Source organism: Actinomadura miaoliensis, assembly GCF_039536785.1.
GTDB lineage: Bacteria > Actinomycetota > Actinomycetes > Streptosporangiales > Streptosporangiaceae > Spirillospora > Spirillospora miaoliensis.
The window spans coordinates 1-56,705 of record NZ_BAAAZG010000043.1 but is presented as its reverse complement, the minus strand read 5'-3'; the positions used below and the strand labels follow the sequence as shown (position 1 = coordinate 56,705).

Sequence of the window (56,705 nt, the reverse complement as noted above, 5' to 3'; positions counted from 1 at the left end):
CGGCCGCCGCCGACCCGGCCTGGCGGGACCTGCTGCCGCACGAGCGGGCCCGCCTGCTGGTGCGCGTCGCCGACCTGATCGCCGAGCGCGCCGAGGAGCTGGCCGCCCTGCAGACCGCCGACACCGGCAAGTCGATCAACGAGACGCGGGCGCTGGTGGCCAGCGCGCAGGGCACCTTCCGGTACGTCGCCGCCGCGCTGGAGACCATGGAGGGCGCGCTCACCCCGCCGCGCGGCCCGTACCTGACCATGAGCGTGCACGAGCCGATCGGCGTGGTCGGCGCGATCACCCCGTGGAACTCGCCGATCGCCAGCGACGCGCAGAAGGCCGCCCCGGCGCTGGCCGCTGGGAACGCGGTGCTGCTCAAGCCCGCCGAGCAGGCCCCGCTGGTCTCGCTGGCGTTCGGCCGCCTGCTGGTGGACGCCGGGCTGCCGCCCGGCCTGGTGTCGGTGCTGCCCGGGCCCGGCGCGGTCACCGGCGCGGCGATCGTCCGCCATCCCGGCGTCGGCAAGGTCTCCTTCACCGGCGGCACCGCCACCGGGCGCGCCATCGGCGCCGTCGCCGCCGACAAGATCATGCCGGTGTCGCTGGAACTGGGCGGCAAGTCGCCCACCATCGTCTTCCCCGACGCCGACCGCGAGCAGACGCTGGCCGGGCTGATGTTCGGGATCTTCTCCTCGTCCGGGCAGAGCTGCGTGGCCGGGTCCCGGGTGTTCGTGCACGCCTCCGTCTACGACGAGGTGCTCGACGAGCTCGTCGCCCGCACCCGCGAGCTGCGCGTCGGCCCGGGCACCGACCCCGCAACGCAGGTGGCGCCGCTGGTCACCCACGAGCACCGGGACAGGGTCGCGGCCATGGTGGAGCGGGCCGTGCGCGACGGCGCCCGGCTGCGCTGCGGCGGCCGCGTCCCGGACGGCCCCCGCTACGAGCGCGGCGCCTACTACCTGCCGACGATCCTGGACGGCGTCGCCAACGACGCGGCGATCTGCCAGGAGGAGGTCTTCGGGCCGGTGCTGGTCGCGCTGCCGTTCACCGACGAGGACGACCTGGTCGCGCAGGCCGACGCCACCGTGTACGGGCTGGCCTGCGGCATCTGGACCCGCGACTACCGCACCGCCTGGCGGGTGGCGCGCCGCGTCCAGGCGGGCACCGTGTGGATCAACACCTACAAGCAGTTCAGCATCTCCACGCCGTTCGGCGGCGTGAAGGAGAGCGGCCTCGGCAGGGAGAAGGGACGCGACGGCATCCTGGCCTACACGCGCCAGAAGAGCGTCTACTGGGGCCTGGACGAGGCCCCGCTGCCCTGGGCGAACGCCTGACGTACGAAAGACGAGGGCCGCGGGACGCCGACGCGTCCCGCGGCCCTCGCCCTGTGCGGTCACTCACCTCACGGGTTGAGCTCCTCCAGGGTCTTGCCGCGAGTCTCGACGGCGAAGTACGTGGCCGCCATCCCCACCAGCGCCACCACCGCCAGGATCAGGAACACGCCCGCGATGCCGGCGCCCGCGCCGATCAGCGCACCGGTGATCGTGGGGCCGAGGATCACGCCGATGCGGTTCCACGACCCGCCGAAGGCCACGCCCAGGGCCCGGTTGCGCGTCGGGTACAGCTCGGGCGTGTACAGGTAGAGGCTGATGTTGGCGGCGAAGTTGAACGCCGAGGCGATGGAGGCGAACAGCGCGACCTGGGCGCCGGACGTCGCGCCCAGCAGCGCCAGGACGGCCAGCACCACCGCCGAGCCCGCCAGCCCGCCGCCGATCACCGCGCGGCGGCCCAGCCGGTCCACCAGCAGCGCCGCGCACAGGCAGCCGAGGAACCCGGCGACGGTGCTGAGCTGGTTGTACTTCAGCGCGGTGCCCAGCGGCACCTCGTACACCTTGGTGTAGATGGTGGGCAGCCAGGAGCTGATGGAGTAGTTGACGAAGTAGCCGCAGAACCACAGCACCGAGATGACCGTCGTGCGGCGCAGGTAGATCCCGGTGAACAGGTCCCGCAGCGAGCCGCGCGGCGCGGCGGCGGTGAACGCCGCCGGGTCGGCGGGGGCGGGCAGCGGCCGTCCGGTGGCACGTTCCACCTCGTCCTCGATGCGGCGCATGGTGCGCTCGGCGTCGGCGTCGCGGCCCCGCGCCGCCAGCCAGCGCGGCGACTCGGGCACCCGGCGCTGCAGCAGCACCACCAGCAGCGCGGGCAGCGCACCGATCGCGAACATGGCCCGCCAGCCCATGTTCGGCACCACCCAGGTGGCCAGCACCGAGGCCGCCATCAGCCCGGCGGGGAACACCAGCTCGTACAGCAGCACGAACCGGCCCCGGTGCCCGGCGCGGGCGATCTCGTTGATGTACGTCGCGGCCACCGGCACCTCGCCGCCGATGCCGAGCCCCTGGACGAACCGCAGCAGGAGGAACACCGCGAAGCCCGGGGCGAACACGATCCCCAGGGAGGACAGCGCGGTCAGCGCCACGCACAGCACGACCATGCGCACCCGGCCGATCCGGTCGGCCAGCCGCCCGGCGACCAGCGCTCCGACCAGCATGCCGACCGAACCGCCGGTCACGGTGAGCGTCTGCTGCAGGCCGGACAGGTGCCACTCGCGGCTGATCACCGGCAGCGCCGAGGCGATCAGCAGCTGGTCGAACGCCTCGAAGAAGGTGACCACGCCGATCAGCGTGCGGACCTTCAGATGCCAACGGGAGGTCGGCAGCCGCTCGATGCGCGCGGCGACCGACGCCGCGACGCCGCCCGGGGACGCCGGCGGCGCGGGGGACGCAGTAGTCATGGGGGGCTCCTCGCATGCCCGGCGGCCCGCCGGGGAGGGCGGACCGCGCTCGGGACCGTTCGCCCAGAAGCTGGGGTCGAAGGTGACCCTAGACACACGTAATCTTGGCGGTCAACTACTTAGCACCAAGATTTATGCCGGGGAAACGGGCGGCCTTGATCAAAAATCCGCTGGTGAGACCCTCGGGTGTTCATCGCGAAGCCTTGCGGCCAAGGGGCTGGACGTTCACTGGCGCCGGCGGCGGCCCGTGGTCGCCGCGCGGGGGTTATTCGGCGGCGCGGCCGGGCGCGGTGTCGGAGGTGTCGCCGAGCTCGGCGACCTCGAGGGAGCGTTCGAGACGGCTGAGCAGGCGGGCGAGCTGGCGCTGCTCGGTCTCCGACAGGCCCGCCAGCATGCGGCGCTCGTTGGCGAAGTGGTCGGCCACGGCGCGGTCGATGACGGCCAGGCCCTCGTCGGTGAGGCGGGCGTGCACGACGCGGCGGTCGTCGGGATCGCGCTCGCGCACCACCAGCCCGGCCTTCTCCAGGCGGTCCAGGCGCAGGGTGATGCCGCCGGTGCTGAGCAGCGAGATCGCGGCCAGCTCCCCGGCCGTCTTGCGGTAGGGGGGACCGCTGCGGCGCAGCGCGGTCAGCACGTCGAAGGCGGCCATGTTCAGGCCGTACCGGTCGAAGACCTCGTCGATCAGCGCGTGGTAGCGCAGGAAGCCGCGGTGCAGGCGGCCGAACACCGCCAGCCCGGACACGTCCACGTCGGGGCGCTCCCGCCGCCACTGCTCGATGATCAGGTCGACGGTGTCGGGCCGGTCGACGGACCTGCGCGCCATGGTCGGCCCCCCTTCCCCGGTTCCGCGAGCCCCTCAGCGCCAAGAGGAATCCTAGTGCTTCGGCGGCCGTGCGCCCGGTCCCGCGCCCGCCCGCCTCGGCCGGTCCGCGGCGCTCGGGGCCGGCGACCGGCGTGGCGGGGTATTGCGGCGGCAAGCATCTTAGTGCTAAAACAAATCAGCACTAATCTTGGTGCTCAGATAATTTTCCCAGTTCAGAGGGGAGATGGTCCGTGGTGACCGAGCAGTCCGCCGCACGGGTCGACCTGGAACAGCTGATCGACTCGTGCATCGCCACCCGTGACAGCCGCTACGAGGACTGGGACACCCTGGCCTTCCAGGCCAAGGCCGGGGACCGGTTCCGCCGGGCGCAGATCCGCTACATCGGCTCGGGCGCCACCGGCGACCACTCCGCCGACAACCGCATCCTGCCCTCGGAGCACTTCACGTTCTCCAACATGCGGCTCCCGGCCGGGGCGATCGGCCCCGAGCACACCCACCACGACGTCGAGGAGGTCTTCTTCGTCCTGGAGGGCACGCTCGAGGTCACCGTGCACGACGTCGAGGACGGCACCCGCACCGCCAGCCGCGTCCTCGGCTACCGCGACCTCATCCGCGTCCCGGCCGGCGTGCCGCGCAGCCTGCGCAACATCGGCGCGGACGACGCGCTGTTCTGCGTGATCATCGGGGCGCGCAAGCCGCAGCTGCCGACCTACCCGCCGACCTCGCCGATGCACGGCATCACGCGGGACTGACCCATGAGGCTGCGGCTGATCCGCTCCACCTGGCTGGCGGAGGGCGTCGTCGGGCTGGAGTTCGCCGACCCGCGGGAGCCGGGCGGCCGGGAGGGGAGGGACCTTCCCGGCTGGGAGCCCGGAGCGCACCTGACGTTGCGGCTGCCCGGCGGCACGGCCCGTGAGTACTCGCTGTGCGGCGACCCGGCCGACCGCGGCCGCTACACGGTGGCGGTGCAGCGGGAGGCGGCGTCCCGGGGCGGCAGCGCCTACGTGCACGAACGGCTGCGGGTCGGCGAGATCATCGAGGTGGACGGGCCGAAGAACACCTTCGCCCTGCAGGACGCCCCGGCCCACCTGCTGATCGCCGGGGGCATCGGCGTCACGCCCCTGCTGCCGATGGCCGAGGCGCTGGCGGCCCGCGGCGCCCCCTGGCGGATGCTGTACTGCGGCCGGTCCCGCGCACGCATGGCGTTCACCGGCCGGCTGGCGCGGCTCGGCGACCGGGTCGAGCTGCACGCCGACGACGAACGCGGCGGCCCGCCCGACGTCGGCGCGGCGATCGGCCGGGCGCTCGCCGGCCTGCCCGCCGGGGCGCTGGTCTACTGCTGCGGCCCCGAGCCCCTGCTGACCGCCGTCGAGGCCGCGGTGGACGATCCGTCCCGGCTGCGCGTCGAGCGCTTCCGCGCCCCCGAGCGGCCCGCCGCCTGCGGCGCCGACGAGCCGTTCGACGTGGTGTGCGGCACCCGCCGCTTCACCGTCCGGCCGGGCACGTCGATCCTGCACACGCTGCGCGAGGGCGGGCTGGACGTGCCGTCCTCCTGCGAGGAGGGCATCTGCGGCACCTGCGAGACGCGGGTGCTGGCCGGCGAGCCCGACCACCGCGACTTCCTGCTGACCGACGAGGAACGGGCCGCGGGCCGCTCGATGCTGCTGTGCGTCTCGCGGTCGCGCACCCCCGAACTCGTCCTGGACCTTTAGGAGATGACCATGGCCCTGCGGCTGGAGCCGGTACAGGCCCGCGCGCACGAGCCGACCAGCTACGAGGAGGCGCTCGCCGACGAGCTGGAGGCGATCTTCGGCCGTGGCGTGCACGACCTGCCGGGCCTGGTCGCCGCGCTCAACGAGACCGGCGTGCGGCCCGCCGACGGCGCCGACTGGACCGAGGAGTCGTTCCGGGCGGAGATCGCCCGGCTGGGCGTGAAGGAGCAGACGCGATGACGCACCCGTCCGGCAACCCCGCGCTCGACACCGTCGACGGCCTGGTCCGGCTCGGCCCGCGCAACCGCTGGTACGCGCTGTGCCGCTCGGACCTGGTGCGGCGCGGCCAGCTGACCCGCCTGCGCCGGCTCGGCGAGGACCTGCTGCTGTGGCGCGACTCGGCGGGCACGGTGCACGTCCAGGAGGACCGCTGCCCGCACCGCGGGGCGCGCCTGTCGCAGGGCGTCCACATGGGCGACCGGGTCGCCTGCAACTACCACGGCGTCCAGGTCGACGCGGACGGCGTGGTCGTGTCGGTGCCCGGCAGTCCCGGGTGCGCGCTGGAGGGCAAGCGGCGGCTGCGCACGTTCCCCGCCACCGAGCACGCGGACGCGGTGTTCGCGTGGTTCGGCGACCCGGAGGACGCCGGCCCGGTCCCGTTCGTCCCGCCGCTGGAGATCGCCGACGTGGAGTGGGAGCACTTCCTGGCCTACGTCGAGTGGGACGCGCCGTGGCTGTACTCGCTGGACAACCTCATGGACCCGATGCACGGGGCGTTCCTGCACCGCAAGTCGCACACCATGTCCGGCGGCAGGCGCGAGGCGGTGTTCCAGATCCGCGAGACCGACACCGGCTTCGTGTTCGAGAAGACCGACCAGGTCGGCGTCAACTTCGACTGGTCGGAGTGGATCGACACCGGCATGTACTGGGTGCGGCTGGAGATCCCGTACCCGGCGACGGCCGGGCCCGGCGGCCCGTTCCGGATCGTGTGCACCGCCACCCCCATCAACGAGACCCAGCACGCGGCGTTCTTCTGGCGCTGCCGCCGGGTCCAGGGCTGGGAGCGGGACGCCTGGCGCTTCCTGTACAAGACGCGGCTGGAGGCGCGGCACTGGGCCGTCCTGGAGCAGGACCGCCAGATGGAGGAGGCCATGCCGCTGGACGCCTGGGACCGCGAGAACCTCTACCAGCACGACCTGGCCCTGGTCCGGCTGCGGCGGATCATGCGCTCGGAGGCGACGCGGCAGCTCGCCGCCCGGCAGGAACGCGCCGGCGCCGGACGCCGGGAGGTGCGCGCGTGAGCACCACGTCCCGGGCGGCCGGCGCGGTGGTCGCCGGGCCGGTCGCGCGGCTGCGGACGCTGCGGTCGGTGGCGCTGCGGTCGCCGGACGCCCGCCGGGCCGCCGAGTTCTACCAGCACGTGTGGGGCCTGGAGCCGGTCGAGCACGACGACGGCGTGGCGTGGCTGCGCGGCACCGGCCCCGAGCACCACATCCTGGAGATGCGCCAGGCCGAGCGCAACGCCCTCGGCAAGATCGCGTTCTCGGTGGCGACGCCCCGCGAGGTGGACGAGGCGGCGCGGCGGCTGGAGGCGCTGGGCGTGCCGCTGCTCGCCGGGCCGGGCCGTCTCGACCAGGCCGGCGGCGGGTACGGGCTGCGGTTCGCCGACCCGGAGAACCGGCTGATCGAGCTGTCGGCCGACGTGGAGGCCGTCGCGCCGCGCGACCCCGGCGGCCGCGAGGCCGTGCCCCGCAAGGTCGCGCACGTCGTGCTGAACACCGTCGACATCGACGCGGCCTGCGCGTTCTACACCACCGTGCTCGGGATGCGGATCTCCGACTGGTCCGAGCACCAGATGGCGTTCCTGCGCTGCAACAGCGACCACCACGTCATCGCGTTCAACCAGGCCGAGTGGACCTCGGTGAACCACGTGGCCTACGAGCTGCCGTCGGTCGACCACTTCATGCGCGGCATCGGGCGGCTGCGGCACCACGGCGTCACGCCGCTGTGGGGACCGGGACGGCACGGCCCCGGCAACAACACCTTCTCCTACTTCGCCGACCCCGCCGGGCTGGTGTGCGAGTACACCTCCGAGGTGGAGCAGGTCGACGAGGACGCCTGGCTGTGCCGGGTGTGGCGGCGCGTCCCCGAGCTGTCGGACCTGTGGGGCACGGCGGGCCCGCCGTCCAAGGACGTGCGCCGCCACATGGCCGGGATCCCCGACCCGGGAGGGTGGTGGCAGAAGTGATCTCCGTCGCGGTGGTGGGGTGCGGCGCCATCGGCGGCGTCGTGGCCCGCGCCCTGCACGAGGGCGAGGTCGTCGGCGCCCGCCTGGCCGGGGTGGTGGACCCCAACGGCACGCGCGGCCTGCCCGGGATGTCGCTGGAGGAGGCCCTCGCCGCGGCCGACCTGGTCGTGGAGGCCGCCGGGCAGGCGGTGCTCGCCGACGTCGGCCCGCGGGTCGTCGCGGCCGGCCGGGACCTGCTCGTCGTGTCGGTCGGCGCGCTCACCGACGACGCGCTGCTCGCCCGTCTGCACGGGGCGGGCGACGGCCGGGTGCACCTGGTGTCCGGCGCGGTCGGCGGCCTGGACATGCTGCGTTCGGCCGCCCGCATGGGGCCGTTCGAGACGGTGCGGATCGTCACCACCAAGAAGCCCGCCGGACTCGTCCAGCCCTGGATGAGCGCGGCGGAGGCCGACCGGGTGCGGGCGACCGACCGGCCGCTGGAGGTGCGGCGCGGCCCCGCCCGCGAGATCGCCGCCGCCTTCCCCAGGTCGACGAACGTGGCGGCGGCCGTGGCGCTGGCCGTGGGCGACTGGGACGTGGTGGAGGCCGTGGTCGTGGCCGACCCGGCCGCGTCCCTCACCTCCCACGTGATCACCGCGTCCGGCGCGGCCGGCGAGTACCGGTTCGAGATCCGCAACCGGCCGTCCCCCGACAACCCGACCACCAGCCAGGTCGTCCCGTACGCGGTGCTGCGGGCCATCGGCGACCTGGCGGCGCCCAGCGGGGCGTTCCGGTGAGGCCGCACACCGTCGTCCGGGGGACGGGCGGCACGCCGGTGCTGATGCTGCACGGGATCGGCGGATGCGCCGGCTCGTTCGACCCGCAGATGGAGGCGTTCACCGCCGGGCACCGGGTCGTGGCGTGGGACGCGCCGGGCTACGCGCGTTCGGCCGACCCCGCGCGGGCGCCGGGGATGTCGGGGTACGCGGCGGCCGCCGCGTCCCTGATCCCCGGGGGCGCGCACGTCGTGGGCGTGTCGTGGGGCGGGGTGATCGCCACCCGGCTGGCCGCCGAGCATCCCCGGCTGGTGCGGTCGCTGGTGCTGGTCGGCTCCTCCCGCGGCTCCGGCCGCACCCCCCAGGGGCGGGAGGCGATGCTCGCGCGCGCCGCCGACCTGGAGCGGCTGGGCCCCGAGGAGTTCGCGGCGCGGCGCGGGCCGCGCCTGGTGTCGCCCGACGCCCCCGCCGAGCTGGTGGACCGGGTGGTGACCGCGATGGCGCGGTCGGTCAGGCTGCCCGGTTACGCCTATGCGGCCGCCTCGATGGCCGACACCGACCACAGCGACGTGCTCGGTGCGCTCACCGTCCCCGCCCTGGTCGTCGTGGGGGACCGCGACACCGTGACGGGACCGGCCGAGAGCGAGGCCATCGCGGCGGCCCTTCCCCACGCCCGCCTGGAGGTGCTGGCCGGCGCCGGGCACGTGGCCAACCAGCAGCGGCCGGACGAGTTCAACCGCGTCGTCCTGCGGTTCCTCAGGGAGGTGGAGCAGTGATCGGAGACCTGGCCGGACGGCTCGTCGTCGTCACCGGCGCCGGCCGCGGCCTCGGCCTGGCGATCGCGCGGGCGGTGGGCGAGGCCGGGGCGCGCGTCGTGGTCGCCGAACGCGACGGCGACCGGGCCGCGTCCGCCGTCGCCGCCCTGACCGGCGACGGCATCGAGGCGCACCGCGTCGACACCGACGTGGCCGACGCCGCGTCCGTCGCCGCGCTGGCCGCCGCGCTCGAACCCCTGGGACCGGTCGACGCCCTGGTCAACAACGCCGCGCTCGCCGACGGCGTGGGCGGCAGGCCGTTCCACGACATCGACGTGGCCCAGTGGGACGCGGTGATGAACGTCAACGTGCGCGGGACCTGGCTGGTGTCGCGGGCGCTGTGGCCGCTGCTGCGCCGCCCCGGCGGCCGCATCGTCAACCTCGCGTCCGACGCGGCGTTCTACGGGTCGCCGCGGCTGGCGCACTACGTCACGTCCAAGAGCGCCATCGTCGGGATGACGCGGGCGATGGCGCGGGACGCCGGTCCCTCCGACGTCACCGTCAACGCGGTCGCGCCCGGCCTGACGCTGGGCGAGGCGGCCGAGCGCATCCCCGAGGAGCGGCACGAGCTGTACCGCCTCAACCGTGCCCTGACCCGGCCGCAGCGGCCCGGCGACCTCACCGGCGCCGTGCTGTTCTTGCTGTCGGACGCCGCCTCGTACATCACCGGGCAGACCCTGGTCGTCGACGGCGGCTTCGTCTTCACCTGATCTCCGCCCCCCATTTTTCGCACGCCTGAGGAGAACGATGGATCTCGGCCTGGCCGGACGGGCCTACGCCGTCACCGGCGCCAGTTCCGGCGTCGGGCTGGCCACCGCCGCGCTGCTGCTGGCCGACGGCGCCCACGTGGCCGCCTGCGCCCGCGACGCCGACCGCCTCGCCGCCGCGCTGGACCCGCTGCCGCGCGCGGGCGGCGCCCGGGTGCACGCCCGCGCCTGCGACGTGCTGGACGCCGACGCGGTCGCCGCGTTCGTCGACGGCGCGGCCGCCGACCTCGGCCGCCTCGACGGCGTGGTCAACAACGCGGGCCGCTCGCTGATGGCGCCGGTCGCCGCCACCACGCCCGAGCAGTGGCGCGCGGAACTCGATCTGAAGATCTTCAGTGTGCTGCACACGGTGCGCGCCGCCGAGCCGCACCTGCGCCGCTCCGACGCGCCCGCGATCGTCAACGTCAACGCGATCCTGGCGCGCCAGCCCGAACCGCGGCTGGCCGCCACCTCGGCCGCCCGCGCCGCCCTGCTCAACCTGAGCCGCACCCTCGCCGCCGACCTGGCGCCGATCCGCGTCAACTCCGTCTGCCTCGGCCTGATCGACACCGGCCAGTGGCGGCGCCGCTACGAGTCCTCGGGCACGGACGCCTCCTACGAGGAGTGGTCGGCGGGCATCGCCGCGGAACGGGGCATCGCGCTCGGCCGGTTCGGCCGGGCCGAGGAGGTCGCCCACGCCATCGTCGCGCTGCTGTCGCCGCGCGCCTCGTACATCACCGGATCGTCCCTGGACGTCGGCGGAGGAGTCGCCCGCTATGCCTGACCACGCTCCCGACCAAGCCCGCGACCGCGCCCCCGGCGGTCCCGACGGCATCCCTGACGGAGGGGACCTGCTCGTGCGGGTGCTGCGCGAGCACGGGGTCGACACCGTGTACGGGGTCGTCAGCGTCCACAACCTGCCGCTGGTGGAGGCGGTGGCGCGGGACCTGCGGTTCGTGGCCGTGCGGCACGAGGCCGCCGCGGTCAACGCCGCCGACGGCCACGCCCGCGCCTCCGGCGGCCTGGGCTGCGCGCTGACCAGCACCGGGACCGGCGCGGGCAACGCCGCCGGATCGATGATCGAGGCGCTGGCGGCCGGGAGCCGCGTCCTGCACGTCACCGGCAACATCGACAGCCCCTACCTCGGCCAGGGACGCGGCGTCATCCACGAGACCAAGGACCAGCTCGGCATGCTGACCGCCGTCTCCAAGCACGCCGCCGCCGTCACGTCCGCCGAGACCGCCGGAACGGTGCTCCGCGAGGCCGCCCGGAAGGCCCTCGCCCTGCCCCACGGCCCGGTCAGCGTGGAATGGCCCATCGACCTCCAGTACGCCCCCCAGCCGCAGGAACACGCCTGCCCGCGGGAACGCCCTCGGCCGCCGGCCCTGCCGGAGGAGGGACTCGACGAGGCGGTGCGCCTGGTCGGCTCGGCCCGCCGTCCCGTCATCTGGGCCGGGGGCGGCGCCCGTGAGGCGGGGGAGCCGCTGCGCGCGCTCGCCGAGCTGCTGGGCGCCCCCGTCTTCACGTCCAATGCCGGACGAGGCTCCATCCCCGAGGACCACGATCTCGTCATCGGGAACTTCGCGACCAGCCCCGCCGCCGCGCCGCTGCTCGCCGACGCCGACCTCCTGCTGAGCATCGGCACGCACTTCCGTTCCAACGAGACCCGGCACTACAAGCTCGCGCTGCCCGAACGCCACGTGCAGATAGACGTCGACCCCGCCGCGCTGGGCCGCGCCTACCCCGTCACGCTCGGAGTCCGCGGCGAGGCGTCCCGCGTGCTCGCCGCGCTCGCCGACGCCGTCACTCCGGCCACCGAGGACGGCTGGCGCGAGCGGGGCGTGGCGACACGGCGCGCGGTACGGGAGAAGCTGCGCGCCGACATCGGCCCGTACGCGCTCATCTGCGACGCCATACGCCGGCACCTCGACCCGCGGTCGCCCATCGCGCGCGACGTGACGATCCCCTCCAGCCAATGGGGCAACCGGCTCCTGCCCATCCTGGACCCGGCCACCAACGTGTTCCCCCTGGGCGGTGGCATCGGGCAGGGCCTGGCCATGGGCATCGGCGCCGCGCTGGCCCGTCCGGACGTGCCGTCGCTGGTCATGGCGGGGGACGGCGGCCTGTCGGTGCACCTCGGGGAACTCGCCACGCTCGCCCAGGAACGCCCCTGGCTGGTGCTCCTGGTGTTCAACGACGGCGGCTACGGCGTCCTGCGCAACATGCAGGACGCCCACATGGGACGCCGGTCGGGCGTGGACCTGTTCACCCCCGACTTCTCCGCCCTCGCCGCGGCCACGGCCATGCCGTACGCCCTCGTAAAGCACGCCGAGGAATTCGACGAGGCGTTCGCCAAGGCCGTGGCCGCACGCCAGCCCTACCTGCTGGAAGTGGACGTGACCGCCGTCGGCCCCACCCCCGTGCCGTTCGTGCCGCCCGTCGCCCTTCCCAAGGGGCGCTGATGGGCGAACACCACCTCTCCCACGGCCCGGCCAACAGGGGGCGGTACGTCCTGCAGACCGCGGCCCCGCTGTTCGTGCGGGAGCCCGTGGGCGCCCCGCGCGGCGCGGTCATCGTGCTGCACGACGTGTTCGGCGTGACCGACTACGCCGAGGAGGCGTGCCGCCGCCTCGCCCGCGGCGGCTGGCTCGCGGTGTCGCCGTACCTCTACTACGAGCACGGCGGCCCCGCGTTCGACGCCACGGAACTGCCCGTGGCGCGCGGCGAGATGACCCGGCTGACGGCCGAAGGCCTGGCGGCGGACATCGCGGGCGCCCGCGACTACCTGACCGGACGCCGGGGCATGCCCGCCCCCGCCGTGCTCGGATTCAGCATGGGCGGCTACCTGGCCACGTGGGCCGCCGCCCACCACGACCTGGCGGGCGCGGTCGCCGTCAGCCCCAGCGGCGTGGAACACGCGCCCTGGGCCGGCATGGCGCCCCTCGAACTGCTCGTGGCGGACCGCCGGGCGCCCTGGCTGGGCGTCCTGGGCCGCGACGACCGGCGGCTTCCGCCCGACGCCCCCGAACGGCTGCGCCTCGCCGCCGCCGCGTCCGGCCCCCACGCCTCCGTCGTGCTGCTCCCCGAGGCGGGGCACGGCTTCTACCGGACGGGACGTCCGGGCCACGCCCCGCACGCCGACACCGAGGCCTGGCGCCGCATCACCGCGTTCCTGGCCCGGTTCGCCGCCCCCTGAGCCCCGCGGCCACCTCCAGCCAACCGGCGAGGCTCCGCGCTCCGGCCGTGGCCGCGACGCACGCCGTCTCCGGCGGCGGGCCGGAACCGCACGGGACGACGTGCACGTCGGACGGGGTCACCGTCAGCGTGAACCGCGCGGTCGTGATCGTGGCGGAGAATCCGGCGTGGCGCAGCGCGGCGGCCCATACCGCCAGGGCGTGACCGGACGCGTCGTCCGGGAGGCGCGCCGTCGTGGACGCGTCGCCGGGTTCGGCGGCGACCAGCGGGCCGTAACGGCCGGTCATCGTGGCCACGGCCTCGTCCAGCGAGCGGGCGAAGCGCAGGCCGTCGGGGGCGGCCAGGCGCCAGCCGCCGCCCGGCCACGGGGCCGCCTTCACGCGCCGCAGGCGAGGCGACGGGGCGCGGGCCAGCAGGGCGGCCAGCGCGCGCTGCCGCCGGATCGCCCCGCCCCCGTCCAACGGGGCGATCCGTTCCGTCCAGGTGGCGGCCGAGCCGCACATTCCGCACACGGCGCGCCTACGGCATCACGTCGCCGCAGTTGGGGCCGAGCGTCTGCCCGGTGTAGAGGTTGCCGCCCGGGTCCGAGGCCAGCAGGACGGCGGTCGGCGCGACCTCCTCCGGCCTGCCGAAGCGGCCCAGCGGCAGCTCGGCCTCCTTGGCCGCCTGCCATTGGGGGCTCAGCCCGTCGATGAGCGGCGTCACGATCGGGCCGGGCGCGATCGCGTTGACCAGCACGCCGTGCCGCGACACCTCCCGCGCCAGCGCCTTGGTGAAGCCGATCACCCCGGCCTTGGCCGCCGAGTAGTGCGTCAGCCCCTCGCCGCCCTTGAGCCCGAGCTGGGACGACACGTTGATGACCCGGCCGCCGCCCGCCGCGACCATGTGCGGGACGACGTAGCGGCAGCACAGGAACACGCTGCGCAGGTCGACCTCCAGCAGCCGGTCCCAGGTGGCGGGTTCCATCTCGACCAGCGGCACCTCGCTGAGGATGCCCGCGCAGTTGACCAGCACGTCGATGCCGCCGTGCGCGTCGATCGCCTCCCCGGCCAGGGCGCGGACGGCGGCCGCGTCGCTGACGTCCACCGTGTGACGGGTGACGGCGGCGCCCGCGGGCAGTTCGCCGGCGACCGCCGCCAGCCCGTCGGCGTCCAGGTCCGCCAGGGCCAGCGCGGCACCGGCCTCGGCGTAGGCGCGGGCGATGGCGGCGCCGATGCCGCTGGCGGCCCCGGTGATCAGGGCGCGGCGTCCGTTGAGGACCGTCATGTCTTCCTCCAGAGGGGTCAGTCCGGGAACCGGACGGTCAGGCCGCCGTCCACCACGAGCTGCTGGCCGGTGACGTAGGCGGCGTCGTCGGAGGTCAGGAAGCGGATCGCGGTCGCGACCTCCGACGCGCGGCCCACCCGTCCCGCCGGGATGCCCCGGGCGGCCGCGCGCAGCCCCTCGGGGCCGAGCGAGTTGCGCTCGTCCAGCGACTGCGGCGTCTCGATCAGCCCGGGAATGAGCGCGTTGACGCGGATGCCGCGCGGCGCCAGCTCCACCGCCAGCGACCGCACCAGCCCCAGCACGCCCGCCTTGGCCGCCGCGTAGTGGGCGTGGTCGTCCCACCCGTACACGCCTCCGGCGATGGACGAGATGGCGACCATCGCGCCGCCCTGCTCCATCGCCGCGGCGGCGGAGCGGAACACCCGCAGCACGCCGGTGAGATCGACGCCGAGCATGTCGTCCCAGCGCTCGTCGGTGAGCTCGGCGAGCGGGGCGCGGCGCAGGACGCCCGCGGCCGCCACCGCGATGTCCAGGCGCCCGAAGGTGTCGACGGCGGTGCGGACCATCGCCTCGACCGCCGCCGAGTCGCGCACGTCGGCGGGCACGGCGACCGCCCGGCCGCCCAGCGCGGCCACCTCGTCCACGACCACCTGCGGGTCGTGCGGGTCGCCGGGGTAGTAGCCGATCACGCTGACCACGCCCGCCCGGGCGTAGGCGGCGGCGAGCGCGCGGCCGATGCCGCTGGCCCCGCCGCTGATCACGGCGACTTTCGTCATGGGTACAGCTCCTCGCGATTGGTTGGTGGCGGGGCCGGGCCGGGCGGGCCCGGCCCCGAAGCCGCGTTACGCCGCCGGCGTGCCGGCGGGGGCGGGCCGCCCGGCCGGACGGCGCAGGTCCTGGTCGACGCGGCGGGTGCCGAGCATGACCACGCCGGACAGGAAGATCCCCACGGCGCCGGCGAAGAACGCCGCCGTCCCCATCGACAGCTCGGAGCCCAGCAGCACCGACAGCACCGCGGACCCGGCGATCGCGCCGATCGGGCCCATGATGTGCGCGGTGTTCGGGCCGATGCCGCGCACCTTGGCCGGGTAGGACTCGCTCATGTAGAACAGCAGCGCCGCGTACGGGCCGAGCAGGAAGAACAGGCCCAGCATGTACAGCGGGACGACGAACGCCGACGACGACGGGCCCACCAGCATCAGCGTCATGGCCACGCCGCCCAGCAGCCAGCCGACGATGATCGTCGTGCGGCGGCCGACGCGGTCGCCGACGTAGCCGTGGGTGATGTACCCGGCGAACCCGGCGGCGTTGGCCAGGATCAGCACCAGCAGCGCGCTGTCGAACGACACGCCCTTGGCCTCGGTGAGCACGGTGGTGCCGAGCACGGAGAACACCTGGATGCCCATCCAGTTCAGCAGCCACGCCGCCGACAGGCAGAGGGTGTGCCGCCGCAGCCGCGGGGTGAAGATGTCGCGCAGCCTGCCCGCCTCGCCGGTGTCGACGCCCGCCGCCCGGGCGAGCGCGACGGCCTCGGACTCGCGGCCCTCGGCGCGCAGCTCGCGCACCCGCCGCAGGTTGACGAACGTCGGCGACTCCGGCAGCCGCCGCACCAGCACGACGATCACCAGGGCCGGGAAGGTGGCGATCAGGAACACCCCGTGCCAGCCGAGCGTGGACAGCAGCACCGCCGACACCAGCGCCGACAGCAGCGCGCCGACCGGCCAGCCCGACTGCACGAAGCTGTACATGAAACCGCGGCGCCGGTTGTTCCCGTAGACCTCGTTCAGGTAGACGCTGTTGACGACCTCCTCCGAGTACCCCAGGCCGGACAGCGCCCGGATGAGGATCATGGACAGCTTGCCGCCCGCCAGCGCGGTCAGCCCGGACACGACCGCGGCGCCCGCGGTGGTGACGGCCAGGGCGTTGCGGCGGCCCCAGCGGTCCAGCATCGGCCCGACGGCCAGGGAGACGACGAACGTGCCCAGGGTGATCCAGGTGGACACGTTCGTGGCGGTGCTGGAACTCCAGCCGTAGTCGTCGGAGATGGCGGGCAGCAGGGTGCCGAACAGCGTGTAGTCGAAGACGCTGAACACCCAGGCGAAGAAGCAGACGATGGAGACGCGGCGCACGGCCGCCGGGGCGAGCGGCTCGCCCCCGGGGGGCAGGGACACGGAGTTTCCGGACATGGGCAGCCTTCGTGACAGGGAGGAGGGAAGGGAGGGCGTGACTCGCCGCTGAGCCACGGAGATGCGGGGAACGGGGCGGTACGGGACCCGGCGCGGACGGGGCGGATCCGCGCCGGGCGGGCGGGTCAGCGGGGGTTGCGCCGGGCGAAGTCGTCGGCGATCTCGTCGAAGGTGACCCAGCGGACGCCGCTGTGCCGGTTGATGTGCTCGATGATGCGCTCGTGCATGAGCAGGGTCTGCGGACGGCCCGACACGTCCGGGTGGATCGTCATCGTGAACACCGCGTAGTCGCACTCGCGGTGGACCCAGTCGAACTGGTCCAGCCACATCTGCTCGATGTCGCGCGGGTTGACGAAGCCGTGGCTGTTCGGGCTGGCCTTGACGAACATCATCGGCGGCAGGTCGTCCAGGTACCAGGACGCGGGGATCTCGATGAGCGCGGTCTCCTCGCCGCGCTCCAGCGGCCGCATCCACTCCTCGGCCGGCCGGTCGTAGTCGATCTTCGTCCAGGAGTCGCCGACGCGGACGTAGTACGGCTCGAAGTCGCGGTGCATCAGGGAGTGGTCGTACTTGATGCCGCGCTCCAGCAGCAGTTCGTTGGTGACCGGCGAGAACTCCCACCAGGGCGCGACGTAGCCGGTGGGGCGCCGGCCGGCGCGGCCCTCGATCAGCTCGATGGAGCGGTCCAGGATCGCGGCCTCCTGCGCCCGGCTCATCGCGATCGGGTTCTCGTGGCTGTAGCCGTGCGCGCCGATCTCGTGCCCGGCCGCCACACAGGCGTCGAACTCCCCGGGGAACGTCTCGATCGAGTGGCCCGGCCAGAACCAGGTGGACGGCAGCTCGTACCGGCGGAACAGCTCGAGCAGGCGCGGCACGCCGACCTCGCCGGCGAACAGGCCGCGTGAGATGTCGCAGGGGGAGTCCTCCCCGCCGTACGACCCGAGCCAGCCGCCCACCGCGTCGACGTCCACGCCGTACGCGACCAGGATTTCCTTTGCCATGATCTCCCTCTCTCAGACGGTTTCGGTCGTCAGGGACCGCACGGATGACGCGGGGCGGCTCAGCGCCCCCGCCTCGACGAGCCAGGTCTCGCAGCGCCCGGCCACCACCGCCGGGGACGCGGACGGGGCGTCCGCGATGGCCGCCGCCAGCAGCAGCCGCGCCTGCCAGGGCGACAGGTCCCCGGCGAACAGCGCCCCCGCGGCGGCCAGGTCGGCGCCGCCCCCGGCGTAGAGGCCGACCACGGCGCCCTCGCCGACGCGGCTGGCGACCGCCACCGGGATGCCTTCCCGCAGCAGGTCGAGGCACGCGGCCGTCGTCTCCGGGGTGGCGTTCCCGGCGCCGAACCCGGCGATCACGACGCCCCGGGCGCCCGCGTCCCGGGCCGCGCGCACGGCCGTGGCGTCGGCGCCGAGGTACTGCGGGACGACGTCGACCCGCGGCAGGTCGGTGTGGTGCCCGGTCAGCAGCGGCCGGGGCAGCGCCGGGACGGCGTGCGGCCGCACCCCCGCCTCGTCCACCCGGGCCAGGGGGCCGCGTCCCGGCGCGGCGAACGCGGCCAGGGACAGGGTGCTGACCTTGCGGACCCCGGTGGCGGGCCACACCCGGTCGTCGAAGGCCACCGTCACGCCGGTGCCGCGGGCGGCGTCGGACGCGGCCCAGCGCAGCGCCGCCGCCAGGTTGCGCGGGCCGTCCGCGGCGGGGTCGCCGAACGGCCGCTGCGCCCCCGTCAGCACCACCGGCACGGCCGAGTCGTGCGCCAGGCCCAGCAGGAACGCGACCTCCTCCAGCGTGTCGGTGCCGTGCGTGACGACGACGCCGTCGGCGGCGCGGGCCGCGTCGCGCACCTCGGCGGCCAGTGCCAGCGCGTCGGCGACCGAGGCGGCGAAGCTGACCGTCCGGCGCAGCTCGCGCACCTCGACGCGCACGTCCGGGTCCGTCCACACGGCCCGGGACGCCGCCAGCAGGTCCGCGGTGGACACGCCCACCCGCCTGCCGCCCGGCGCGTCGGTGGTGGCGATGGTCCCGCCGGTCCCCACCAGGATCAGTTGACGCACACACCCTCCCCGAGTTCGCTAACGTTTGCGCTAACGATTGCGTACATAGTGGAGACCGCAACGGCGCACGTCAACCCCCTGAACGGGGCCGGAACACGGAATTAACACCGCCGCATAGGGGGCGTAACGGGCGACGTCGCCGTCGGCCACAATGTGGAGGGACGTCCGCCCGAAGGAGATCCCCTTGCCCGACCGACCCCGGCTGTCCGACGTGGCGCGCGCCGCCGGCGTGCACACCACCACCGTGTCGCGGGCCCTGCGGGGCAGCGAGGGCGTGGGCGAGGAGACCGCCGAGCGGATCCGCCGCGTGGCCGCCGAGCTCGGCTACGCCCCCCACCCGGCGGCCACCAGCCTGCGGACCGGACGCTCCCGCATGATCGGGGTGGTGGTCCCGCGCCTGACCGACATCGTGCTCGCCACGATCTACGAGGGCATCGAGGAGGGCGCGGCCGCCGCCGGATACCAGACCGTCGTCGCCAACAGCGGCGACGACATCGCCACCCAGCGGCTGCGCACCGAGACGCTGCTGGGCATGCGCGTGGACGGCCTCATCCTCGGCGACGCCCGCACCGACTCCGACCTGGTGCACGACCTGCGCGAACAGGGCGTCAAGGTGGTGCTGACGTCCCGGCGGCTGCCCGGCGCCGTGTCGGTCACCTGCGACGACCTGGAGGGCGGCCGCCTGGCCGGACGGCACCTGCTGGCCCTCGGCCACCGCCGGGTCGGGATCATCGCCGGTCAGCCGTACGCGTCCACGGGCGTCGAACGCACCCTGGGGTTCCGCGAGGTCTACGCCGAGGCGGGCGTGCCCGTCCCCGACGAGTACGTGCTGACCTCGCCGTTCGACGCCGAGGGCGGGCGGCGCGCCGCCGAGGCTCTGCTCGCGCTCGACCCGCGTCCCACCGCCCTGTACGCGGTCAACGACTTCGCCGCCATCGGCGCCATGGGCACGATCCGCGCCGCGGGCCTGCGGGTCGGCGAGGACGTCTCGGTCGTCGGCTACAACGACGTGTCGATCGCCGCCGACCTGCCGGTGTCCCTGACCACCGTCCGCTCGCCCATGCGCGAGATGGGGTGCGCCGCCGCCGCGTCCATCATCAGGCTCATCGAGGGGGGCACGCCCCGCTCCCGCCGCCTGGCGCCCACCCTGGTCGAACGCGCCTCCAGCCGCCCCGCCCCGCAGGCCCGCTGATTTTTTCCGGGGACGTGTCGATCCGGCCGCCGCCCGTTCGACGCACAGGTGACGGCGGGGAGAGCCTCCGCCGTCCGGAGCGACGAAGGAGCCGTCATGCCGCGATACATGGTCCTGATCCACATGGACGAGCAGGCCATGCCCCACATGGAGCCCGACCCCGGTTTCGAGCAGCGCGTGGGCGAGCTGTTCGAGGAGTTCACCAGGTCCGGGGTCATGCTGGACACCGCCGGGCTCACGCCCACGGCCCAGGGCACCCGGCTCACCTGGTCCGGCGGCGAGGTCGGCCAGACCGACGGGCCGTTCACCGAGACCAAGGAGGTCGTCGGCGGGTACGCGATCATGCAGTGCAAGGACAGGGCCGAGGCCCTGGAGTGGACCCGCCGGTTCCTGCGCACCCATCCCAAGCACTGGTCGTTCACCGCCGAGGTGCGGGAGATCGAGCAGGGCTGACCGGTTGCCCGTGCGCCCGCCGCCTGCTGTGATGGGTGGTCGTGACGGACACGGGGCAGACGGTCGAGGCGGTCTTCCGGATCGAGTCCGCGCGGATCATCGCCGGTGTCGCCCGCATCGTGCGGGACGTGGGCATCGCCGAGGAGATCGCGCAGGACGCGCTGGTCGCCGCCCTCGAACAGTGGCCTGAGTCGGGCGTCCCGGACAACCCGGGCGCCTGGCTCATGGCCACCGCCAAGCACCGCGCCATCGACCTGGTCCGCCGCCGGGAGACCTACGCCCGCAAGCTCGCCGAGGTCGGCCGGACCCTGGCGGACGCGCCGCCGCCCGGCCCGCCCGCCGACCCCGACGACATCGACGACGACCTGCTGCGGCTGATCTTCACCGCCTGCCATCCGGTGCTGTCCACGCGCGCCCGCATCGCGCTGACGCTGCGGCTGCTCGGCGGGCTGACCACGCAGGAGATCGCCCGCGCCTTCCTGGCCTCCGAGCCCGCCGTCGCGCAGCGGATCGTCCGCGCCAAACGCGCCCTGGCCAAGGCGGGGGTGCCGTTCGAGGTGCCCTACGGCCCCGACCGGGACGCGCGCCTGTCGTCGGTGCTGGAGGTCATCTACCTGGTCTTCAACGAGGGGTACTCGGCGACGTCCGGCGACGACCTCGTCCGCCCGGGGCTGTGCGAGGACGCGCTGCGCCTGGCCCGCGTCCTGCAGGGCCTCATGCCACGCGAACCCGAGGTGCACGGTCTGGCCGCGCTGCTGGAGCTGCAGTCATCGCGCATCGCCGCCCGCACCGGCCGCGACGGCGAACCCGTGCTGCTGGCCGACCAGGACCGCACCCGCTGGAACCGCATGCTCATCCTGCGCGGCCTGGACGCCCTGACCCGCGCGGGCCGGGGCCCGTACTCGACGCAGGCCGCGATCGCCGCCTGCCACGCCCGCGCCGTCCGCTACGAGGACACCGACTGGGCCATGATCGCCGCCCTCTACGACCGGCTGATCGCGCTCGCCCCCTCGCCGGTGGTCGCGCTGAACCGGGCCGTCGCCGTCTCCATGGCGCACGGCCCCGCCGCCGCCCTGGAACTCGTCGACGCCCTCAAGGACGAACCGGCCCTGAGCGGCTACCACCTGCTGCCGAGCGTCCGCGGCGACCTCCTGCGCCGCCTCGGCCGTCCCGACGAGGCCCGCGCGGAGTTCCACCGCGCCGCCGCGCTCACCGGCAACGAACGCGAACGCGACCTGCTCCTGCGCCGAGCCTCGGCCGACCCGTCCTGACGGGAGCGCGGACGGCTCCGCGCGGTTCAGGACGGCTCCGCGCGGTTCACCGGCGGGCGGCGAGGCGGGCGTCGGCCTCGACGGGGGAGTACAGGTGCTCCACCACCAGGGCGGCGGCGCCGCGGGTGCCGGCGCGTTCGCCGAGCGTGCCGGTGAGGACCTGCAGGTGGCGGGTGGCGCGGGGCAGGGCCCGCTGGTAGAGCGTCTCGCGGACGCCGGTGACGAAGTGGGTCTCGGCGAGGTCCCCGGCGATCATCAGGATGCCGGGGTTGAGCGTGCACACGACGGTGGTGAGCACCTCGCCGACGCGGCGTCCGGCCTCGCGCGCCAGCCGCACCGCCTCGGGACGCCCGGCCAGCAGGTGCTCGCGCACGCGCGCGCCCGACTCGGCCGGGACGCCGAGCGCGGTCAGCCGCCGGGCCAGGGCGCCGCCGCTGGCGACCGCGGCCAGGCAGCCGTGCATGCCGCACATGCAGCGCGCCTCGCTGTCGTGCAGCCGGATGTGGCCGATGTCGCCCGCCCCGCCGTCCACGCCCCGGTACACCGCGCCGTCGACCACCACCCCGGCGCCGATCCCGGTGGACACCTTGACCAGGACGAACGCCCGGCAGCCGGGGTGGGCGGCGGACTGCTCGCCGAGCGCCATGAGGTTGGCGTCGTTGTCGACCAGCACCGGTACGTCGAACGAGCGGCGCAGGTGCTCGCGGATCGGGTAGCCGTCCCAGCCGGGCATGATCGGCGGCTCGACGACCCGGCCGGTGCCGAACTCGACCGGCCCGGGGACGGCCACGCCGATGCCGCAGACCTCGCCCGGAGCGCGTCCGGCTGAGTGCAGCAGGCCGGTGAACCACACGCTCAGCTCGTCCAGGACGCGCTGCGGCCCGTCGGCGATGTGCAGCGGCCCGGTGTGCTCGGCCAGCGGGCGCCCGCCCAGGTCCAGCACGGCGGCGCGGGCGTGGGTGGTGTCCAGGTCGGCGGCGAGCACCACGGCGTGGTCCTCGGCGAACACCAGGCGGGTCGGGGGACGCCCGCCCGTCGACGAGGCCACGCCCGACTCGCGCAGCCACCCCGCCTGCAGCAGCGGTTCGAGGCGCTGCCCGAGCGTCGAGCGCGACAGGCCGGTGACGGCCTGGAGCTCGCCGCGGGTGCGGGCCCGCCCGCCGCGGACGAGCGCCAGCAACTGCCCCGACGTCGCCGGCGCCGCACCACCCGTCATGGCTCCCCCTCCGAGGCCTCAGCCCTTGTCGGCACCCGTCGTCAGCCCCTCGGTGAGCATGCGCTGCACCGCGTAGAACAGCGCGACCACCGGGACGGTCAGCACCACCGACCCGGCCATCAGCACCGTCTTGGGCACCTCGATCCCGCCGGACAGCTGCTGCAGCCCCAGCGGGACCGTCCACCGCGACGGGTCGGCCGCCAGGAACAGCAGCGCGAACAGGAACTCGTTCCAGGCGATCATAAAGACGTACAGGCCGGTGGCCATGAGCGAGGGCGCGGCCAGCGGCAGCACCACCGACCAGATCGTGCGCAGCCGCGAGCAGCCGTCCAGGGCCGCGGCCTCCTCCACGCTCACCGGGATCGTGGCGAAGTAGTTGCGCAGCATGTAGACCGACACCGGGACGGTCTGCGCCACGTACACGATCGCCAGCCCCACCAGGCTGCCCTGTAGTCCCATCTTGGCGAACATGACGAACAGCGGCACCGCCAGCAGCGTCGCCGGGAACAGGTACACCGCGAAGAACAGCGTGCTGATCTGGCGGCGGCCGAAGAAGCGCAGCCGCGCCGCCGCGTACGCGCCCGGCACCGCGGCGGCCAGGCTGAGCGCCAGCGCGCCCAGCGAGACAAGGGCCGAGTTGCGCAGGAACAGCAGGAAGCCCTGGCCGCCGTCGTCCACCGAGCGCAGCACGTCCCGGTAGGTGTCGAGGGTGAACTCCGACGCGTCCACCCAGAGGCGTCCCGGGTCGAGCAGCAGCCGGTCGATGGGCTTGACCGACAGCAGCACCATGTAGCAGAAGGGGAACAGCACGATGACCGCCAGGAAGGCGATCACGACCAGGCGCAGCGCGCCGAACAGCCGCTCCTCGAACCGCGCCCGTGTCATGCCCTGCCTCAACGTCCCTCCTCCTCCTGGTGCCGGGCCGCGACGAACCGGCCGAACACGCCGAGCAGCACGGCCAGCAGCACCGCCAGCACCAGCGCCTGCGCGGCGGCGGCGCCCACGTCGAACCGGGCGGTCAGGAAGTTGAACACCCGCACCGCCGCCACGTCGGTGCCCGCCCCGCCGCCGGTGAGCAGGTAGACGTCGTCGAACTTGTTGAACGTCATGATGAAGCGCAGCACCGCCAGCAGCGCGATCACCGGCCACAGCTGCGGGAGCAGGATGTGCCGGAACCGCTGGGTGAGCGTGGCGCCGTCCACCATCGCGGCCTCCTCCAGCGACGGCGGCACCGCCTGCAGCCGGGCCAGCAGGAACAGGAACGCGAACGGGAAGTACCGCCACGTCTCGAACGCGATCACGGTCAGCAGCGCCACCGGGACGGGGACGTCCAGCCCGAGCAGCGACAGCGTGGCCTCGCGGCGGCCGAGGAAGTCCATCGGCCGGTCCCAGCCGAACAGCGACCGGCCCCACGCGTTCACCACCCCGAACTCTGGGCTGAGCATGATCTCCCAGACGAACGTCACCGCCACCACCGGCGCCACGTACGGCAGCAGCATCGCGCCGCGCAGCAGGCCCAGCCCGCGGAACGGGCGGCGCAGCGCCAGCGCCGCGACCAGGCCGAGCCCGATCGAGCCGACGGTGCCGCCGACCGCGTAGACGAGCGTGGTGACCAGCGAGCTCCAGAACCCCGACGAGGAGAACACCTGCGTGAAGTTGCGCAGCGTCCAGTCGCCGAACAGGCCGCCGTCGTGGATGTCGACCAGCCGGGACCGCTGGAAGGCCAGCAGCACCGTCCACGCGATCGGCACCACCACCACGACGAGCACCACGACGAGCGTGGGGGAGACGAACGCGAGCCCGGCGCGGTTCTCACGGGCGGCCAGGGTGCGGCGGCCGCGCGGCGGCGCTCCGGTGCCGCCGTCGCCGGGCGGGGCCCCGCGCGAGGGGCTGAGCTGGGTCGTCATCGGTCAACCTCACCAATCGCGAAGGGGCGGGTCATTCGAGGGAGCTGCGGATCTCGGCGACGTCGCCGTCGGCCTGCCGGGCGGCCCCGGCGGCGTCGGTCTGCCCGGACGCCAGGGCCGCCAGCACCTTGGGCACCGGAAGCTCGCCCATCATGGCGCCGACGAGCACGCCCTGGTTCTGCAGGACCCCCCAGCGCTGCATCCGGTCGACGCCGTACCGGACCTGGTCGATCGTCTCCTTGGGATAGATCTGCGACAGCGGCGCGGTGCCCTGCGCCTTGGCCGCCTCCCACTGCCGCTGGAAGCGCCGCGGATCGGAGGGCGTGCCGTTGCGCGCCGGGACCTTGCCTTCGGGCGCCATGCCGAACCAGTCGGCGTAGCCCTCGTCGAACATGTACCGGACGAACCGTTCCGAGGACGCGGTGTGCGCCGTCCGGGTGATCACCCATGAGGTCACCTCGCCGTACTGGGCCGAGCCGCCCGGCCCGGAGATCGCGGTGACCACGCCGCTGTTCCTCGCCAGGAAGCGCGGGTCGGCGCGGCACTCGGGGCAGCTCGGCAGGACGTCCTCGCGCAGGCCCGCCAGCTCGTCCAGCAGCATCGACGACCAGATGATCATCGCGGAGCGGCCGGCGAAGTAGGTGGCGCGGGTGGAGTCGACGGTCTGCGCGCCCTGCGCCGAGAACCTGCCGCTCAGCTCCCCGTACAGGGAGAACGCGGCGCGGCAGGGCGGGGTGTCGAGCGCGACGTCGCCGTCGCGGCCGGTCAGGTGGCAGCCGCCGGCCAGCGCGAGGTCCTCGAAGCTCTGCTGGGTGAACGGGTCGGAGGGGTCGTTGGCCAGGGAGATCCCGTTAAGGCCCGGGCGGTGCAGGGTGCGGGCGGCCGTCAGGAGGTTCTGGTAGGAGTCCGGCGGGGCCAGGCCCGCCCGCTGGAACAGGTCCCTGCGGTAGACGATCAGCTGCGTCCACGAGTCGCTGGGCACGGCGAGCTGCCGACCGCCGTCACGGGTGAACTCCAGGGCCCGCCGGTTGAACGTGCCCGCGCCGAGCCGGTCGACGACCCGTCCGGCGGCGGCCGTGTCGACCAGCTCGCCCGCGGCCATCTGCCGGACCGACGCCAGCGGCACCGCGCCGATCACGTCCGGCAGCCGCCCGGCCGCGGCCGCCGCCATGATCATCTGGCTGAGCCGGCCCTCGTCGACCGTGACGAGCCGCGTCCGGATTCCGGTGTCGCGGGTGAAGCGCTCCAGGATGCCGCGGGTGATGCGGGCCCGCTCGGTGACGTTCTCCAGGCTCCACACCGTGATGGTGCGGCCGTCGCCCCGGCCGGTGCCGGAGCAGGCCGCGAGCAGGGCCGCGCACAGCGCCGCGGCCAGTGCCGCCGCGAGCGTCCTCCTCAGCCCCGCCCGCCGTGTCCCGTGCATCGGTCTCCTCCCGCGTCCAGGGTCGGCCACAAGGCCGCCGCCGACTTGCCGTAGAGGGCATGGAACCATTACTTATGTGTTACGACAAGACATAAGTCAGGATCTTCTCGGTCGAAACGCGACAACTACGGCCGGATGACCGCGCCATAGTGGCGCGTGAAGGGGTGCCCGTGGAAAGAGTCGTCCAGTCCGCCGGACGCGCGCCGCGCAACGTGCTGGAGTGCTGACGTGGACCGGATCTCATGCCAGGAGCGGCTGCTGCCCGGACGCACCCTCCGGCACCGCTGGGACTTCGCCGTCCGGGCCGGGTACGCGGCGATCGAGCTGTGCGCACCGGGCGAGCCGCGCGACCGCCTGCCCGAACTGCGCGCGGCGGCGCGCGAGGGGGTCGTCATCCGCACCGTGTGCGCCGGGACGCCGCCGCGGACGCCCGATCCGGGGCCGTGGCGGGACGCGGCCGAACGGGTCAGGACGCATCTGTCGGTGATCGCCGAGCTGGGCGGGGCCGGGGTCGTCACCCCGGTCCTCACGCCGCCGTCCCCGGACGGCCGGGCCGGTGACCGTGGACCGTTCCCGGACATCGTGGCCGAGCTCGGCGAGCACGCGGCCAAGGAGGGCGTCACGCTGTTCCTCGCGCCGCTCAACCGCTACGAGCACCCCACGGTGAACCGGCTGGAGCAGGCCGTCGCCCTGGTCCGCGAGGTGGGGCTCGACTCGGTGCGCGTAGCCGCCGGGACGTTCCACATGAACATCGAGGAGGCCGACCCCGCCGCGGCCGTCCTGGCGGCGGCGCCGTGGCTGGGGCACGTGCACCTCAGCGACTCCAACCGCCTGCAGCCGGGCGCCGGCCACCTCGACTGGCCGGTGCTGCTCGGCGCCCTGGACGCGGCCGGCTATGACGGCGACCTGGCGGTCGAGGGCCGGGTCCCCGACGAGCCGGAGGAGGCCATGGCGTCAGTCCCCGGTTTCCTGCGGCGGGCGTCGCTTCGGCCGGGGAGGGCGGCGCCGTGAGCTTCTCCGCGACCGTGCGGGGGACCCGTTCGGACGCCCCGGACGTCGCCGGCCTGCACCGGGCCGCCGCCCGCGTCCTGCTGACGAACTGGACGGGCTCGTCGACCGTGCCGTCCCGCACCCTGTACCCGCACCAGTGGAGCTGGGACTCGGCGTTCATCGCGCTCGGCCTGCGGCACCTGTCGCCGCGCCGGGCGCAACGCGAGCTGGAGACGCTGCTGGGCGCCCAGTGGGACGACGGGCGCCTGCCGCACATCGTCTTCGACACGGCGACCCCGGCGGACGCCTACTTCCCCGGCCCGCGCTTCTGGCGCGCGGGGCCGTACCCGGGCGTGCGCACCTCCGGGATCGTCCAGCCGCCCGTGCACGCCCTGGCCGCGTGGGAGGTGTTCCGGGCCGACCCGGCCGAGGCCGGGCGGCGCGGCTTCCTGACCCGCGCCTATCCGCGGCTGGCCGCCTGGCACCGTTACCTGGGCACGCGCCGCGACCTGGGCGGGCGCGGCCTGGCGGCGATCGTCCATCCGTGGGAGTCGGGCATGGACAACAGCCCGTGCTGGGACGGCCCGCTGGCCCGTGTCGAGCCGGTGCCGCCGTCCCGGTTCCGGCGCCGCGACCTCGACCACGCCGCCTCGGCCGACCGTCCCACCGACCTGGACTACGGCAGGTACGTGCGGCTGGCCTCCGACTACCGCGACCACGGCTACGACGACGCCGCCACGCCGCACGCGTTCGCCGTCGAGGACCCGGCGTTCAACGCGCTGCTGGTGCTGTCCGAGCTGGCCCTGGCGCGCGTCGCCGACGCGGTCGGCGCCGACCCGGCCCCGCACCGCAAGCGCGCCGAGGAGGTCACCGCGGCGCTGCTGGACCTGCTGTGGGACGCGCCGAGCGGCCTGTTCCTGTGCCGCGACCTGGTCGGCGGCGGGCTGATCCGCGAGTACGGCGTCGCCGGGCTGGTGCCGCTGGCCGTGCCCGGGCTGCCGGTCGCCGCCGACCTGCTGCGCACCGCGGCCGGCGAGCGGTTCGGGCTGGGCCGCGTGCACATGGTGCCCAGCTACGACCTGACCGGCCACGCGTTCGAACCCGCCCGCTACTGGCGCGGGCCGAGCTGGTTCAACATCAGCCGGCTCGTCCATCTGGGGCTGCTCGAACACGGCGAGACCGCGCGGGCGGACGCGCTGCGCGCCTCGATGCTGCGCGCGGCCGCCCGGTCGGGCTTCGCCGAGTACGTCGACCCGCTGACCGGCGAGGGGCACGGCTCCACCGGCTTCGCCTGGACGGCCGCCACCGTCCTGGACCTGCTCGCCCGCGGCTGACCGGAGAACCGGGCGATTTCACATGGCGGCCTGATCCGGGATTGCCCCGAAGATCGGACATGGTGGAGGGTTCGCCCGGCGACGAATCCGGAGTTCTTGACAGATTTCCGGGGTCTTCGTCTAATGCAGGTCCGGCAGGTCGCGGCGCGGCCGGGCCGTGCGCCTTCGGGGGGCCGAACGGGGGGTGGTCGACGAAGCGAGGGCCGATGAGCGTTCACCGCGGTCACCGGGCGCGCCGCGCCCCGTCCCGGCATCCGGTGCGGGCGATGCTCGCCGCGACCGCGGGCCTGGTGGTGCTCACCGGGGTCGGTGCGTACGCCCTCACCCGGGCGGCCGGATGCGCCGTCGACGACCGGTTGACCCTCGACGTGGCGGCCGCGCCCGAGCTGGCGCCCGCCCTGCACGCCGCGGCGGACCGCTTCGCCCTGCTGCGGCACCGCGTGGACGGGCGGTGCGTGCGGGCGCGCGTCCGCGCCGCCGATCCCGCCGCCATGACCACCCTGCTCACCGGGCAGGGTGTGGTGCCCGGCACCGGCGCCCGGCCCGACGTGTGGATCCCCGACTCGGCGCTGTGGACCTCCCTGGTGCGCACCGCGCCCGGCGGCGGACGGCCCTTCCAGCCGCGGCCCACGTCCGTCGCGCGTTCCCCGATCGTGGTCGGCGTGCCGCGCGCGGCCGCGCCGCCCACGCCGCAGACGTCCTGGGACCGGCTGCTCGAACCCGCCGCCGCCGTCGCCGGCGCCGACCGGAACCCGCGGGATGCCCAGGAGCCGCGGAACCCCGCGGACGCGGAGGAGGCCGCAGACTCGCCGTCCGCGCAGGCCGCCCGTCCGCGCGTGCCCGACCCGGCGCGCAGCGCGACCGGCCTGGCCGCCCTCGTCGTCGCCGACAATCTGCTGGCCGGCGTCCCCGAACGGCAGGCCGTGTTCACCGGCCTGGTGCGGGCCGTCCGCGAGAACGCCGTCCCGTCGGTGAGCGGCGCCCTGGCCGAGGCCGCCCGGGGACGGCCCGGCACGGTGCTGGCGTCCGAGCAGGCCGTGTTCGCCTACAACCGGAGCGGCCCGCCCCACCCGGCGTCGGCGCTCTACCCGGCGGAGGGCACGGTGTGGCTGGACTATCCCTTCACCATCACCACCGGCGACCGCGACCGGGCCCGTGCCGCGCGCCTGCTGGAGGACGCCCTCACCGACGAGCGCACCGCCGCCGAGCTGCGCGCGTACGGGTTCCGCACCTCCTGGGCGCGGGGGCCCGCGTCGTTCGGGCCGGGCACCGGCACCCAGGACGGGTCGCCGCGGGCACTGCCGCCGCCCGCCCCCGCCGACGTGCGGCGGATCGTCCAGTCCTACGCCCGCCTGTCGCTGAGCACCCGGCTGCTGGTGCTGTTCGACATCTCCGGCTCGATGGCGGAGAAGGTCGCGCCCGGCGTCGACCGGCTGCAGGCGACCGCGGCGGTCGCCCAGACGGGGCTGCAACTGCTGGCCGACGACAGCGAGCTGGGCGTCTGGGTGTTCTCCACGCACCTGAAGGGCGACCAGGACTGGGTGGAGCAGGTACCGCTCGCCCCGCTCGGCGAGCGCATCGGCTCGGTCACCCACCGCCAGCGCATCCTGTCGCAGTTCGGCCGCCTGGAGGCCGAGCGCGGCGGCGACACCGGCCTGTACGACTCGCTGCTGGCCGCGTTCCGGTTGATGCGGCGCACCTACAAGCCGGAGATGGTCAACACGGTGCTGGTGTTCACCGACGGCCGCAACGAGGACGACGAGGGCGCCTCCTTCGAGGAGACGCTGGCCGGGCTGCGCCGCGAGTACGACCCGAGGCGGCCGGTCCAGGTGATCCTGCAGGGCTACGGTGAGGACGTGGCGGTGGAGGAGCTGGAGGGGCTCGCCCAGGCCACCCGGGGCATCGTGCAGATCGCCCACACCCCCGAGGAGAGCAAGCGGCTGCTGCTGGAGGCGATGTCGCGCCGCGTCTGCACCCCCGACTGCTGAAACCGGGGGCGCGGACCCGCCGCCTCAGGTCTCGTCGATGACGGCCCGCAGGATCCGCGGGGTCTCGGTGGCGGGCTCGGCCAGCGTGGCCATCTGGTTGAGGGTGTGCCGGAAGGCGTCGACGTCCTCGGCCTTGTCGACGTACTCGGCGCCGTTCGGCCGCGCCAGGTACACCACGTCCGGGAGTTCGGCCTCGGACTGGCGCAGCAGCGTGATCGGGCCGCCGACGCCCGGGTAGCCGCCGGCGGCGAACGGCATCACCTGCACGGTGACGTGCGGCAGCCGGGACATCTCGACCAGATGCCGCAGCTGCTCGCGCATGACCTCGGCCCCGCCGAACGGGCGGCGCAGCGCGGCCTCGTCGATCATCGCCCACAGGTGCGGCGGACGGGACCGCTCCAACATCCGGCCGCGCCGCATCCGCAGCTCCACCCGGCGCTCGACGGTCTCGGCCGGCTCGTCGCCGTGGGTGAGCGCGATCACCGCGCGGGCGTAGTCGGGCGTCTGCAGCAGTTCGGGCACCACGTGCGACTCGTGGCAGCGGACCACCCCGGCGGACTGCTCCAGCCCCAGGTACGTCTCGTACCACTGCGGGATGATCTCGTGGTAGGGCTGCCACCAGCCCGGCGTACCCGCCTGCTCGGCCAGCGCCAGCAGCACCGCCCGCTCGGCCTCGTCGGTCACCCCGTACAGGGTGAGCAGGTCGGTCAGGTCGCGCTCCTTGAACCCGGTGCGGCCGGTCTCCAGCCGGCTGATCTTGGACTCGGAGCCGCGGATCAGCCTGCCCGCCTCCGCGCGGCTGATCCCGCGCTCCTCCCGCAGCGCGCGCAGCCGCGCCCCCAGCAGCATGCGCGCCACGGTGGGCCCCGGCGCCATCTCGTCCGGTCCGGGCTCGCGCGGCCGCGCCAGCGAGGCCAGCTGGACGCTCAGCACGCGGCGGGGCGAGGCGAGCCCGCCCGCCGCCGGCTGCGGATCACCGTACGCGTCGTCCGACACCGAACCTCCTCCCGAGCGCGTGGCCGGGCGCGGCCACCGGACAAATGTATGCGCAACGGGCACTGCTGTCAGCGCCTGACAGTGAGCCGCAGGTCCCGGGCGCGGACCGGCCGCCGGACGGTCACCGGGCCGGAGTCTCGTCGTCGTACAGCCGGGTCACGATCCTGCCGTCCCGGGTGAGATAGCCGTTGATGACGCCCTTGGTGCTGTGCGGTGCGGCGAAGTTGCCGCGCGGGTCCAGCGCGATCGCCGCGCCCGTGGCGCCCAGCGCCGGGATCTTCTCGGTGATCACCTTGGCGGCGGCCGCGTGCACCGGCTGCCGGGCGTACTCCATGAGCGCGGAGATGTCGTGGGCGGCCACGCCGCGGATGAACGCCTCGCCGGTGCCCGTGCACGACACCGCGACGGTGCGGTTGCTGGCGTAGGTCCCGGCGCCGACGACGGGGGAGTCGCCCACCCGCCCGACCTGCTTGTTGGTCAGCCCCCCGGTGGACGTGGCGGCCGCGACGTTGCGTCCGCCGTCCACCGCCACCGCGCCGACCGTGCCGCCGACCTCGGTGTGCTGCGGCCGGGCGGCGGACGCGGCGCCGCCGGCGGTGTTGCCCTTGGCGGCCATGAGCTGGTCCCAGCGCTTCTGCGTCCAGAAGTAGTCCTGGGTGGTGTACGGGACGCCGTTGCGCAGGGCGAACTGGTCGGCGCCCTTTCCCGCCATGAACACGTGCGGCGACTTCTCCATCACCATCCGCGCGAGCGAGATCGGGTTCTTGGTGTTGTGCACCCCGGCGACGGCGCCCGACCGCAGGTCCTTGCCGTTCATGATGGACGCGTCGAGTTCCTGCTCGGCGTCGGTGTTGAACACCGCCCCCTTGCCCGCGTTGAAGTTCGGGTCGTCCTCCAGCACGTTGACGGCCTTCTCGACGGCGTCCAGCACCGGACGGCCGTCCTCGAGCGCCGCGTGCCCCGCCTTGAGCGCGCGGGTCAGCCCGTCCCGGTACGCCTTCTCCTGATCGGGGGTCAGGCTGCCGCGCGGCAGGGACCCCGCCCCGCCGTGCACCGCGATGACCACGTCCCGCACGACCGGCTGCGCGGGCGCGGCCTGGGCCGGCGCCTGCGCGGGGGACTGGGCGCGGACGGCGGCACCGGCCGTCGTCTGGGCGCCCGACAGGCCGGCGACCAGGACGCCGAGCCCGGTGAGCAGCGGCAGGACACGCTTGGCGGGCAGGGTGCGGGACGGCATGGGGACCTCCTCGGGGAGCCGGACGCCCCGGTTCTCCCCACGGCCCCCAGAGGCCACACGAGCAAAACCTGCCAAACGCCTTACATCACCCAGCGGCGGAAGCCGCCCTCGCTGTTGATCACCTGCCCGGTGATCCACGCGGCGTCGTCGGACACCAGCCAGCGCACCAGCCGCGCCACGTCCTCGGGCCGGCCCCAGCGCCCGGCGGGCAGCGCCCGGCCCACCCGCCGCGTCAGCTCCTCGTCGGCCCAGCCGGTGTCCACCGGGCCGGGGTTCACCGCGTTGACGGTGATGCCCCGGTCGGCCAGCGCGTCCGACAGGCTCAGCGTCATCTGGTGGATCGCGCCCTTGCTGATCGCGTACGGCAGCTCCCCGCTCATCGGCGCCAGGTGCTGGCCGGAGGTGAACAGCACCACGCGGCCGCCGGGACGCGCGTCGTCGTGCGCGGCGGCGAACGCCTGGGTGAGCAGCACGCCGGCGCGCGTGTTCACCGCCCAGCTCAGGTCCAGCTCGTCGGCGGTGACCTCGGCCAGCGTCTGGTAGGAGCTGCGCGCGTGGTTGACCACCAGCACGTCCACCGCGCCGAACGTGTCGACCGCGTGGGCCACGACCCGCGCGGGCGCGGCCGGGTCGGCGAGGTCGGCGGCGAGGTGCGCCAGGCGCGGACCGGTGCCGCCGAGCTCGGAGAGCACGCCGTCGATCCCGGCGGGGTCGGCGCCCCAGGGCTGCTCGGCGTCCGCGGGCGCCCACGAGTGCGCCAGCACGCGGGCGCCCGCGGCCAGCAGGTCGCGCGCCACGGCGAACCCGATGCCCTGGCGGCGGCTCACCCCCGTCACGATCGCCACGCGTCCGTCCAGGGGCAGGGTGCTGTGAGGGTTCGTCATGGCGCCACACCGTCGCGGCTCGCCGCCTCGGCCGTCAACACGTTTTCCGCGCCCCGGGGCGCCGCCCGCGGATCCGCGGCGGCGCGGTCTCAGGGGCGGACCGCGTAGCGGCGCACGCCGCCGTCCTCGGACACGTCGAGCACGCCCTGGTCGGCGAGCACGTCGAGATGCGCGTCGATCTCCAGCACGGCCAGCATGCGGCTGAACACGTCCAGGTCGTCCAGCGTGCGGCGCCGCCGCGTCCACGGCATGGCGGCCGCCACCTCGAACGCCGTGGACCGTCCCGCGCGCACCTGCCCGGCGGCGACGTCGAGCCGTTCCTCGTGGTGGCGCAGCAGCTCCTCGACGCGCGTGCGGGTGCTCGGCGCGACCGGGCCGTGCGCGGGCAGCAGCAGCGTGTCGGGCATGTCGCGGACGAGCCGCAGCGACGCCAGGTAGCTGCGCAGCGGCTTGGGCTCCGGCTCGGTCTCCAGCCCGATCGACGGGGTGATGTGCGGCAGCACGTGGTCGCCGGCGAACAGCAGCCCGGCCGCGGCGTCGCGCAGCACGACGTGCCCGCGGGTGTGGCCGGGCGTGGCGAACACGTCCAGGCCCCGGCGGGTCAGCGCGACGCGCTCGCCGTCGTCCAGCCACGCGTCGGGCAGCGTGTGCGGCAGGTCGCGCTCCTCGGGCCGCACGCCCAGCGCGGCGATCTCGTCGGCGATCTGGAACGCGCCGCACCGGCGCAGCAGCTCCACCTGACGCGGATGCAGGCCGTTGCTCACGTCGAACGCCTCGAGGGAGTGCCGTTCGCCGCGGCCGATGCGCACCCGCGTGCCGAACTCCTCGCGCAGCGCCAGGGCCTGCGAGTAGTGGTCCCAGTGGGCGTGGGTGACGAGGAACTGCGCCACGTCGTCGAGGCGGTGCCCCAGCAGGCGCAACGCCCCCTCCAGCGTCCTGCGGGTGTCCGGCATCGCCCAGCCGGAGTCCACCACGACCAGCCCGCCCGGGTCCTCGATCACGTAGACGTTGACGGCGTGCAGGGACGCGACGGGCAGCGGGAGGGGGATGCGGTGGACGCCCGGGGCGACGGGGTGCGCGCCCGGCTCGGTCCAGTCCGCGGGCTGCTCCAGGGCCGGTACCGCCACCTGCGTTCCTCCAGTTCTCGGCCGCGATGTCCAGGGGTGACGGTACCTCATGCCAGAATCGCGTTCTGAATTCGGGGGTGCGGCCCGGCCGCGGCGTCACCTGGTGCGGGCGGCTTCGTCGGCGGCGCCGCGGGCCCGGGCGGCGGCCTGCGCGGCGTGCGAGCGCGCCTCCTCGGCCCGGTCGAGACGGCGCCGTGCCGCCTCCTCGCGCTCGACGGCCCTGTCCAGCTCGCGCCGCAGCCGCCTGACGTCGGCGGCGGCCTCGGTCAGATGCTCCTTGGCGGCGACCACCTCGGCGTCGTGCTCGGCGAGGGCGCGCTCCGCCTGCTCGGCGCGCGCGGCGGCCTTCCGAGCGCGTTCCTCCTGTGCGCTGCGGGCCCTGTCCCGGGCGGCCTGCCCGGCGCGCTGACGTTCGGCGGCCTGCGATTCGGGTCGCTTCCCGGCCTTCCCGCGGGCCTTGGCCGGCTGCGGCGGGCGCGGCCGGGGCGGGGCGAGGGCGAACCCGGCCGGGACGAAACCGGCGTGGCTGCGCGGCCTGGTCAGGCGCCCCTCCCGCACCTCCTCGGCCACGTCGGTGTCCACGGTGGCCGCCTGCAGGGTGTCCTCGACCTCGCGGACGGCGTCGTCGCGCAGCGGATGGCCCGCCTCGCGCGCCAGCCGCCCCGCCGTGCGCACCAGCAGCGCGACCAGCTCACCGCGCCGCTGCTCCAGCCCGCCGATGGGACCGCCGGACGCCCACGCCTCGCGCATCTGCTCCCCGACGTCCAGCAGCCACCCCAGTTCCTCGCCCGCCGCACGGCTCAGCAGGTTGACCGCCCAGGCGGGCAACGTGGGACGCCGCAGGGCGCCGACGCGCTTGGCGAGCGCCGCGTCACCCGCATTCCGGGCCTGTTCGACGAGCCGCTTGCGCGTGGCCACGAACTCCTCGGGCGTCACCCCGTACAGCTCGTGCGCGGCACTGGAGAAGTCCACACCCCACCCTTACCCGCGCGGCGGTGCCGTCAGGGCGTCCGGCGCGAGGGCCGGCGGCCGCTCCGGCGGCGCCGCGTGACATTCCCCACGGCCCGTGACGCTGATCAAGACAACTGATCGGGAACGTCGGTGCCGGAGGGAGCGGGGCGATGGGCTTCTGGGGCTATCTCGTGGTGGGGCGGGACGACCGTCCGCTGCCGGAGCTGTACACGATGCGGCCCTACCACAGCGGGATCGCCGGGAACCGGGCGCGCGCCGACAACTGGCAGGTCTGCTCGCTCGGCTCGGGCGTCGCCGTCCCCGACCCCGTGCGGCTGCTGGTGGACCTGTCGGCCGAGACGCGCGCGCCCGCCCTCATGGCCTCGGTCGTCAACGACGACTGCGTGTCGGTCGAGGGGTTCAGCTCGGACGGCTACTGGCAGGCGTGCCCGCCCAGGCGGGGCCGGGACGGGGCCGCCGCCGGCCGGTGGGAACTCCGCGAGGAGGCGTGCGCCCGCGAGGCCGCCGCCCGCGCGGCGGGCTGGGCGGTGGCCGCCGGCCGCCCTGTCACGGCCGAGCCGATCACGGCCCTGCTGATCACGTGCGGCGACCGCCGCGTCGACGGCTTCTTCGAGGAGTTCCTCGTCCGGCTCGGCCTCGGCCCCTGCCCCAACTAGCGTCCGCCCGCCTCAGCGGGTGTCGAGGAAGCGGTCCAGGACGCGGGTGCCGAACCGCAGGCCCTCCACGGGGACGCGCTCGTCCACGCCGTGGAACATGCCCTGGTAGTCCAGGTCCGGGCCGAGCAGCAGCGGCGCGAACCCGAAGGTGCGGATGCCGATCCGGTGGAACGCCTTGGCGTCGGTGCCGCCCGACATCACGTACGGCACCGGATGCGCGGCCGGGTCCTCGGCCCGCAGCGCGCCGGCCAGCGCCGCGAACGTCGGCCCGGCCGGGTCGGCGGACGGCGCGTCGTCCTCGTTGATGAACTCGCGCGTCACCGCCGGGCCGAGCAGCCGGTCCACGGTGGCCAGGAACTCCTCCTTGGTGCCGGGCAGGAAACGGCCGTCGACCTGCGCGGTCGCCACCCCCGGCACGACGTTGACCTTGTAGCCGGCGTCCAGCCGGGTCGGGTTCAGCGAGTTGCGGATCGTGCCCTCGAACAGCCGGCCGACCCGGCCGAGCCGCCGGGCCTCCTCGTCCAGCCGGTCGTGGTCGATGGTGGTGCCGAGCGCGTCGGCCAGGCCGTCCAGCAGCGCCCGCACGCCCGGGGTGAGCCGCACCGGCCACTCGTGGGCGGCCAGCCGCGACACCGCGTGGCACAGCTCGGCGACGGCGTTGTCGGGCGCGGGCTTGGAGCCGTGCCCCGCCGTGCCGCGCGCGGTCAGCCGCATCCACGTCGTGCCGCGCTCCCCGGTGGCGATCGGGTAGATGCGCTTTTCGGGCAGGGACCCGTCGGCCGCGTGCGGCGTGACGCTGAACCCGCCGGACTCGCTGATCGCCTCGGTGACGCCGGTGAAGAACTCGCGGTGCTCGCGCGCCACGTGGTACGAGCCGAGGCGGCCCGTGCACTCCTCGTCGGCCAGGAACGCCAGCACCAGGTCGCCGCGCGTGCGGCGGCCCTCGCGCAGCCGCTGCCGCACCACCGCCAGCGTCATGGCGAGCGTGCCCTTCATGTCGACGGCGCCGCGCCCCCACACGCAGCCGTCGCGCACCTCGCCGGAGAACGGGTGCACCGTCCACTCGGCCGCGTCGGCGGGCACCACGTCCAGGTGCCCGTGGATCAGGAAGGCCGGGGCCGACGGGTCGGTGCCGGGGACGCGGGCCAGCGTGCTCGCCCGCCCCGGCTCCGACTCCACCACGACGGACTCGGCGCCGACCTCGTCCAGCAGCCCGGCCACGTACTCGGCGGCGGGCCGTTCGGGGTGCGCGTCGCCCTCACCGCGGTTGACCGTGGCGAAGCGGATCAGGGTGGCGCACAGCTCGGCCACCTCCTGCGCCGCCGTGCGCGCGGGCGCCGGGGCCTGGGTCATCGAGGACCGCCTTTCGCAGGGTTCCTTCGTTTTCGTCGTGCGCTGACCTCAACCGATGCCAATGGTCCGCGATCCATGTTTCGATCCGGTGACGAATCGTTCATCGGCGTACCGAAATCGTCCCAGCGGTATGACGCTTCCTGCAACGCGCCGGACCCGGGCGGGACCATCCGTGCCGCGCCCGCGCCAGAGGGCGGTGCCAGAGGGAGGACCATGACCAGTCGCAAGGGGGTGACCCGGCGGGCGGCCGGGCTCACCGCGGTGCTGATGACGCTCGCCATCGGGACCGCGGCCTGCGGAGGCGACGGCGGATCGAGCGACGGAACGTTCGTCGCCGGTCACCCCGAACCCGACCACCTCATCCCGGGCAACACCACCAGCGCCTACTCCTGGGACGTGACGGACGAGCTGTTCGAGAACCTGGTCGGCCTCGACAAGAACGGCAACGTCGTCGAGCAGGCCGCCCAGTCGGTCGAGAGCAAGGACCAGAAGGTCTGGACGATCAAGCTGCGTCCGGGGCAGAAGTTCCACAACGACGAGCCCGTCACCGCCCAGAGCTTCGCCGACGCCTGGAACCACGCCGCCTACGGCCCCAACGGCTTCCAGGGCAACGACTACTTCTCCCAGATCCAGGGGTACGCCGACCTCAACCCCGAGGACGAGAACGCCAAGCCCAAGGCCGACAAGCTGTCGGGCGTCAAGGTCGTCGACGACCTGACCCTGCAGGTCACCCTGGACGCCCCGTTCAGCCAGTTCAAGCTGCTGCTGACCCACCCCGCGTACGCGCCGCTGCCCAAGGCCGCGTTCGCCGACATCAAGGCGTTCGACAACAAGCCGATCGGCAACGGCCCGTACATGATGGACGGCTCCTGGGAGCGCAACCGGCAGGTCAAGCTCAAGGTGTTCCCCGGGTACACCGGCCCGCGCAAGCCCCGCAACAAGGGCGTCACCTGGAAGAGCTACGCCAGCGCCGACACCGCCTACACCGACCTGCGCGCGGGCCGCATCGACGTGATGCAGTCGATCCCCGCGGCCAAGGTGCCCGAGGCGCAGCGGATCCTGGGCGAGCGGGTGCTGCCCCGCCAGACCGGCACGTTCGACTACCTGGGCTTCCCGGTGTTCGACAAGCGGTTCGCCAACCCCGACCTGCGCCGCGCGATCTCCATGGCGATCGACCGCAACGGCATCAACAAGGCCGTCTACAACGGCACCTACACCGTCGCCGACTCGATGCTGCCGCCGCTGATCAAGGGCCACCGCAAGGGCGCCTGCGGCGAGCTGTGCACCTACGACCCGGCCAAGGCCAAGCAGCTGTTCGACAAGGCGGGCGGCTTCTCCGGGACGCTGGAGCTGTACTTCTCCAACGCCCAGCCCAGCTACGAGCAGTGGATGCAGATCGTCGCCAACCAGCTCAAGCAGAACCTCGGCATCCAGGACATCCAGTTCCGCAAGATCCCGGTGTCGGACTACCTGTCGATGCTGCGCGCCCGTGAGGAGAAGGGCCCGTACCGGCAGAACTGGGAGGCCGACTACCCCAGCGCCCAGAACTACCTGGAGCCGCAGTTCCACTCCACCAAGAACCGCATGGGCTGGACCAGCAAGGAGTTCGACGACCTGATCGCCAAGGGCAACGCCGCCCCGAGCGAGCAGGAGGCGATCGCCCTCTACAACCAGGCCGAGGACGTGGCGCTGCGCGAGGCCCCGATGGTTCCGCTGTGGATCTGGCAGGGCTTCGGCGGCAAGTCCGACAAGGTGGACAACGTCATCATCACCCCCTTCGCCACGGGCCTGGTCACCCACGAAGTGACGGTGAAGTAGCCGGGCATGTGGCGCTATGTCGCGCGGCGGGTGCTGCAGGCGATCCCGGTCTTCCTGGGCACCACGTTCCTGATCTACGCCATGGTGTTCGCCCTGCCCGGCGACCCGATCCAGGCGCTGGCCGGGGAGAAGCCCCTGGCCCCGTCGGTGGTGCACGCGCTGCGGGAGCGCTACAACCTCAACGACCCGCTGCTGGTGCAGTACGTCAAGTACCTGGGCGGGCTGTTCCGGGGCGACCTCGGCGAGACCTTCGACGGGCAGAACGTCGCGGACGTGCTGTCGGGCCGCTGGACGGTCACCGCGCAGCTCGCCCTCACCGCGTGGCTGTTCGAGCTGGTCATCGGGATCGCGCTCGGGGTGTGGGCCGGGCTGCGGCGCGGGCGGCTGGCCGACACGCTCGTGCTGGGCGGCACCACCCTCGTCATCGCGGTGCCGGTGTTCGTCCTCGGCTACACCGCGCAGATCGTCCTCGGCCTGAACCTGGGGCTGTTCCCCACGGCCGGGGCGGACGACGGGTGGCCGATGAGCTACCTGCTGCCGGGGCTGGTGCTCGGGTCGCTGGGCCTGTCGTACGTGGCGCGGCTGACCCGCACCAGCCTGGCCGAGAACCTGCGCGCCGACTACGTGCGCACCGCCCACGCCAAGGGGCTGACCAAGGCGCGCGTCGTCGGCCGGCACACGCTGCGCAACTCGCTGATCCCCGTGGTGACCTATCTCGGCGTCGACTTCGGCTCGCTGATGGGCGGCGCCATCGTCACCGAGGGCATCTTCAACCTGCCCGGCATCGGGCAGCAGGTCTTCGAGTCGATCCAGCTCAAGGAGGGGCCGGTCGTCGTCGGCGCGGTCACCCTGCTGGTGCTGATCTTCCTGGCCGTCAACCTGCTGGTGGACCTGCTGTACGGGCTGCTCGACCCGAGGATCCGCTATGACTGACAAGATCGCAGACGCGGACGACGTGCTGCCGGAGCCGGATGCGCTCGACGCGCCGGACGTGGGCGCGGTCGTCCCCGGCACCACGGCGGCCGTCGCCGCGCAGGCCGGCGGCCTGGTCTCGGGGGCGTCGCTGTGGCAGGACGCCTGGCACGACCTGCGGCGCCGCTGGCTGTTCTGGGCGTCGGCGGCGATCCTGCTGCTGGTGGGCGTCATGGCGGTGGCGCCGGGGCTGTTCACCGACCGCGGCAAGAACGAGAACTGCGACCCCAACGCCTCCAAGCTGCCGCCGGGCGACGGGCACCTGTTCGGCACCGACGTGTCGGGCTGCGACTACTACGCCCACGTCGTCCACGGCGCCCGCCCCACCCTGCTGATCGGCGTGGCGGTGACGTTGTTCGCGCTGGTCATCGCCGTGGTGTTCGGGATGCTGGCGGGCTACTACGGCGGCGCGCTGGACGCCCTCATCGCCCGGATCACCGACGTGTTCTTCGGGCTGCCGTTCGTGCTGGGCGCCACGGTGATCCTGGTGGCCTTCCCCGGGCACGGCATCGGCGCGATGACGCTGGTGCTGGTGCTGCTCGGCTGGACCACCATGATCCGCATCATGCGGGCGCAGGTGATCGCGGTGCGGGACGCCGACTACGTGCAGGCGGCGCGGCTGCTCGGTGCGTCCGACCTGCGCGTCATGCGCCGCCACATCCTGCCCAACGCGATCGCCCCGGTGATCGTGGTGGCCACGCTCAACGTCGGCAACGTGATCGCGGGGGAGGCGACGCTGGACTTCCTCGGCGTGGGCCTGCAGTATCCGCAGGTGTCGTGGGGCCTGCAGCTCAACCAGGCGCAGTCCTACTTCGTCGACCACCCGCATCTGCTGATCTTCCCCGCGGTGTTCCTGTCGGCGACCGTGCTGAGCTTCCTGATGCTCGGCGACGCCGTCCGCGACGCCCTCGACCCCAGGCTGCGGTGACAAGGTGACCGACGTACCGAAGACGACCGGACCGGCGAAGGCCGCCGGACCGGCGGAGCCGACCGGGCCGGCGGAGGCGGCCGGGCTGCTCGAGGTGACGGACCTGAGCGTGGAGTTCGCCGTCCGCGGGCAGACCGTGCGGGCCGTCAACGGCCTGTCGTACACCCTCGGCGAGAGCGAGACCGTCGCGATCCTCGGCGAGTCCGGCTCGGGCAAAAGCGTGGCCGCGCAGGCCGTCATGGGCATCCTGGACACCCCGCCCGCCCGGATCACCGGCGGGTCGGTGCGGCTGCGCGGCGAGGAGCTGCTCGGCATGCCCGAGCGGCGCCGCCGCGCCTACCGCGGCGCCCGCATCTCGATGATCTTCCAGGACGCGCTGACCGCGCTGAACCCGGTGTTCACCGTCGGCGACCAGCTGTCGGAGATGTTCCAGGTGCACCGGGGGATGAAGCGCCGCGAGGCCAGTGCGCGGGCGGTGGAGCTGATGGAGCGGGTGCGCATCCCGGCCGCCCGCACCCGGCTGGGCGACTACCCGCACCAGTTCTCCGGCGGCATGCGCCAGCGCATCATGATCGCCATGGCGCTGGCGCTGGAGCCGGACGTGCTGATCGCCGACGAGCCCACCACGGCGCTGGACGTGACGGTCCAGGCGCAGATCATGCGGCTGCTGGCCGAACTGCGGGACGAGCTGCGCATGGGCATGGTGCTCATCACCCACGACCTGGGGGTGGTGGCGGGCGTCGCCGACCGGATCGTGGTGATGTACGCGGGGTCAGTGGTCGAGCAGGCCACGGCCAAAGAGCTGTACGCGCGGCCCGCCCACCCGTACACGGCGGGGCTGCTGGCGTCGGTGCCGCGGCTGGACCGCAAGGGCGCGCCGCTCGTCCCCATCAAGGGGGCGCCGCCGAACCCGGCCGCGCTGCCGCCCGGCTGCCCGTTCCACCCGCGCTGCCCGCGCGCCGAGGCGGTGTGCGCGGCGGAGCGTCCGCCCGTGGTGGAGGTCGGCGCGCCCGGGCACACCGCCGCCTGCCACTTCGCCGAGGAGGTGCACGGTGCCCGGCAGTGACAACGACGTGTCGGGGGGTCGCGGGGGGTCGTCCCCCCGCCGGGACACGGCTCCGATCCTTCAGGTGGAGGGGCTGGTCAAGCACTACCCCGTCACGCAGGGCGTGGTCTTCAAGCGCACCGTGGGGCGGGTGAAGGCGGTCGACGGCGTCGACCTCGAACTGCGGCGCGGCGAGACGCTCGGCGTCGTCGGGGAGTCGGGGTGCGGCAAGTCGACGCTGGCCAAGCTGCTGCTGGCGGCCGAGCGTCCCACGGCCGGGACGGTGCGGTTCGACGGACGCGACGTGTTCGCGCTGCCACGCCGCGAGCTGCGGGCGCTGCGCCGCCGCGTCCAGATGGTGCTGCAGGACCCGTACTCGTCCCTCAACCCCCGCATGACCGTCGGCGACATCGTGGGGGAGCCGTTCGAGATCCATCCGGAGGCGGCGCCCAAGGGGGAGCGGCGGGCGCGGGTCCAGGAGCTGCTGGAACTCGTCGGCCTCGATCCCGGGCACGTCAACCGCTACCCGCACCAGTTCTCCGGCGGGCAGCGCCAGCGCATCGGCATCGCCCGCGCGCTGGCGCTGCGGCCGGACGTGATCGTGTGCGACGAGCCGGTGTCGGCGCTGGACGTGTCGGTGCAGGCGCAGGTGATGAACCTGCTCGCCGAGCTGCAGCGCGAGCTGGGCCTGGCGTACGTGTTCATCGCGCACGACCTGGCCGCCGTCCGGCACATCTCCGACCGGATCGCGGTCATGTACCTCGGCAAGATCGTCGAGACGGGCGACGAGGCGCGGATCTACGAGCATCCCACGCACCCCTACACGCAGGCGCTGCTGTCGGCCGTGCCCGTCCCGGACCCCGAGGCGCCCGGCGGCTGGGCCGGGGGCGTCGCGCTGGAGGGCGAGCCGCCGTCGCCGATCGACCCGCCGTCGGGCTGCCGGTTCCGCACCCGCTGCTGGAAGGCCGCCGAGGTGTGCGCCGAGCGCGAGCCCGCACTGGAGGTGCGGGACGGCTCGGCGCACCCCAGCGCCTGTCACTTCGCCGCGGAGGCGGCCAAAGACAGGGCGGCCGAGGCCGCCAAAGAGGGGGCGGCGGAGGCGGCCGAAGGCGGGGCGGCCGAGTCGGCCGCCTCCGCCGGGCCGGTCGACGGATCAGCGGGGTAGCAGCAGGATGCCGTCGCCGACGCTGCGTTCGCCCGCGGCGTCGGACGGCCGGTTGACGAGCGCGCCGCCCGCCCGGGCCATCGTCGTGGAGCCGCCGCCGTCCAGGTTCATCGCCTGGACGGCGCCGAGCGCCTTCATCACCCTGGCGGCCTCGTCGACCGACAGGCCCTCGCTGTGGCCCGCGGCGCGGCCGTCCGCCGCCACCAGCAGCAGGCGTCCCTGCGCGTCCACCCCGGCCATCGTGCGCGGGTTACGGCGCAGCACCCAGTTGTAGTAGAACGACTCGTCGTCGCCGGTGTGCACGAGGCCGTCGCCGTAGGCGTTCACCCAGACCCTGCCGTCGCGCACCAGACGCGGACCCGCGCCCAGGATCGAGGTGCGCGGGTTCAGGGCCACCGGGCGGCCGTCGGCCAGGATCCGCTCGGTGAACGACAGGCGCGTGCCGGGGCGGGCGTGTGCGCGCAGCCAGTCGGCGGCCGTGCCGACGGCCTGGACGGTGCGGCCGTCCGCCGGGATGGCGGCGCCGCGCGTCTCACGCAGCTCGGTGACCCGCCCGTGGCGGTCGAGCACGGCCTCGGCGCCCGCGCCGGACGGGCCGGTCGCGCCGTACCGCGCCGTGAACGCCACCAGCTCGTCGGGGTCGGTGCAGGTGACGTCGTGCTGCGGCCGTTCGGTGGGCTGGTCGCCGCCCACGCCGCCGCAGTTGTTCACCTCGCCGGGGACGCGGTTGAGGCCGTCCAGCTCGCGGCGCGCCCCGTCCTCGGCCCGGACGGTGAACTGCGACGACATGCCGGCGAACCGTACGTTCCGGCCGTCCTCCGGCAGGATCATGGCGGTGCGGCCGTTGTTGGCCTCGCTGAGCAGCTGCCCGTTCAGCGCGTACAGCCCCGCCGGGCCGCCCTTGCCCTGCGGCGTGAAGTAGGTGCCGTTGACGCCCGCGATCGCGCCGCCGGCGCGCACCAGCTCGGACACCTTGTTCAGCGAGGTGAGCGGCGCGCTGAGCGACGCCGCCACGCGGCCGCGGAACCGGCGCGGGTCGATCGTCAGGACGTGCACCCGCCACGGCCCGGTGGTGGCGCCGCCGTCCTGCGCGGTGTACGACGTCCCGGCGCGGAAGCCGGCGGCGGTCAGCGCGGGCAGGGCCTTCTGCGCCTCGGCCTCGGTGGCGTACCGGCCGACGCGCACGGTGTAGCCGACCAGGCCCGCCCGCACGTCGGCGAACGCCGGTCCGTGCACGGCCTCCACGCGCGGCTGGAATCCGGCCTCGGTGAGCTGGCGGGCCACGCCCTCGGCGGTCTGCTTCGGCGCGATGACGGCGGTGGCCTTGGCGGGGTCGGGGCGCGGCCCCGGGTCGCCCGACACCGGCAGCCGCACGTGCAGCGTCCAGGCGTCGGCGTCGGACTTGTGGCCGCGCACGATGGAGGTGAGGACGACGCCCGGCGCCAGCCGCTCGGTGGAACGTTCCTCATGCAGCCCGGCCGGGCCGAGCGGCAGCGCGGCGGCCGGCGGGCCGGGCGGGGCGGCGGCGGCCGCCGGGGGGACGAGCGCGACGACGGAGCCCACCGACACCGCCGCCGCGACGATCATGCGTTTCATGGGCGTCATGGTGCCGTTCGCCGGTGACGTCCAGGTGACCGGCGGCGGTCCGTAGAGTGGGCCCATGGGGCGCAGACCAAGGGGCGGGGCGGGGCCGAAGTCCGGCGTGTTCAAGGTGGCCGGGGGCGAGGCGGAACTGCTGCGCGACGCCGACCGCGACGGCGGCTGGATGCTGCTGATCGGCGGCGTGCCCCAGTCGTACGTCGACCTGACCGACCCCACCTACCTGGACTTCGAGTACATGCGGCTGATGGGCGACGTGGTCGACCTGATGGCCATGGAGGGGCAGGCCCTGGACGCGGTGCACATCGGCGGTGCCGCGTGCACGCTGCCCCGGTACCTGGCGGCCACCCGTCCCGGGTCGCGCCAGGTGGTGTTCGAGCCGGACGGGCCGCTGGTGCGGCTGGTGCGCGAACGGCTGCCGGTCAAGAACGTCCCCGGGCTGAAGATCCGGGTGGTGGACGGCCGCGCGGGGACGGCGGCGCTGGCCGACGACGCCGACGACCTGCTGGTGGTGGACGCGTTCGCCGAGGCGTCCATGCCGGTCGAGCTGGCGACCCGCGAGTTCACCCGGGACGCGGCGCGGGTGCTGCGGCCCGGCGGCGTGCTGCTGATGAACGTGGCCGACGGGTTCCGCCTGGCCTACGCCCGGCGGGTGGTGGCCACGGTGCGGTCGGTGTTCCGGCACGTGCTGCTGCTGGGCGAACCGGGGGTGCTGCGCGGACGCCGGTTCGGCAACCTGGTCGTCGCGGCGTCCCAGCGGCCGCTGCCGGTCGACGGCCTGACCCGGCGCGCCGCGGGCGGCGCCGTCCGGGCGCGGCTGATGGCCGGCGACGACCTGACCGGTTTCGCCGCCGGGGCCCGTCCCATCGAGGACGGGGAGCACGTCACCGCGCCCGTCCCGCCCGACCAGGTGTTCGGCCGCCCCTAGCCGTCACCGGCTCGGGCACCACTCGCGGACCGCGGCGGCGGCAGCGGTGACGCGGGCCGCCTCGTCGCGTTCGTCGGACGCCCAGGCGATGTAGCCGTCCGGACGCACCAGCGTCGCGGCGGGCAGCCGTGCCCCGTGCACGCCGCTGTGCCGCACGGCCGTCACGTGCCCGGGCAGGGCGGGATGCCCGGCCGTGTCGAACAGCACGAAGCGCCCCCGGTGGAAGTGCTCGTACAGGCGGGTGGCGGACCCGTCGGCGTGCGCGAGCGTGCCGGGCGGCAGCCGCGTTCCGGCCAGGCGGTGCGCGCCGTCGCCGCGCGGCGGGTAGGCGACCGACACGCCCGAGTACGCGCGGGCGAGGCGGCCGGCCACGGGCGGCAGCGGCGCGACCAGGCGTTCGGCGGTCCAGCGCAGCGCCTTGCGCAGCGGCGTGCGGGCGGTGTTGAGGCGGAACTGGCGTCCGGTCAGCGCCAGCACCGCCGCGCCCACCGGGTGGCGTTCGTCGTGGTAGGAGTCCAGCAGCCAGCCGGGCGCGCGTCCGGCGACGGCGGCGGCCAGCTTCCAGCCGAGGTTGAACGCGTCCTGCAGCCCCGCGTTCAGGCCCTGCGCCCCGGCGGGGGAGTGGGTGTGCGCGGCGTCCCCGGCCAGCAGCACGCGGCCGTGCCGGTAGGCGGTGACCTGGCGGCTCTCGCTGCGGTACCGCCCCGACCAGGTCATGTCGCGCGGCCCGAGGTCGCGGCCGGTGATCCGGACGATGCCGGCGTGCACCTCCGGCAGTGTCACCGGCTCGTCCACGGGCGCGTCCGCCCGCGCGTAGTCGTACAGCACCAGACGGCACGACCCGTCGCGGAACGGGAACGCCAGCAGCATTCCCCGGTCGGACAGCTCGCCGTACGCCGTGTCCATGGACAGGCCGTCGAGATACAGGTCGGCCAGTGCCACCGAGCCGGGATTGGGGTGGCCGGGGAACGGTAAGCCCAGCGATTCCCGCGTGAAACTGCGGATGCCGTCGCAGCCGACGACATACGCGAACGACTCGCGTTCTCCCGAATCGAGTTCGACGCGCACTTCGTCACCGTTCTGCTCGAGTCCGGCGACTTTGCTCGACCAGGCGAACTCGGCGCCGAGTTCGCGGACCCGATCAACGAGAAGCGCCTCGACACGGCTCTGCGGGATGCTCAGCATGTAGGGGAAATCGGAGGGCAGGCGGCCGAAGTCGACGGCCGCGCCGCGCACGCCCAGGGGGAAGGTCCGCAGCGGTCTGCCCTGGTCGGTGAACCGTCCGGCCAGGCCGCGCAGGTCGAGCATCTCCAGGCTGCGGGCGTGCAGGACGATGGCCCGCGAGTCGGTGCGCGGCGCGGGCCTGCGCTCGTACAGGCGCACGGGCACCCCGGCCAGGGCGAGTTCGGCGGCCAGCGCGAGCCCGGTGGGGCCGGCTCCGACGACGGCGATCCGATGCGGCGGTTCGGCGGGCGTCACGCGGCCTCCTCGCGCTCTTCGGCTGTGCGCACATTGACGCGTGCGGTGCCTGTTGCCAGTTATCTACCTCATCCCGTCGGAAAATGTCCCATAATCGAGCGATGCAGTCCTCCACCCGAATTCTGCTGGTCGGCCTGGATTCTTCGGGGAAAATGGTGCAGTTCGATCGCAACGCAGCGGCGGTTCTGGGCGGGGGCCCGGATGGCATGCCGGTGACCGGCCTCGGCGACGTGATCGTCGGCGCGGAGGGGGACGCGCCGGACCGCCTGCTGGACGCGGTCCGCGAGGGCCGCGAGCGCACCGCCATGGTCGTGCTCGGCACCGCCGGCGGCGACCGGCACGACGCCGTCGTCACCGTCCATCCGATGTCCGGGGACCTGCCCGGCCTGGCGGCGCTGGCCGTCATCCGCGTGCCCGTCCCCGGCGCCGACCGCTTCCTGGACCCGGCGGTCGTCCGCCGCGCCCTGCTGGAGGACGCCCTCCCGCGCATCGGCGCCACCCTCGACCTCGACCAGCTCGCCCGCGGCCTGATGGACGTGGTGGTGCCGCACTTCTGCACCTCCGGCGCCCTGCTGCTGCGCGAGAGCGTCGCCGACCCCGACGAACCCGGCGGCGCCGACGACCCGCCGCTGATGCGCCGCATGGCGGTCGGCTTCGACGACGGCGACCCGGTGTGGGACGCCACGTTCCCCACCGGCGAGACCATCGTCTACCCGGCCGGCACCCCGTACACGCGGTGCCTGGACACCGCCGCGCCCGTCCTGGCCGAACTGGACGCCGACGGCGCCTCGCACATCGCCGAGGCCTGGCACCGGGCGCCCGTGGCGGCACTGCTCGACGGGGCGTCCATGCTGCTGCTGCCGATCGTGTCGGACGGGTCGGCGCTCGGCTTCTTCGTGTGCGTGCGCGGCGCGGCGCACCGCCCGTTCGACGCCTACGACGTCGAGATCGGCATGGAGTTCGCCGCCCGCGCCGCCATCCTCATCGAGAGCGCCCGCCGCTACTCGCGCGAGCGCGCCACCGCCCTCACCCTGCAGCGCAGCCTGCTGCCCACCGGCCTGTCGGCGCCGTCCACGGTGGAGGTGCACCACCGCTACCTGCCGGGCAGCCGCCTCATCGAGGTCGGCGGCGACTGGTACGAGTCGATCGCGCTGCCCGGCGCCCGCGTCGCCCTGGTCGTCGGCGACGTCGCCGGGCACGGCGTGCGCGCGGCCGTGACGATGGGACGGCTGCGCACCGCCCTGCACACCCTGGCCGGGCTGGACCTGCCCCCGGCCGAGGCCCTGGAACGCCTCGACTCGCTCATGGGCTCGCTCGGCGAACGCGAACCGCACTTCGCCACCTGCGTGTACGCCGTCTACGACGCCGTCACCGGGCAGTGCGAGGCCGCCAGCGCCGGGCACCTGCCGCCGCTGCTCGTCCCGCCCGGCGGACCCGCCTCCTACCTGGACGTGCGGCCCGCCCCGCCGCTCGGCGTCGGCGCCGGCCCCATCGTCAGCCGCGAGTTCACCGTCGAGGACGGCACCCTGCTCGTCCTGTACACCGACGGGCTGGTGGAGAACCGCACCCGCGACATCGACGACGGGCTGGCGCGGCTGCGCGCGGTGTTCGGCCCCGGCTCGCGCGGACGGTCGCTGGAGGCCCTGTGCCAGGCCAGCCTGGACGGCGTGTACGACGACCGGCACCGCGACGACATCGCCATGCTCGTCGCGCGGCTGCGGCGCATCCCCGCCGACGACCACGTCTCCTGGGAGCTGCCCGGCGACCCGGCCGCGATCCGCCGCGCCCGCGGCCTGGTCCGCGACCGCCTGCACCGCTGGGACCTGGCCGAGCTGGCCGACTCGACCGTGCTGCTGGCCTCCGAGCTGGTCACCAACGCGGTCCGGCACGCGGGCGGCCGGATCACGCTGCGCCTGGTCCGCGAGGGCGGGCTGGTGTGCGAGGTGTTCGACTCCTCCGACGCACGGCCCCGCGTCAGCCGCCACGCCGGGGACGCGCTGCGCGACGCCGAGTCCGGCCGCGGCCTGCACGTCGTCGGCCGCATCGCCCGCCGCTGGGGCGTCCGCCGCACCCCCACCGGCAAGGCCGTCTGGGCCGAACAGGAACTATGAACCCGCCCACTTCACCTCAGCACGGAAATGTGCACGTGGTCGTAGTGGTTCTGGGTGATGCTGCCGCGGTCCTCCATGCGGCGCCAGCCGGGGAAGCGCACGTTCCAGATGTGCTGTTTCCAGATGACGTAGGAGACGCCGAGACGGCGGGCGTTGGCGACGGCGTACGCGGCGACCTGGTCGCCGTGGCGCTGCGCCGACGCGCTCGGCATGCGGCCGATCGGGCCCTCCATGAAGTCGCAGGCGCGTCCGGCGGCGTGGTCCTGCGCGTCGGCGCCGCCGCGGTAGCAGCCGATGGTGGGGAACGGGCCGAAGATCTGGTCGAGCTCCATCACCAGGTCGCGCATGGTCGCGGTCATCAGGTTGCCGGTGACGGTGGTGCGGGCGCCGGTCGCCCCGTCCGGCCGTCCCGTGACGCGCGGGCCCGACTGCTTGGGCGCCTTGGGCGCCTTGGCGGCCGACGCGCGGCGCGGCGGATCGTCCTGCAGCACCGCGACGCGGGTGCCGGGCGGCAGCACCTTCCTGAGCCGCTTGGACAGCGTCCCGGCGGCGGTCTTGGACGCGCTGACCACCAGGCCGTTGCCCTGCGGCATGCCCAGGGTGCGGGCCTGCGCGCGCGACACCACCGCGTCCACGTCCTCGATGCCCATCGACGCGTACGCGGCGACCCGCAGGTTGCCGGGGGCGCCCGCGCCGCCCGCCTGCACGACGCCGCCGAGCGGCACCGACCCGTCCCGGCTCAGCTCGAACGACACCGCCAGGCCGCCGGTCGCCACGCTCTGCCACAGCGCGTCCGACTCGGCCGACTGCCGCGGGGTGAACGCGCGGAAGCTCGACGGGTCGACGCCGAGCAGCCCCACGCGGCGTCCCGCCACCTGCGCCTGGGCGGCGTCCACGACCGTCAGCCCCGCGACGCCCTTGACCCGGCGTGCGCGTTCGACCGCGTCGGGCGGCAGCGGGGCGTCGCCCGCGACCAGCAGGCTGGGGGTGAGGAGCCCGGTGAGCGGCGCGACGGTCGGGGTCGCCGTGTCGGTGTTGATGGAGACCAGATGACCGGTTCCGCCTGCGCCGCCGGAGTCGTCCAGCACGCCGGACGCGACGACGGCCACGTCCGCGACCAGGGTGGCCGCGACCGCGGCGGCGATGACCGCGGGGAGCGCCCGGCTCCGTCCGCCCGCGCGTCGCTGACTGCCGGACCTGACTGACCCCCGTGTCCGCACCTGGGTTCCCTTCCGAGCGTGCTCCGACGAGCGTGCGTGGCGGCGGAGCGAGGGGCGGGCTCGGCTCCGGTGGGCATGTGTCTGCGGGTCGCATAGTAGACAGACGCGGCCGCGCCGGACCAGTGCCCGGCACCGCCGTGGGACCGGTCCAGGGTCGCTGACCTGCGTCAACCCCGGATCAGTCCCACCAGAACGACCACCAGGTCTTGCCGCGGATCTCCTCGGCGTACCCGGCCAGCGTGCCCGGGCCCTGGAACAGGATGTCGGGACAGAACGCCCAGTGCTCGGCGGCCACGTGCAGCGCGTGGCGTGCCGTGACGGGCGGCGCGGCCACGCTCAGCTCCAGGGTGTTGAAGCCGAGGCCGACGACGCGGGCGCCGAAACGGTCCTCCCACCCGCGCACCACGGCGGCCAGCGGCGCGGTCCACTCGTTGTGGTTCAGCGCGCCCTGCCAGCCGACCGCGGCCAGCGCGTCGGCGCCGCGGTCCACCGCGACCAGGCCGAGCGACAGGCCGCGCGAGGCCAGCGAGCGGGCGTTGCGGTCGGCGACGGCGCCGGGGTCGTCCAGCAGGGACGCGGGCGGCGCCGTGCCGGGGCAGTGCGCGCCGAACGGGGCCAGGTCCTCCAGGTCTTCCTCGGTGGCCTGCTCCACCCAGTCGGACCACACCTCGTACATGAAGGCGTCGGGGGCGTAGTTGGCGATCTCCTCGACGGGCTCGGGGGCGACCTGCCCCGCCGCCCACGGCTGGGCGGACTCGTCCATCAGCAGCGGCCACAGGCCCGAGACGGGATGCTCGGCGCGCAGCCGCGCCCACAGCTCGCCGGACACCGGGTCGTCGCTCACCCAGAACGCGGGACGCCGGACGAACTGGCGCTGCGGGTAGCCGGGGTCCGGCCACACCACGTCGCCGTCGGGCAGCGGCGTGGACAGCGACCGCTCGACGCTCGGGTCGGCGAACAGCTGCGCCAGGCCGCCCGGCAGCTGGTGCCGGAGCTCGTCGAGGTCATCCATTTCACGCCGTTCCAGTACAGGTCATGCCAACGGGGGATCTTGGCACTCCGTGGAATGTTAACGGCGTCCGCGGCGGTCGGGGGACGAGCCGGCCGGATCGATGCGGCACCGGTGTTCACCGGTCACCGGGCGGCCGCCGCGGAAGTGGCCGGCCACCAGTGCGATCGTGCCGGCGGCGGTCGGCGCGCCGCTCAGCGGGTGCCGCGCAGCGCGACGGCCGTCGCGGCCGCCACCAGCAGGAGCAGCGCGGCGCTGACCGCGGCGGCCGTGGTGACCCCGTCGGTGTAGGCGGACGCGGCCGCGTCGAGGAGCGCCGTCCCGGCCTGCCCGCCGATCCGTTCGGCGGCGGCGACGGCGCCCGCGACGGTCTGCGTGGCGGCCTCGCCGGTCCCCGGGGGCGCGTCCGCCTCCATGGCGGTGCGGTAGACCGTGCCGGCGGTCGTGCCGAGCACCGCGATGCCCAGCGCCGCGCCCAGCTCGGCGCTGGTCTCGGAGATGCCCGCCGCCGCACCAGCGCGCTCGGGGGGTGCCGTGGCGAGGATCAGCGCGTTGGCGAGCGTCCCGGTGATGCCGGCCCCGAACGTCAGCACGGTGTAGCCGCCGACGAAGCCCCACGGCGACGTGTGCGGGCCCACCGAGGCGACGACGGCGAAACCGGCGGCCGCGGCCGTCAGCCCCGCGGCCATCAGCGGCGCCGTGCGCAGCCGGTCGGCCAGAGCCCCGGCGGCCGCCGCGCCCGCGAAGGTCCCCGCGACGGTCGGCAGGGCGGCCAGCGCCGCGCGCAGCGGGCTGAGCCCGTGCACGGTCTGCAGGAACGTGAACGCCAGCACGCCCAGCCCCGACGCCGCCAGCGCCACGGCCGCGTTCGCGCCGACCGCGGCGGCGAAGGCGCGGACCCGGAACAGGCCGACGTCGACCAGCGGGTGGGCCGCGCGGCGCTGCCGCACCACGAACGCGGCGGCGAACACCGCGCCCCCGCCCGCCGCCGCGATGCCCGGCAGGTCGGCGCCGTGTTCGGCGATCCGCTTCATGGCCAGCACCGGCCCCAGGATCGCCGGGAACGACAGGGCGGCGCCGAGGACGTCGAACCGCACCGGGTGCGGGCTCCTGGACTCGGCCACCAGCAGCGGCGCGGTCGCCAGCAGGAGCAGCATGACGGGCACGTTGACGAGGAAGAGCGCCCCCCACCAGAACCGTTCGAGCATCAGCCCGCCGACGACGGGGCCGGCGACGGAGCCGCCGGTGAACGCGACCGTCCAGGCGCCCACGGCCGCGCGCCGCCGCCGCTCGTCGGGGTACATGCCGCGGATCAGCGACAGGGTGGACGGGGCGAGCGTCGCGCCGCCGACGCCCAGCAGCGCCCGGGCGAGGATGAACGCCACGGGGTCGCCGGCCAGGCACAGGACGGCCGACGCGGCGCCGAACGACGCCGCGCCCATCATCAGCAGCCGGCGGCGGCCGATGCGGTCGCCCAGGCCGCCCATGGTGATCAGCAGCCCGGCCATCACGAAGCCATAGACGTCCATCATCCACAGCCACTGCGTGGCCGTGGGCGCCAGCTCCGCGGAGATCGCGGGAGCGGCCACGAACAGGATCGACAGGTCCATCGACACCAGCAGTGCGGGCAGCAGCAGGACGACCAGGCCCCAGGGGCGGAGAGAGCGCATGCGCCGATCGTACGTACGTACAAACGGGCCGTCAAAACGTACGTCCGTACAAATGCTAGGCTCCGGGGCCATGGGACAGCGCGAGGATCTGCTGGCGGGAGCCCGGGCCTGCCTTGCCGAGAAGGGCTACAGCCGCACCACGGCCCGCGACATCGCCGCCGCCTCGGGCGCGCACCTGGCGTCCATCGGCTACCACTTCGGCTCCAAGGACGGCCTCATGGCCGCGGCGGTGCTGCAGGCGTCCGACGAGTGGGGCGACACGATCGAGGCGGCGGTCCGGGCGGCGGGCGGGGCGAGCCCCGCCGAACGCCTGCGCGTGTTCCTGGCCGAGCTGTTCGCCGCGATCCCCCGCAGCCGGCCGCTGCTGGTCGCCAGCGTGCAGGCCTACAGCGAGGCGCAGTTCAGCGAGGAGGTCCGCGGCCCCCTGCTGGAGGCCGTCGGCCGCGCCCGCGCCGAGCTCGCCGCCATGGTCCTGGGCGTGGACGCCGCCGACGTCGACGAGGACACCGCGCGGGGCCTGGGCTCGCTGGTGCACGGCCTCGTCGTCGGCTACGTCCTGCAGGCCCTTCTGTCGCCCGGCACGATGCCGACCGCCGACCAGGTCGTCGCCGCGCTCGGCGCCCTGACCCGCGCCCCCGCCTGAGAGACCGGTCGGCGGGCCGGTCGGCGGGCCGCGCTCAGCCCTTGACGGTGAGGAGCGGGCGCAGTTCGGCCACCGGGGCGGCCACGCCGCCCGCGTGCAGGCTCGACACCACGGGGCCGATGTCCTTGTAGGCCCATGGCGCCTCCTGCTTGAGGTCGCGGCGCCAGGCCGCCATCACGTCCGCGCGGCGCGCCACCGCCGGGTCGCGGTGGTTCAGCGGCGTGACCACGCGGAACTCCCGGAGGAAGGCGTCGAGGTCGCGGTCGCTCGCCCGCGCGGTGGCGCCGCGCGGCACGCGCCGTCCGGCGCCGTGGCAGGCGCTGGCCAGCGTGCGGGGGTCGCCGTGGCCGCGCAGTACGTAGCTGGCCGCGCCCATCGACCCGGGCACGATCACCGGCTCGCCCCACATCGCGTACGGGCCGCCCGTCATCTGCTCGTGCCCGCCCGCGGGGGTCGCGCCCTTGCGGTGGACGATGCGGTCCCCGTCCTGCCAGAACAGGTTGTGCGGCGCGTCGTAGACCAGCCGTGCCGTCATCCGCCCGCATTCGGCGGCGAGCCCGGCCCGCATGGTGAGCGCGAGGAAGAAGCGGTTGCCGGCGGCGAAGTTGGCGGCGTTGCCGAACGCGTCGAGGTAGCGGCGGCGGGCGGCGGCGGAACGCTCGTCCAGCGGGAACGGCAGGATCCCGTTGAGGGGCCGGGGCAGCCCCGCCGGCCACGTCTCGCGCAGCCCGTCCAGCGCCGTGGCGTTCGCCTGGTGTCCCAGGGATAGCGAGCCGCTGTGCACCATCAGCACGACCATGCCCGGGGTGAGGCCCCACGCGTACGCGGCGGAGGCGTCGTGGACCCGCGCCACGTACTGCAGCTCGGCGAAGTGGTTGCCGCCGCCGATGCCGCCGATGATGCTGTCGTGGCTGGCGCCTCCGCCGCTACCCGCGCTGGTGATCCAGTCGGCGAACGCGCCGGCGGTTCCGGCCGGGTGCGCCGGCGCGTGCATGCGGTCCAGGCAGTCGCCGGGGTCGGTGGGCTGGTAGCCCTGCCACGGGGCGTCGCCCGTGAGAAGAAGACCCGGGAGCCCCTCGCGCAGGAGCGCCTCCCGCTGGACGGGGGTGAGGGCGATGCGGCGGCCGCCCTCGAAGAACAGGTGCCGCAGCCGCCGCTCCAGGGCGTCCAGGCGCGGCCGCACCTCCTCCACGGTGAGCGAGGTGACCTCCAGCCGCATGCCGCAGTTGACGTCGTTGCCGACCGCCTGCGGGAGCAGCGCGCCCTCGGTCTCGACGACCGTGCCGATCGGTATGCCCGCGCCCTTGTGGAAGTCGGGCGTGAGGACCAGGCGGGTGAGACGGGGCGTGCCGTGGCCGGGTGCCGTCCCGGCGAGACGGGCGAGGGTGCCGGCGGTCTCCAGGACGGACAGCACCTCGTCGACGGCGGCCGGTTCGAGCGGCACGCGCTCGCCGGCGCAGATGTCGACGGGGATGTCCCAGGGGTTCGGCAGGGTGAGCCAGTGCTCGTCACGCCGCACGAGACGGCGGTCCTGACGGATGCGCATGATGGTGAAGTCCTCGGGCTGCTGGAAGAACGAACGCGGAAACGGGCGCGCTGGAGGGCGCGCCGGAGAAGGTGGCGGAAGCGAGCCGCCGCCGTGGTCCTCGTGGTTCAGCAGCCGCGAGGTGAAGGCGTCCCCGAAGGTAGCGCGGCACGCACCGCTCGCGCCACGTGATTTACGCCCCGCAGGACCGTTCGGTCAGCCGAGGTCGGCCATGGTGAAGTCGTCGAAGTCGGCTCCGGCGGAGCCCGCCCCCCTCGGGTCGACGTACAGGCCCGTAGAGGTCCGGTCGTCCTGCGACTTGAGGGGGGAGGCGGCGTCCACCGCCGTCGCCGCCCGCTTGCCGTTCACCCACAGCGCCAGCTCGACCTTGGTGCCCGCGTCCACGCAGGTGGCCTGGATGCGGTTGGACTTGCCGGGAGCGCCGACGGGGCCTTCGGAGCGCGCCAGCTGCCGTGAACGCCCTCCCAGCTCGGATTTGCGGATGCGGGCCACGCCGTCGGGCCGCAGCCCCAGGGTGTACTTGGCGCCGCCGTAGCCGTTGCGGCAGAACACGCCCGCCTCCGCGTCCCCGCCGCCCTCGGTGATGCGGGTCTTCACGTCCAGGAGCATCCGCGCGGGGATCCCCTTCCCCTGCGGCAGCGGCATGAACTTGGCGTCCTCGCCCATGTTCGCGCGCATCCGGTACACGCCGCCGACGTACGTGGGGGAGCCGGGCATGCCCTCGAACCAGCCGGACCCGGCGTCCTCGAAGTTGTCGGTCACGAGCGTTTCGCGTGGTTCGAAGTCGGCGGCCCCGGAGGAGGCGCCGCCGTTCCTGGTGAGCGCCACGGCCACGACGACGAGGACCACGGCGACCGCGAGCGCCGCGCCGCCGACGGCGAGGAGACGGCCCCGGCGGCCGCTCGGGGAATCCGCGACGGTGGGCGCGGCGGGCAGGTCCGCCGGTGCCGTGAGGTGCGCGGTCGGCGCGGGGTGGGGCGACGGCGGCGGGGCG

At 74.6% G+C, this 56,705-nt stretch carries 52 protein-coding genes (1 of these 52 running past the window's edge); 27 read left to right on the top strand and 25 right to left on the bottom strand.

The features are described from left to right. Positions 1–1,319, top strand: partial view of an aldehyde dehydrogenase gene (locus ABD811_RS28110; RefSeq protein WP_344953678.1) — the 3' portion only. The gene continues 160 nt to the left of window position 1, outside the view; the window shows 1,319 of its 1,479 coding nt (coding positions 161–1,479); its start codon lies beyond the left edge, outside the window; it ends in the stop codon at positions 1,317–1,319. A 68-nt stretch (positions 1,320–1,387) separates the two neighbouring features. Here the strand turns inward: ABD811_RS28110 and ABD811_RS28105 are convergent, their stop codons facing one another. Beyond that, positions 1,388–2,776: an MFS transporter gene (locus ABD811_RS28105; protein WP_344953675.1), complete on the bottom strand. Its 1,389-nt coding sequence runs from the start codon at positions 2,774–2,776 to the stop codon at positions 1,388–1,390. A 265-nt stretch (positions 2,777–3,041) separates the two neighbouring features. Further along, positions 3,042–3,599, bottom strand: coding sequence for a MarR family winged helix-turn-helix transcriptional regulator (locus tag ABD811_RS28100; RefSeq protein ID WP_344953672.1), 558 nt, complete (start codon positions 3,597–3,599; stop codon positions 3,042–3,044). 233 nt (positions 3,600–3,832) lie between these two features. Here ABD811_RS28100 and ABD811_RS28095 point away from each other — a divergent pair, with 233 nt between their 5' ends. From ABD811_RS28095 to ABD811_RS28045, 11 genes are read left to right on the top strand one after another with little or no spacing between them, the layout of a single operon-like run. Further along, entirely contained in the window at positions 3,833–4,351 is a 519-nt protein-coding gene (locus tag ABD811_RS28095; RefSeq protein ID WP_344953669.1) for a cupin domain-containing protein, read from the top strand. Positions 4,352–4,354: 3 nt separating this feature from the next. Beyond that, complete coding sequence (locus ABD811_RS28090) at positions 4,355–5,311, top strand: PDR/VanB family oxidoreductase (protein ID WP_344953666.1); 957 nt, start codon at positions 4,355–4,357, stop codon at positions 5,309–5,311. Positions 5,312–5,314: 3 nt separating this feature from the next. Next, positions 5,315–5,551: a recombinase-like helix-turn-helix domain-containing protein gene (locus tag ABD811_RS28085; RefSeq protein WP_344953663.1), complete on the top strand. Its 237-nt coding sequence runs from the start codon at positions 5,315–5,317 to the stop codon at positions 5,549–5,551. After that, complete coding sequence (locus ABD811_RS28080; protein ID WP_344953660.1) at positions 5,548–6,612, top strand: Rieske 2Fe-2S domain-containing protein; 1,065 nt, start codon at positions 5,548–5,550, stop codon at positions 6,610–6,612. The genes ABD811_RS28085 and ABD811_RS28080 overlap by 4 nt, the downstream gene beginning before the upstream one ends. Further along, positions 6,609–7,559, top strand: a complete 951-nt coding sequence (locus tag ABD811_RS28075) for a VOC family protein (RefSeq protein ID WP_344953658.1) — start codon at positions 6,609–6,611, stop codon at positions 7,557–7,559. Before ABD811_RS28080 ends, ABD811_RS28075 begins: the two co-directional genes overlap by 4 nt. After that, positions 7,547–8,335, top strand: coding sequence for an aspartate dehydrogenase domain-containing protein (locus ABD811_RS28070; protein ID WP_344953655.1), 789 nt, complete (start codon positions 7,547–7,549; stop codon positions 8,333–8,335). The genes ABD811_RS28075 and ABD811_RS28070 overlap by 13 nt, the downstream gene beginning before the upstream one ends. After that, positions 8,332–9,090 (top strand): alpha/beta fold hydrolase, encoded by a 759-nt coding sequence (locus ABD811_RS28065; RefSeq protein ID WP_344953652.1) that lies wholly within the window; start codon positions 8,332–8,334, stop codon positions 9,088–9,090. Before ABD811_RS28070 ends, ABD811_RS28065 begins: the two co-directional genes overlap by 4 nt. Beyond that, a complete protein-coding gene (locus ABD811_RS28060) occupies positions 9,087–9,839 on the top strand; it encodes an SDR family oxidoreductase (RefSeq protein WP_344953649.1) in 753 nt (250 codons plus the stop codon). Before ABD811_RS28065 ends, ABD811_RS28060 begins: the two co-directional genes overlap by 4 nt. Positions 9,840–9,876: 37 nt before the next feature. Then, on the top strand, positions 9,877–10,659 hold the full coding sequence (locus tag ABD811_RS28055; RefSeq protein ID WP_344953646.1) for an SDR family oxidoreductase: 783 nt from the start codon (positions 9,877–9,879) through the stop codon (positions 10,657–10,659). Next, entirely contained in the window at positions 10,652–12,337 is a 1,686-nt protein-coding gene (locus ABD811_RS28050; protein ID WP_344953643.1) for a thiamine pyrophosphate-binding protein, read from the top strand. Before ABD811_RS28055 ends, ABD811_RS28050 begins: the two co-directional genes overlap by 8 nt. Further along, positions 12,337–13,071, top strand: coding sequence for a dienelactone hydrolase family protein (locus ABD811_RS28045; RefSeq protein WP_344953640.1), 735 nt, complete (start codon positions 12,337–12,339; stop codon positions 13,069–13,071). Before ABD811_RS28050 ends, ABD811_RS28045 begins: the two co-directional genes overlap by 1 nt. On the opposite strand, the gene ABD811_RS28040 is transcribed toward ABD811_RS28045, so the two are convergent. From ABD811_RS28040 to ABD811_RS28015, 6 genes are all read right to left on the bottom strand, one after another. After that, positions 13,037–13,531 carry a hypothetical protein gene (locus ABD811_RS28040; RefSeq protein ID WP_344953638.1) on the bottom strand — a complete coding sequence of 165 codons (495 nt, stop codon included), beginning with the start codon at positions 13,529–13,531 and terminating at the stop codon, positions 13,037–13,039. The two genes, ABD811_RS28045 and ABD811_RS28040, sit on opposite strands and share 35 nt — an antisense overlap. Before the next feature lie 58 nt (positions 13,532–13,589). After that, positions 13,590–14,336 (bottom strand): SDR family NAD(P)-dependent oxidoreductase, encoded by a 747-nt coding sequence (locus ABD811_RS28035; protein ID WP_344953636.1) that lies wholly within the window; start codon positions 14,334–14,336, stop codon positions 13,590–13,592. 17 nt (positions 14,337–14,353) lie between these two features. Continuing rightward, the gene (locus ABD811_RS28030) at positions 14,354–15,112 is read right to left on the bottom strand and encodes an SDR family NAD(P)-dependent oxidoreductase (RefSeq protein WP_344953634.1); all 759 of its coding nucleotides are present in this window, start codon (positions 15,110–15,112) and stop codon (positions 14,354–14,356) included. A 66-nt stretch (positions 15,113–15,178) separates the two neighbouring features. Further along, the gene (locus tag ABD811_RS28025) at positions 15,179–16,522 is read right to left on the bottom strand and encodes an MFS transporter (RefSeq protein ID WP_344953631.1); all 1,344 of its coding nucleotides are present in this window, start codon (positions 16,520–16,522) and stop codon (positions 15,179–15,181) included. A 125-nt stretch (positions 16,523–16,647) separates the two neighbouring features. Beyond that, positions 16,648–17,523, bottom strand: a complete 876-nt coding sequence (locus tag ABD811_RS28020; RefSeq protein ID WP_344953628.1) for a polysaccharide deacetylase family protein — start codon at positions 17,521–17,523, stop codon at positions 16,648–16,650. Between the two features lie 12 nt (positions 17,524–17,535). Then, a complete protein-coding gene (locus ABD811_RS28015) occupies positions 17,536–18,579 on the bottom strand; it encodes an asparaginase (protein ID WP_344953625.1) in 1,044 nt (347 codons plus the stop codon). A gap of 184 nt (positions 18,580–18,763) precedes the next feature. Here ABD811_RS28015 and ABD811_RS28010 point away from each other — a divergent pair, with 184 nt between their 5' ends. From ABD811_RS28010 to ABD811_RS28000, 3 genes are all read left to right on the top strand, one after another. Beyond that, the gene (locus tag ABD811_RS28010; protein WP_344953622.1) at positions 18,764–19,771 is read left to right on the top strand and encodes a LacI family DNA-binding transcriptional regulator; all 1,008 of its coding nucleotides are present in this window, start codon (positions 18,764–18,766) and stop codon (positions 19,769–19,771) included. A 96-nt stretch (positions 19,772–19,867) separates the two neighbouring features. Further along, on the top strand, positions 19,868–20,224 hold the full coding sequence (locus ABD811_RS28005; RefSeq protein WP_344953619.1) for a YciI family protein: 357 nt from the start codon (positions 19,868–19,870) through the stop codon (positions 20,222–20,224). A gap of 41 nt (positions 20,225–20,265) precedes the next feature. Next, positions 20,266–21,495 carry an RNA polymerase sigma factor gene (locus tag ABD811_RS28000; RefSeq protein ID WP_425549470.1) on the top strand — a complete coding sequence of 410 codons (1,230 nt, stop codon included), beginning with the start codon at positions 20,266–20,268 and terminating at the stop codon, positions 21,493–21,495. Between the two features lie 46 nt (positions 21,496–21,541). Here ABD811_RS28000 and ABD811_RS27995 read toward each other — a convergent pair whose 3' ends face one another. From ABD811_RS27995 to ABD811_RS27980, 4 genes are read right to left on the bottom strand one after another with little or no spacing between them, the layout of a single operon-like run. Continuing rightward, positions 21,542–22,711: an ROK family protein gene (locus ABD811_RS27995; RefSeq protein WP_344953613.1), complete on the bottom strand. Its 1,170-nt coding sequence runs from the start codon at positions 22,709–22,711 to the stop codon at positions 21,542–21,544. A gap of 18 nt (positions 22,712–22,729) precedes the next feature. Beyond that, on the bottom strand, positions 22,730–23,596 hold the full coding sequence (locus ABD811_RS27990) for a carbohydrate ABC transporter permease (protein ID WP_344953610.1): 867 nt from the start codon (positions 23,594–23,596) through the stop codon (positions 22,730–22,732). An 8-nt stretch (positions 23,597–23,604) separates the two neighbouring features. Then, complete coding sequence (locus ABD811_RS27985; RefSeq protein ID WP_344953607.1) at positions 23,605–24,618, bottom strand: carbohydrate ABC transporter permease; 1,014 nt, start codon at positions 24,616–24,618, stop codon at positions 23,605–23,607. A 31-nt stretch (positions 24,619–24,649) separates the two neighbouring features. After that, positions 24,650–26,041, bottom strand: a complete 1,392-nt coding sequence (locus tag ABD811_RS27980; RefSeq protein ID WP_344953604.1) for an ABC transporter substrate-binding protein — start codon at positions 26,039–26,041, stop codon at positions 24,650–24,652. Between the two features lie 228 nt (positions 26,042–26,269). On the opposite strand from ABD811_RS27980, the gene ABD811_RS27975 reads away from it, so the two are divergent. The 3 genes from ABD811_RS27975 to ABD811_RS27965 all read left to right on the top strand — a co-directional run bounded on the left by ABD811_RS27975 (position 26,270) and on the right by ABD811_RS27965 (position 30,353). After that, entirely contained in the window at positions 26,270–27,052 is a 783-nt protein-coding gene (locus ABD811_RS27975; RefSeq protein ID WP_344953601.1) for a sugar phosphate isomerase/epimerase family protein, read from the top strand. Beyond that, a complete protein-coding gene (locus ABD811_RS27970; RefSeq protein ID WP_344953598.1) occupies positions 27,049–28,365 on the top strand; it encodes an MGH1-like glycoside hydrolase domain-containing protein in 1,317 nt (438 codons plus the stop codon). Before ABD811_RS27975 ends, ABD811_RS27970 begins: the two co-directional genes overlap by 4 nt. Positions 28,366–28,571: 206 nt before the next feature. Beyond that, the gene (locus ABD811_RS27965; protein WP_344953595.1) at positions 28,572–30,353 is read left to right on the top strand and encodes a substrate-binding and VWA domain-containing protein; all 1,782 of its coding nucleotides are present in this window, start codon (positions 28,572–28,574) and stop codon (positions 30,351–30,353) included. 24 nt (positions 30,354–30,377) lie between these two features. On the opposite strand, the gene ABD811_RS27960 is transcribed toward ABD811_RS27965, so the two are convergent. From ABD811_RS27960 to ABD811_RS27940, 5 genes are all read right to left on the bottom strand, one after another. Continuing rightward, complete coding sequence (locus tag ABD811_RS27960) at positions 30,378–31,349, bottom strand: helix-turn-helix domain-containing protein (protein WP_344953592.1); 972 nt, start codon at positions 31,347–31,349, stop codon at positions 30,378–30,380. A gap of 121 nt (positions 31,350–31,470) precedes the next feature. Next, entirely contained in the window at positions 31,471–32,586 is a 1,116-nt protein-coding gene (locus tag ABD811_RS27955) for an isoaspartyl peptidase/L-asparaginase family protein (protein WP_344953589.1), read from the bottom strand. An 80-nt stretch (positions 32,587–32,666) separates the two neighbouring features. Next, positions 32,667–33,470: an SDR family oxidoreductase gene (locus ABD811_RS27950; protein WP_344953586.1), complete on the bottom strand. Its 804-nt coding sequence runs from the start codon at positions 33,468–33,470 to the stop codon at positions 32,667–32,669. Between the two features lie 89 nt (positions 33,471–33,559). Beyond that, positions 33,560–34,597: an MBL fold metallo-hydrolase gene (locus ABD811_RS27945; protein ID WP_344953583.1), complete on the bottom strand. Its 1,038-nt coding sequence runs from the start codon at positions 34,595–34,597 to the stop codon at positions 33,560–33,562. Positions 34,598–34,693: 96 nt separating this feature from the next. Next, complete coding sequence (locus tag ABD811_RS27940; protein WP_344953580.1) at positions 34,694–35,569, bottom strand: hypothetical protein; 876 nt, start codon at positions 35,567–35,569, stop codon at positions 34,694–34,696. Positions 35,570–35,718: 149 nt separating this feature from the next. Here ABD811_RS27940 and ABD811_RS27935 point away from each other — a divergent pair, with 149 nt between their 5' ends. Then, positions 35,719–36,225: a hypothetical protein gene (locus tag ABD811_RS27935; RefSeq protein WP_344953577.1), complete on the top strand. Its 507-nt coding sequence runs from the start codon at positions 35,719–35,721 to the stop codon at positions 36,223–36,225. A 12-nt stretch (positions 36,226–36,237) separates the two neighbouring features. Here ABD811_RS27935 and ABD811_RS27930 read toward each other — a convergent pair whose 3' ends face one another. Then, positions 36,238–37,578 carry a M20/M25/M40 family metallo-hydrolase gene (locus ABD811_RS27930; RefSeq protein WP_344953575.1) on the bottom strand — a complete coding sequence of 447 codons (1,341 nt, stop codon included), beginning with the start codon at positions 37,576–37,578 and terminating at the stop codon, positions 36,238–36,240. A gap of 213 nt (positions 37,579–37,791) precedes the next feature. Between ABD811_RS27930 and ABD811_RS27925 the strand changes: the two genes are divergently transcribed. The 5 genes from ABD811_RS27925 to ABD811_RS27905 all read left to right on the top strand — a co-directional run bounded on the left by ABD811_RS27925 (position 37,792) and on the right by ABD811_RS27905 (position 43,506). Beyond that, positions 37,792–39,396 (top strand): peptide ABC transporter substrate-binding protein, encoded by a 1,605-nt coding sequence (locus ABD811_RS27925; RefSeq protein ID WP_344953572.1) that lies wholly within the window; start codon positions 37,792–37,794, stop codon positions 39,394–39,396. Positions 39,397–39,402: 6 nt separating this feature from the next. After that, complete coding sequence (locus tag ABD811_RS27920; RefSeq protein WP_344953569.1) at positions 39,403–40,329, top strand: ABC transporter permease; 927 nt, start codon at positions 39,403–39,405, stop codon at positions 40,327–40,329. Then, positions 40,322–41,296, top strand: a complete 975-nt coding sequence (locus ABD811_RS27915) for an ABC transporter permease (protein ID WP_344953566.1) — start codon at positions 40,322–40,324, stop codon at positions 41,294–41,296. The genes ABD811_RS27920 and ABD811_RS27915 overlap by 8 nt, the downstream gene beginning before the upstream one ends. Positions 41,297–41,300: 4 nt before the next feature. Continuing rightward, entirely contained in the window at positions 41,301–42,362 is a 1,062-nt protein-coding gene (locus ABD811_RS27910) for an ABC transporter ATP-binding protein (protein WP_344953563.1), read from the top strand. A gap of 73 nt (positions 42,363–42,435) precedes the next feature. Beyond that, positions 42,436–43,506: an ABC transporter ATP-binding protein gene (locus ABD811_RS27905; protein ID WP_344953710.1), complete on the top strand. Its 1,071-nt coding sequence runs from the start codon at positions 42,436–42,438 to the stop codon at positions 43,504–43,506. Here the strand turns inward: ABD811_RS27905 and ABD811_RS27900 are convergent. Beyond that, on the bottom strand, positions 43,495–45,102 hold the full coding sequence (locus tag ABD811_RS27900) for a phosphodiester glycosidase family protein (RefSeq protein ID WP_344953560.1): 1,608 nt from the start codon (positions 45,100–45,102) through the stop codon (positions 43,495–43,497). The genes ABD811_RS27905 and ABD811_RS27900 overlap by 12 nt on opposite strands. Positions 45,103–45,166: 64 nt before the next feature. Here ABD811_RS27900 and ABD811_RS27895 point away from each other — a divergent pair, with 64 nt between their 5' ends. Beyond that, positions 45,167–46,033, top strand: a complete 867-nt coding sequence (locus ABD811_RS27895) for a spermidine synthase (RefSeq protein ID WP_344953557.1) — start codon at positions 45,167–45,169, stop codon at positions 46,031–46,033. Positions 46,034–46,036: 3 nt separating this feature from the next. On the opposite strand, the gene ABD811_RS27890 is transcribed toward ABD811_RS27895, so the two are convergent. Further along, complete coding sequence (locus tag ABD811_RS27890) at positions 46,037–47,512, bottom strand: FAD-dependent monooxygenase (protein ID WP_344953554.1); 1,476 nt, start codon at positions 47,510–47,512, stop codon at positions 46,037–46,039. 101 nt (positions 47,513–47,613) lie between these two features. On the opposite strand from ABD811_RS27890, the gene ABD811_RS27885 reads away from it, so the two are divergent. Continuing rightward, the gene (locus ABD811_RS27885) at positions 47,614–49,623 is read left to right on the top strand and encodes an ATP-binding SpoIIE family protein phosphatase (RefSeq protein WP_344953551.1); all 2,010 of its coding nucleotides are present in this window, start codon (positions 47,614–47,616) and stop codon (positions 49,621–49,623) included. Between the two features lie 11 nt (positions 49,624–49,634). Here the strand turns inward: ABD811_RS27885 and ABD811_RS27880 are convergent, their stop codons facing one another. The 3 genes from ABD811_RS27880 to ABD811_RS27870 all read right to left on the bottom strand — a co-directional run bounded on the left by ABD811_RS27880 (position 49,635) and on the right by ABD811_RS27870 (position 53,522). Then, positions 49,635–50,732, bottom strand: a complete 1,098-nt coding sequence (locus ABD811_RS27880; protein WP_344953548.1) for a VldE C-terminal domain-containing protein — start codon at positions 50,730–50,732, stop codon at positions 49,635–49,637. A 289-nt stretch (positions 50,733–51,021) separates the two neighbouring features. Beyond that, positions 51,022–51,855 (bottom strand): DUF4253 domain-containing protein, encoded by an 834-nt coding sequence (locus ABD811_RS27875; RefSeq protein ID WP_344953545.1) that lies wholly within the window; start codon positions 51,853–51,855, stop codon positions 51,022–51,024. Between the two features lie 191 nt (positions 51,856–52,046). Further along, positions 52,047–53,522 carry an MFS transporter gene (locus tag ABD811_RS27870; protein WP_344953542.1) on the bottom strand — a complete coding sequence of 492 codons (1,476 nt, stop codon included), beginning with the start codon at positions 53,520–53,522 and terminating at the stop codon, positions 52,047–52,049. Positions 53,523–53,592: 70 nt separating this feature from the next. Between ABD811_RS27870 and ABD811_RS27865 the strand changes: the two genes are divergently transcribed. Next, positions 53,593–54,165: a TetR/AcrR family transcriptional regulator gene (locus ABD811_RS27865; RefSeq protein WP_344953539.1), complete on the top strand. Its 573-nt coding sequence runs from the start codon at positions 53,593–53,595 to the stop codon at positions 54,163–54,165. Between the two features lie 34 nt (positions 54,166–54,199). Here the strand turns inward: ABD811_RS27865 and ABD811_RS27860 are convergent, their stop codons facing one another. Together ABD811_RS27860 and ABD811_RS27855 are read right to left on the bottom strand one after the other, a co-directional pair. Next, positions 54,200–55,711, bottom strand: coding sequence for an RtcB family protein (locus ABD811_RS27860; protein WP_344953536.1), 1,512 nt, complete (start codon positions 55,709–55,711; stop codon positions 54,200–54,202). Between the two features lie 195 nt (positions 55,712–55,906). Next, positions 55,907–56,705, bottom strand: a 799-nt coding sequence (locus ABD811_RS27855; protein WP_344953533.1) for a hypothetical protein, incomplete at its 5' end; no start/stop codon positions are given.

Bases quoted from the DNA above. Each gene is read 5' to 3' on its own strand.
- ABD811_RS27935 (WP_344953577.1), top strand. From the start codon at position 35,719: ATGGGCTTCTGGGGCTATCTCGTGGTGGGGCGGGACGACCGTCCGCTG.
- ABD811_RS27930 (WP_344953575.1), bottom strand. From the start codon at position 37,578: ATGACCCAGGCCCCGGCGCCCGCGCGCACGGCGGCGCAGGAGGTGGCC.
- ABD811_RS28005 (WP_344953619.1), top strand. From the start codon at position 19,868: ATGCCGCGATACATGGTCCTGATCCACATGGACGAGCAGGCCATGCCC.
- ABD811_RS27955 (WP_344953589.1), bottom strand. From the start codon at position 32,586: ATGCCGTCCCGCACCCTGCCCGCCAAGCGTGTCCTGCCGCTGCTCACC.
- ABD811_RS28035 (WP_344953636.1), bottom strand. From the start codon at position 14,336: ATGACGGTCCTCAACGGACGCCGCGCCCTGATCACCGGGGCCGCCAGC.
- ABD811_RS28090 (WP_344953666.1), top strand. From the start codon at position 4,355: ATGAGGCTGCGGCTGATCCGCTCCACCTGGCTGGCGGAGGGCGTCGTC.
- ABD811_RS28045 (WP_344953640.1), top strand. From the start codon at position 12,337: ATGGGCGAACACCACCTCTCCCACGGCCCGGCCAACAGGGGGCGGTAC.
- ABD811_RS27875 (WP_344953545.1), bottom strand. From the start codon at position 51,855: ATGGATGACCTCGACGAGCTCCGGCACCAGCTGCCGGGCGGCCTGGCG.
- ABD811_RS28025 (WP_344953631.1), bottom strand. From the start codon at position 16,522: ATGTCCGGAAACTCCGTGTCCCTGCCCCCCGGGGGCGAGCCGCTCGCC.
- ABD811_RS27985 (WP_344953607.1), bottom strand. From the start codon at position 24,618: ATGACGACCCAGCTCAGCCCCTCGCGCGGGGCCCCGCCCGGCGACGGC.
- ABD811_RS28020 (WP_344953628.1), bottom strand. From the start codon at position 17,523: ATGGCAAAGGAAATCCTGGTCGCGTACGGCGTGGACGTCGACGCGGTG.
- ABD811_RS28085 (WP_344953663.1), top strand. From the start codon at position 5,315: ATGACCATGGCCCTGCGGCTGGAGCCGGTACAGGCCCGCGCGCACGAG.
- ABD811_RS28105 (WP_344953675.1), bottom strand. From the start codon at position 2,776: ATGACTACTGCGTCCCCCGCGCCGCCGGCGTCCCCGGGCGGCGTCGCG.
- ABD811_RS28030 (WP_344953634.1), bottom strand. From the start codon at position 15,112: ATGACGAAAGTCGCCGTGATCAGCGGCGGGGCCAGCGGCATCGGCCGC.
- ABD811_RS27900 (WP_344953560.1), bottom strand. From the start codon at position 45,102: ATGAAACGCATGATCGTCGCGGCGGCGGTGTCGGTGGGCTCCGTCGTC.
- ABD811_RS27860 (WP_344953536.1), bottom strand. From the start codon at position 55,711: ATGCGCATCCGTCAGGACCGCCGTCTCGTGCGGCGTGACGAGCACTGG.
- ABD811_RS28055 (WP_344953646.1), top strand. From the start codon at position 9,877: ATGGATCTCGGCCTGGCCGGACGGGCCTACGCCGTCACCGGCGCCAGT.
- ABD811_RS27950 (WP_344953586.1), bottom strand. From the start codon at position 33,470: ATGACGAACCCTCACAGCACCCTGCCCCTGGACGGACGCGTGGCGATC.
- ABD811_RS27920 (WP_344953569.1), top strand. From the start codon at position 39,403: ATGTGGCGCTATGTCGCGCGGCGGGTGCTGCAGGCGATCCCGGTCTTC.
- ABD811_RS27865 (WP_344953539.1), top strand. From the start codon at position 53,593: ATGGGACAGCGCGAGGATCTGCTGGCGGGAGCCCGGGCCTGCCTTGCC.
- ABD811_RS27990 (WP_344953610.1), bottom strand. From the start codon at position 23,596: ATGACACGGGCGCGGTTCGAGGAGCGGCTGTTCGGCGCGCTGCGCCTG.
- ABD811_RS27915 (WP_344953566.1), top strand. From the start codon at position 40,322: ATGACTGACAAGATCGCAGACGCGGACGACGTGCTGCCGGAGCCGGAT.
- ABD811_RS27965 (WP_344953595.1), top strand. From the start codon at position 28,572: ATGAGCGTTCACCGCGGTCACCGGGCGCGCCGCGCCCCGTCCCGGCAT.
- ABD811_RS27980 (WP_344953604.1), bottom strand. From the start codon at position 26,041: ATGCACGGGACACGGCGGGCGGGGCTGAGGAGGACGCTCGCGGCGGCA.
- ABD811_RS28080 (WP_344953660.1), top strand. From the start codon at position 5,548: ATGACGCACCCGTCCGGCAACCCCGCGCTCGACACCGTCGACGGCCTG.
- ABD811_RS27995 (WP_344953613.1), bottom strand. From the start codon at position 22,711: ATGACGGGTGGTGCGGCGCCGGCGACGTCGGGGCAGTTGCTGGCGCTC.
- ABD811_RS27895 (WP_344953557.1), top strand. From the start codon at position 45,167: ATGGGGCGCAGACCAAGGGGCGGGGCGGGGCCGAAGTCCGGCGTGTTC.
- ABD811_RS27925 (WP_344953572.1), top strand. From the start codon at position 37,792: ATGACCAGTCGCAAGGGGGTGACCCGGCGGGCGGCCGGGCTCACCGCG.
- ABD811_RS27885 (WP_344953551.1), top strand. From the start codon at position 47,614: ATGCAGTCCTCCACCCGAATTCTGCTGGTCGGCCTGGATTCTTCGGGG.
- ABD811_RS28050 (WP_344953643.1), top strand. From the start codon at position 10,652: ATGCCTGACCACGCTCCCGACCAAGCCCGCGACCGCGCCCCCGGCGGT.
- ABD811_RS28100 (WP_344953672.1), bottom strand. From the start codon at position 3,599: ATGGCGCGCAGGTCCGTCGACCGGCCCGACACCGTCGACCTGATCATC.
- ABD811_RS27870 (WP_344953542.1), bottom strand. From the start codon at position 53,522: ATGCGCTCTCTCCGCCCCTGGGGCCTGGTCGTCCTGCTGCTGCCCGCA.